We start from the raw sequence: 57,671 nt of genomic DNA, 5'->3' as shown, positions 1-57,671 counted from the left end.
TTATCAGCCAGTTAGGCACAGAAGCCCTGGCCGCCATCAGCTTTACCTTTCCGGTCACCCTGATTGTTTCCAGCATCGCCATCGGCATAGGCGCCGGGGTATCGACCAATTTGGGCCGCCTCATCGGCAGCGGCAACAGCCCCAAGGCAAGGGTGTTTCTGCATGACGCCCTGCTGATCACCTTCTGGCTGATCGCCGCCATCTCGCTGCTGGGCAGCCTGTTTATCGGCCCGCTGTTTAGCCTGCTGGGGGCCAACGAACTCAGCCTGCCGCTGATCCGCGACTATATGTTTCTCTGGTATCTGGGGGCGCCGCTGCTGGTGCTGCTAATGGTGGGTAACCAGGGGCTGCGCGCCACGGGGGATACCAAGTCACCGGCCAAGATCATGGCGCTGGCGGCGCTGATCAACCTGGTGCTCGACCCCTTGCTGATCTTCGGCATTGGGCCCTTCCCACGCCTGGAAATTCAGGGCGCGGCCATCGCCACCCTAGCCTCCTGGATAGTGGCACTGTCCTTGTCGGGATACCTGTTGATCATCAAGCGTAACCTGGTGGACTTTGCCGAATTTAATCTGCAGCGGATTCACTGCAACTGGCGCCAGCTGGCCCATATCGCCCAACCGGCGGCGCTGATGAACCTGCTCAACCCAGTGGCTAACGCCATCATCATGGCCATGCTGGCCCGCATCGACCACAGCGCGGTGGCGGCCTTCGGCGCCGGTACCCGATTGGAGTCGGTACTGCTGATCGCCGTGATGGCGCTCTCCTCCAGCTTGGTGCCCTTCATCGCCCAAAATCTGGGGGCGGGACAGACCCAGCGCGCCCGCGACGCCCTCATGCTGTCGCTGCGTTTCGTGCTGGTGTTCCAGACCCTGATCTACCTGCCGCTGGCGCTGCTGGCGAACCCAATCGCCCAGCTGTTCAGTAAAGATCCCCAGGTGATCGAGTGGCTCGCCTTCTATGTCATCGCCCTGCCCGCCGCCTATGGTCCGCTAGGCATGGTGATCCTCACCGCCACCTCGCTCAACGCCTACCACAGGCCCATGAGCTCATTGGTGCTTAACCTCTGCCGCCTGTTTCTGCTGCTGTTGCCGCTGGCGGCGCTGGGTTCCTACCTAGGCGGGGTTAAGGGTCTGCTGCTGGCACTGCCTATTACCAATGCCGTGATGGGTATCGCCTGTTATATCCTGGCCAGTCGCATCACAGAGCCTGACACCACGCCTGAGCATGTGGAGATCTACAAGCGTTAGCGCCTCCGCCATGTTTGGCAAAGCTTTTATTTGAGAGGAATTGAGTCGCGGCTGATGATGTTTGAGCTGGTATGGTCGGTAGTACTGGCAGTGCTACCGGAGAGCCTGATGATGGCTCCCGGTTATCGGCTTTCTCGAGCCGAGTTGTCATCAATGCCAGCTTAGGAAAGCGGCTTGATCACGCCCTTGGTTCTGGCTTCGCGGTCACAGGCGCCGTTTTGAATGCACTCTTCTAACGCCCGCATCATGTGGTCGATAAAGCGTTGGCTGGCCAGGCTGATGAAGCGCCGCGACGGGTAGACCAGGAAGCACTTGCCCTCATAGGGTTCAATATCTTCAAATAGCATCACCAGCTTGCCCTGCTCCACATACTCCTGGGCTATCGGCAGCGGCATCATAGAGATCCCCCGCCCCATGAGGGTCGCTTCTAAACAGGTATCCAGGCTGTTGACGCAGAGATTGCCCGACACCGACAGTATCCTGTCTTTACCGAAGGGGACTTCGTTGAAGATCCGCCCGTTGGGGTAGCGAAACAAAATCGCGTTGTGCTCCGACAACTCCTCTGGTTTAGTGGGGTGGCCTGCACGCGCCAGATACTCTGGACTGGCAAAGAAGTGTACGGTTTCGGTGATCAGGTGGCGCGCCACCATCTCATTTTCGTTAAAGGCATCCTCGAGCATGAAGGCCAGATCGATATTGTTGCGGATCATATCCTTGGGCTCTGAGCTGACGATGATCTCCACCGTCAGCGCCGGATTCAGATCCATAAACGCAAAGATGGCATGGGTGATATAGAGGATCTCGGGAATGGGGAAGATCAGGATGCGCAGGTGTCCAGACACTGCGGCCTCGCCCCCCGACAGCTCTGAGAAGGTCTGCTCCAGGGTCGCCAGCAAGGGAGTGGTTTTATTGTAGAAATGACTGCCTGACGCTGTGAGGGTCATGGCCCGGCTCTGACGATGAAACAGCTTCACATTGAGCTCATCTTCCAGCGCCTGCAGACGGCGACTCAGGGTCGATTTAGGCACATTGAGTATATCGGCCGCCTCGACCAGGCTACCCGTCTCGACGATACGGTGGAACAGGGCAATATCTTCGGTTTTCATCACTGACTCACTAACACGCTAAACCTGATTGCCTATTACTTTGCACACACACGTCAGGGTAAATCAAGTCAATATCGTTTCATTTTATGGAACCCACAGTTCCACATAATTCCATTTTAATAGATGTATCACGCTGCTATCTTAGCCAGCCATGAGATACACCTTGTCACAATTAATGGAGTTTACGATATGAAACCCCTGACAACCTCACTTTCACTACTCGTAATGACTCTAGTACTTGCCGGTTGCAGCACAGAATCTGCCGAGATAACCCCGCCCAGCGTGCGCCCCGTTAAGCTGCTGGAGATCGCCGAGCTAGGTAGCGGCACCCTGAGAAGCTTCCCCGCCAAGGTGGCCGCCACCAAGCAGGCCGAGCTCTCCTTCCGCCTGTCGGGTCAGCTGGTCGAATTCACCCTGGTGGATGGTCAGCGTGTCACCAAGGGCGAGGTGCTGGCACGTCTGGACGACAGAGACGCCCGCAACAACCTGCTCAACCGCGAGGCGGATCATGAGCTGGCCCAGGCCGACTTTAACCGTAAGGGCGAGCTGCTGCGCCAGGCGCTGATCTCCCAAGCGGAATATGACTTAGCCAAGGCGCAGCTGAAATCCAGCGCCGCCAACCTGGCCAGCGCCCAGGATCAGCTGAGCTATACGGTGATCAAGGCGCCCTTTAGCGGCACGGTCGCCAAGACCAAGATAGAGAATTTCCAGATAGTGCAGGCCAACCAGCCGATTCTGGTGCTACAGAAAGATCGTTTCATCGACGTGGTGATCCAGGTGCCCGAGTCGCTGGCCAGCCGCGTGACCTCCTTTAATCCCCACTCGCCTTCGCTGCCCATGGTGACCTTTAGCAACCATCCAGAGCAGCAATATGCGGCGCGTCTCAAGGAGTTCGCCACCCAGGTCACTCCGGGTACCCAGAGCTATGAGGTGGTGTTTACCCTGCCGACCCCGACCGAATTTAGCGTACTGCCGGGCATGAGCGCCCAGCTGGTGCTGGATATCGCCGGTCCCGATGCCGACAAGAAGAGCGCCATAGTGCCGCCGAGCGCCGTACTCAAGCGGGATCAGGACGGCACGCCTATCGTTTGGACCTATGATCTGGGCACAGGCCAGGTGAGTTCCCGCGAGGTGAGCCTGGGTAAGGTCACCAGTGAGGGCATAGAGATCACTCAGGGCCTGACGGTGGGCGACCGTGTGGTGGTCGCAGGTGTGGCCCAGCTCAGCGAGCATCAACAGGTCAAGCCTCTGCGCTGGCAACGAGGTGTTTAACCGATGAATTTTGCCGAGTATTCGATCACCCACAAGGTGATCAGTTGGATGTTTGCCCTGCTACTCCTGATTGGCGGCAGCCTGTCGTTCCTCAGCCTGGGGCAGCTTGAATTTCCCGAATTTACCATCAAGGAGGCGCTGGTTGTCACCGCCTACCCTGGTGCCTCGCCCGAGCAGGTGGAAGAAGAGGTCACCCTGCCGCTGGAAGACGCGCTGCAGCAGCTCGATGGGGTGAAGCATATCACCTCGATCAACAGCGCCGGCCTGTCGCAGATCCAGATTGAGATGGAAGACAAGTATGACGCCGAGAAGCTGCCGCAGATCTGGGATCTGGTGCGCCGCAAGGTAAGCGATACCCAGGGGAGTCTGCCCAGCGGTGCCATGACGCCTCAGGTGATCGACGACTTCGGCGATGTTTACGGCATCCTGCTCAACCTCAGCGGCGATGGCTACAGCGAGCGCGAGCTGGAAAACTACGCCGACTTTCTGCGCCGTGAACTGGTATTGGTCGACGGCATCAAGCGGGTCAATATCGCCGGTATCGTCGACCAGCAGGTGGTGGTGGAGATCTCCACCCAGAAGATCAACGCCCTTGGCCTGAACCAGGACTATATCTATGGCCTGATCAACAGCCAGAACGTGGTCTCCAACGCGGGTAGCATCCGCGTGGGTGACAACCGTATCCGTATCCACCCCACAGGCGAGTTCGACAGCGTCGAGGCGCTATCGCGCCTGGTGGTGAGTGCGCCCGGCAGTGCCAAGCTGATCTACCTGGGAGACATTGCCAACATCTACAAGGCGATGGATGAGACCCCGAGCAACCTGTATCACAGCGGCGGCAATCATGCTTTGTCTGTGGGCATCGCCTTCTCCAGCGGCGTCAACGTGGTCAAGGTGGGTGAGGCGGTCAACCTCAAGATGCAGGAGCTCGGCGACGAGCTGCCCGTGGGCATGACGCTCACCACAGTCTATGACCAGAGCAAGATGGTGGATCAGACCATCAACGGCTTCCTGGTGAACCTGGCGGAATCGATCGCCATCGTCATCGGCGTGCTGCTGATCTTCATGGGGCTGAGATCTGGCCTGCTGATGGGGCTGGTACTGCTGCTCACCATACTGGGGACCTTCATCATGATGCAGGTGCTCAACATCGAACTACAGATCATCTCGCTGGGGGCATTGATCATCGCCCTGGGGATGTTGGTGGATAACGCCATCGTGGTGACCGAGGGGATCCTCATCGGCCTCAAGCGCGGCCAGTCGCGCCTGGAGACCGCCAAGCAGGTGATCACCCAGACCCAGTGGCCACTGCTGGGGGCAACCGTGATTGCCATCATCGCCTTCGCGCCAATCGGTCTGTCGGACAACGCCACGGGTGAGTTCTGTATCTCCCTGTTTCTGGTGCTGCTGATCTCACTGTTTATCAGCTGGATCACCGCCATGACACTGACCCCCTTCTTCTGCGATCTGCTGTTTAAGGATGGCGAGATCCCGGACGAGGCCGATAGCGACCCCTACAAGGGTTGGCTGTTCCAGCTCTACCGTGCCAGCCTGAGCCTGGCGATGCGCTTTCGCGGTCTGAGCCTGCTGGTCGTGCTGCTGGCCTTGGTAGGCTCTGTCATGGGCTTTGGTCAGGTGAAGAACGTCTTCTTCCCGGCCTCTAACACGCCTATCTTCTTCGTGGATGTATGGATGCCAGAGGGCAGCGATATCAAGGCTACCGAGGCCCTGCTGGGCCGCATAGAGCAAGACCTGCTGGCCGAGCAGCAGAAGCAAGATGCCGGCCTGGTGAACATCACCAGCGTGGTGGGCCAGGGTGCCCAACGCTTCGTGCTGCCCTATGTACCGGAGAAGGGCTATGCCGCCTATGGTCAGCTGCTGATCGAGATGAGCAACCTGGAGACCCTCAACGCCTATATGCGCAGGCTAGAGCAGGATCTGGTACAGCATTTTCCCGAGGCGGAATATCGCTTCAAGTATATGGAGAATGGCCCAAGTCCGGCGGCCAAGATAGAGGCGCGCTTCTACGGCGAAGACCCTGAGGTGCTGCGGCAGTTGGCCCAGCAGGCTAGCGAGATCTTCCTCGCCGAGCCGAGCGCCACCAGCGTGCGCCACAACTGGCGTAATCAGGTGACCCTGGTACGGCCACAGCTGGCGCTGGCTCAAGCCCGCGAAACCGGCATCAGCAAGCAAGACCTAGATAATGCCCTGCTGACAAACTTCAGCGGCAAACAGGTGGGCCTGTACCGCGATAACAGCCACCTATTGCCGATTATCGCCCGGGCACCGGCCGATGAGCGTCTCAATGCCGACAGCATCTCGGCGCTGCAGGTGTGGAGCACAGAAAACAATGTGTTCGTGCCCATCTCTCAGGTCGTCAGCGATTTTGCCACCGAGTGGGAAAACCCGCTGATCATGCGCCGCGACCGTAAGCGGGTGATCTCCGTGTTGGCCGATCCGGTCAACGGCAGCAACGAGACCGCAGATTCGGTGTTTAGAAAGCTACGTGACAAGGTCGAGGCCATCAGCCTGCCTGCCGGTTATGAACTGGAATGGGGCGGCGAATATGAGACCTCAAGCGAGGCGCAGCAGTCGGTATTTAGCTCGATTCCAATGGGCTATCTGGCGATGTTCCTCATCACTGTGTTGCTGTTTAACTCGGTCAGGCAACCCCTGGTGATCTGGTTTACCGTGCCGCTGGCGCTGATCGGCGTGGTCTCTGGCCTGCTGCTGTTCGACGCCCCCTTCAGCTTCATGGCGCTGCTGGGCCTGCTGAGTCTTACCGGGATGATCATCAAGAACGGTATCGTCCTGGTAGATCAGATCAACCTGGAGCTGAGCCAGGGCAAACAGGCCTATCAGGCGGTGTTCGACTCCTCGGTGAGCCGCGTGCGCCCCGTGTTGATGGCGGCGATCACCACCATGCTGGGGATGATCCCCCTGCTGCCGGACGCCTTCTTCGGCTCCATGGCAATCACCATCATCTTCGGCCTGGGCTTCGCCTCTGTGCTCACCCTAGTGGTGCTGCCGGTAACCTACACGCTAGTGTTCGGCATCAAGGTGCCTAAGCACGCCTAGGCGGGCTTCACCCCTTTCCAATTCGCTTCCCGGCGTGCCCGGCTCGAAAGAGTCGGGCTTTTTCTTTGGTTCATCTCAGATTAGCGGCAAGCTGACTTTACACCCACTCACCACAGGTGCCTTGCCTCACTCACCACACAGGAGGATCAGGCACGACGGGACTATACTTAAACCGTAAACATTATAAGGTTATCGGGAGGATACTATGTATGCTCATCACTCCATCGACAGGCGCCTGTTACTGGTAGCGGCACTAGCCACCACGGCGCTACTGGGCTGTGAGCGGCCGGTGAGCTTCTCATCTCAGGTACAGCCCATACTCAACGCCTCCTGCATCAGCTGTCATGCGGGTGCAGGCGAAGGCATGGCAAAAACCCATCTGGCACTGGATAGCTATGAGGGCGTGATGCGCGGCACCCAGCTTGGCCCCGTCGTGGTCCCCGGCAGCGCCGCCTCAAGCACCCTGTACTTGGCGATCGATCACAAGGTCGACAGCAAGATCCAGATGCCCCCTCACCACAGTGATAAATTTGCGCAAGGCGAAGGAAAGCCCCTCAGCAGCGAGCAGATCGCCACGATCAAACGTTGGATAGATGAAGGCGCCAAACAGAACTAGCCTTCTACTCTGCTAACCACCGCCTCCGGGCGGTGGCTTTTTACTAAATTCTGTTATCATCAAACTCACCCTTAAGCCACCGAGTTGAAACCTATGGGTCGTCAGATTTTCCTCTTCTTGTTCGCCGTCAGCCTCGTGACGGGCTGCGCAGCCACGCCCAGCCAAACAGAGGTGGAGCAACAGCGGCTGGGGGTCATGGTGCAGGCGCTGCAACAGGCTATCGCCACCCCCTCACCCGAACACCTAGAGGTGATCGCCCGCTACGGCACGGATTCGCGCTACTATGTGATGGTGCGTGGCTGGCTGGTACAGACCCTAAGCGGCGTCGAGAGCCAGCTGGCGGCCAGTGGCGATGCGGCTCCCGAGGCGATGCGCGCCCAGGCCGAGCATCTCAGGGCCGCCATCAGACGTATCGAACTGGAATAGCTTAGCCCGGATAAATACGCCAATAACGACAGCGTCTGTAACCGCACGACTCAGCAGCAAACCTTTAGAATAGAGCCTTATGAATAAAGCCATCATCGCCACCCTGCTTTCGGCCTTCGTCTGCCCAGGTTCGGGTCACTTCTACCTCAAGCGCTATAACGCAGGCACGCTCATCTCCTGCCTTAGCCTCAGCGGCCTCGCCTACCTCTTATATCAGGCCGTTAAACGCGCCACGAGTGTGTCGGATAAAATCTTATCGGGAGAGCTGCCCCTGGATTTTGGCGCCATCTACGCCGCCATCAGCCAGACACCTCAGGGAAACGAGGCCTTATGGATCGAGGTGGCTACCTGGGCCTTCATCCTCGGCTGGCTCATCGGCATCCTGGATGCCTATCGCCAGGGCAAGAAGCTGATGCGTGAAGAAGCCCTGGATCAGGAAACATAAACTCTCGCCATAAAAGCTGGTCATAAACTCTGGCCATAAAAGCTAGCCATAAAAAAGGAGCCTAATCGGCTCCTCGGTGATCTCAATTCATCTTTAGCTCTGTTTGCTTGCCGCCTGGGTTCGCGAGAAATCGTGTTGAGTCGATCTCGACGCAGGCTCAGTTTCATCGGCGGGGGGATTGTCGGCAAAACGATACTCACTGTTGGCGGCGGTCGTCTTGGAAAAATCGTGACGACTGCTCGATTGCGGCACCAGATTCTGCTTGGCACCTGGGTTGTCGGCAAAGCGATAATCGGCTCTTGCCGCGGCGGTCTTAGAGAAATCCGGTCTCTCGGCAAACGCCTGAGTAGTAACGAGTAGAGAGGCTAAAGCTAAGGTCGTGCTGGCTAACAACTTCATCATGTACTCCAATCTTATTGACCACAATTAGCTAACAAAGATACTAACCTAAACCACACATTTTTTGAACAAGATCACACTAAGGCTTGCAATTTGTTACACTTTTTGCAAGCCTCGGCCCCATGCAGCAAATTTGCTATTTAGACGATTCGCTGGGTAAACTGACTGGGTGCTAGCAGGGCAAATATGGCTGGCACGACAAATTAACGCGTTACGGATAACCCTTAGCCCAGCGCTAAGCAGACAAGGAAATGAGCATGTCGCACCTGATCAAACTGGCGGCCCTGATGGCTGCGCTCTATTTCGGCTACCAGCATTGGTTTGCCCCCTACCCGCTACAAACCTACCGCCTGACTTCGGTGCCCGTCAGCCTCGAGCTGCTGCCTGACCCTAAGGTGCTGCACAAGCAAAACACCCAGGTAGAATTCGAGTCCCTCAATACCCAGAAAAACAGCGATGACAAGCTCACCATGTTTGTGATGACTTTTAAGTCGTCAATGGAGCGTTTCGAGGCTGAAGATCTGGAGTTCTTACCCTATGAGATGGACAAATACACCGCCATGGCGGGGCCGGAAGTGGCCAGCATTCTCGAGGAGATGATCTTAAGCAAAGGCTATATCAATACCAACGGCATGCGTGGCTACGAGGTTGAGATGCGCCTGCCCACGGACGATCTGCGCATGCTGCAACACATCTATATCATAGACGACCACCTGCTGCTCTTGATGGCCAGCTACCAGACCAGCCGCGAAGAGAAGACCGCCCGCAACTTCCTCGATTCGGTGCAGCGCCTCTAATACCCATCACAGTGAGTATGTGATCAGAGATAGCGCAGCAAAAACCTTGAGAATTCAGCAGGATTTTTAGATAAGCAGTTATTCTACAAATAGAAATACATATACCGTAATGAAGGTTTTAACACGCTACAGTGATCAATTATTACGATTGGTATAATTCCAGCCTATGTGACTCGGCCAAGAAAAAGCCCCGCGATGCGGGGCTTTTTGCTAACGGGTGATATCAACCCGCCTAGATGGGCGAGCCCGGCGGCATGGCGAGCGGCTTGTCGATCAGCTTATGCTTGCTCTCTTTCAGCCCCAGCTCTATCCCCTCTAACAACCACTGATAGTGCGCCGACTCATAGTCACTGCTGCGCTTCACCAGACGGCTGAGCTGCTTCTGGGCATAAGCCAGACGGCCCGCCAGCTGCGCCTTCACCTCGGGGGAACTCGCCCCATCATGGTAGCTGGCCAGCAGGGCGTCGATCACCACTGCATTGACCCGCATCCATACTCCCTGCGTCGCCCCATTGGGCGCATCGCTAAACAGGGTCTTAGCCAGCAGCTTATTGACCAGAGTCACCACAGACAGCTGCTCCCTGTCGGCAAAGTAGCCCTGATTGACGCGATTGAGACGCTGAGGCTGCAGCAGCTGCTGACAGGTATGTCGGCTAAGCACCTCGGCCATACCGAGGGGATCGATCACCACACCTGTGGCGCCATCGAAGCTCTCACGGGTGGCGCTATAGTTGCCCGACTTAGGCACCAAGGCATCGGTCACCTTAGTCGGCAAGGCCAGGGCATCTGCACTCAGGCCTTGCAGCAGGGTATCCAGCGCGTTCTTTTGCAGCTCGGGCGCCATATAGTGCCAGCTGCGGCCCCCATCCTGGGTAGAGTAGTTGTAGTCACTGCCGCCGATAAACTTGGCCGCGGCTTCGATCTGATAGCGGGTCAGCAGATAGATGGGCACGAAGGCGTCGCGCAGCTCGCCATAGGGCTGGCCCTGCAGCAGCGCGGCATCGCTAAAGTTGTCGATGGCCACCTCGCGCACCTTGGCCAGACGGCTCAGCTCGGCCACAGGATCCTTGCCATTGTCCCACAGGCTGGCATAGGCCTGGCTAGCACCGGCGCGGCGTGAGTCGGCCTCACCTATATATCTCAGCCCCTGGCGCTCCACCGCCTGCATCAACTCGGTCAGCTTGGCCTGTTGATCCGCCGGGCTAAACTGACCATAGCCATAGGCCACTGTAAACTTATCCCAGGCACCAACGCCTTCATCGTAAGGAGCGGAGATATCTATCTTGCCGCCCTTGAGTGTCACCTTAGGGTGCGGGTAATCCATCACTGAGGCGTTGTCGTTGCTCGACGCGGCGAAGTTATGGTCCAGACCCAAGGTATGGCCCACCTCATGGGCCGACAGCTGGCGAATGCGCGCCAGCGAAAGGTCTGTCACCGCCTGAGCCGCGGCCTCTCTGTCTTCCCAGCCTGCGGTGAGACCGCGGGCGATGAGATGATCTTGCCTGACACGCTGACTGCCCAGGGTCACATGGCCCTTGATGATCTCACCTGTGCGCGGGTCGGCGATGGCGCTGCCATAAGACCAGCCGCGAGTCGCCCTGTGTACCCACTGGATCACGTTGTAACGAATGTCCTGGGGATCGGCATCTTCCGGCAGCAGCTCCACCTTGAAGCCGTTGATAAAGCCCGCCTCGTTGAAGGCACTCTCCCACCAGCGAGCCCCCTCTAGCAGGGCACTACGAATAGGCTCTGGCACGCCGGGATCCAGATAATAGATGATGGGTTTGACCACCTCGCTGGGGGCGTCACCCGGGGTCACCTTCTCTAGGCGATGACGCAGCAGATGGCGCTGCACTATGTCGCTGTCTATCTCCGCGGCATAGTCCAGGTATTCGTCGGACAGGTAACCGCTATTGGCGTGGTAGGCCCTGGGTTGATAGTTATCGTCCGGCAACGCGACGAAGGAGTAACGCATGCGCAGCGACATCTGCTTACCGTCGGGGGTCACCTGAGCCACCTGAGGCCCGGCCTTGGCGCCCTTGAAGGTGAGCAGCACATCGACATCGCTGTTACGCTCGAAGGACTTAACCCCCTGGGGCAGGATGAGTGAGGTCTCCTTGTCCAGCTGATAATTGCCCTGCTTGGTCTGCTCCAGGGTGTCGACTATGCCATGCAGGTCGCGCAGCACCAGATCGTTGATCGCCACCAGCGCCCGCTTGCCCTCAAGTACCTTGCCGCGCCAGAGCACAGACTCGGCGAAGGCCTCTTTGACCGCCCGCTGCTCGGCGCCGTTGTCCGTGGTGGCGCGGTAACGGGTGTTAAGCTGTTTCAGGATGAGATAGGGCCCGTGGCGTTCAAACTGCACCAGGCGAGTCATGCCCAGTTGGCCGCGATCCAGGCCGATATCGTTAGATCCCACCCCATGGGGCAGGCTGGTCACCAGCAGAAAAGGTTGATTGAGGCGTGAGGCCTCGAGGTAAAGATCGCCCGAACCTTGCTGATAGAAGAGGTTAATAAAGCCTTTAGCGGCCTGACTGCTCTTGATCACCTTAGCGCTGTTTTCGGCGGCGAGCAGGGGACCCGTCGGGACTAGGGTTAAGGCAAGGGCCAGCGCGAGTGTAGAGGGTCTCATGTTATCTCCTTGCTGAGACATTAAATGCGAGACTTAGGGTCTGTTTATTGTTCAAATATTATGCGTCTCGTGAATATCAGTCGCTTAGCTTAACAGGTCTCAATTCTCGCTCAAGTGCAAATAATTCACCCCGGTCTGATTGCCGCGTCGACCCGACCAGCGTCGAGCGTGTCGACTATAAAAAAAGGGGCCTAAGCCCCTCTCTTGTAGCAGCTTCACCGCCAAATTTAGTGACGCACTATCCACTGCGCCAGGGTGTCGAACAGCTCGTTGAGCACTATGGGCTTAGTGATGTGGGCGTTCATGCCCGCCGCCAGGCTCTTCTCGCGATCACCCGACATGGCATGGGCCGTCATGGCGATCACCGGCAGCTCCTCCTTGGTGTAGCGCTTGCGCAGCTCCTTGGTGGCCGTCAGACCATCCATCACAGGCATCTGAATATCCATCAGCACGGCGTCATATTGCTTGGCGTCCACCATGTCCAGGGCGACCTGGCCGTTTTCGGCCACATCTACCTCGTAACCCGCGCTCTTAAGCAGCTCGGTGGCCACCTGTTGGTTGATGAAGTTATCTTCCACCAGCAGGATCTGCCCAGATCCCGTGGCCTTGCCTTCCACCGGCAGGGCCGCCGCAGGATTGATCTTAGGCTTGTCGATGAAGGCTGAGATAATCTCGTCAAACAGGGCCGAGGCCTTAAAGGGTTTCTGCAACATGGCGTAGATGTCGAGATCGTCCAGATCTTCCTTGAGCGGCTCCGAGGCGTAGGCGGTCATCATGATGATCACCGGGCGCTTCTCCAGGCGACCATCGGCCACCATGGCGTCCAGGGCCTTGATCACCTCGACCCCATCCATCTCAGGCATCATCCAGTCGAGCAGCAGGAGATCCACCGGCCTGTGCTCCAGCTTGTACAGGGCCTCGGCGCCGTTAGAGGCGGTATCCACGTCGAAGTGGAAGTCGCGCATGGCGGTCGAGTAGATCTGCAGCGCCGTCGGGTTGTCGTCCACCACCAGTGTCTTCAGGTTACCTATCACCTCGGGCACGATAAGGGGTTTCACCTCGGCCTCTTCGGCGATCTCGAAGCTGATGGTAAAGCTAAAGGTACTGCCGACCCCCAGCTCACTCTGCACCTGCATGGTGCCGCCCATCATGGAGACCAGATGCTTACTGATGGAGAGACCCAAGCCTGTGCCACCGTACTTGCGGGTAGTCGAGCCATCGGCCTGGGCGAAGGCGTCGAACAGGCTCGCCTGCTGCTCCTTACTGATCCCTATGCCGGTGTCGCGCACCCAGAACTTGAGGGTGATACGATGATCCCGCTCGCCCACATCTTCACAGCCCAGCTCGATTTCGCCGCTCTGAGTAAACTTGACCGCATTGCTGAGCATGTTGATCAGCACCTGCCCCAGACGCAGGGGATCCCCTTCGAGGATAAGCCCGGCGGTAACAGGGGCATAAAGCAGCAGCTCGACGCCCTTCTCCTGGGCCTTGAGGGCGTTGAGGTCCAGGGCATGATCCAGCACCTTGTCCAGCGGGAAGGCGACCCGTTCCAGCTCCAGCTTACCGGCCTCGATCTTAGAGAAGTCGAGGATGTCGTTGATGATGCGCAGCAGGGATTGCGCCGAGAAGCCCGCCTTATCCAGGTAGTCCGCCTGCTGCGGCGTCAGCTGAGTGCGGCTGGCCAGCTGCAACATACCGATAATGGCGTTCATCGGCGTGCGGATCTCGTGACTCATGTTGGCCAGGAACTCACTCTTATACAGGTTGGCCGATTCGGCGTCCTGCTTGGCCTCCAGCAGCGCCACCTCGTTGCTCTTATGGCGGGTAATATCCTTGTGGGTACCCACCATACGCTTAGGCTGATTGTCAGAGGTGAACTCCACCACACGGCCACGACTGAGTACCCAGTGGTACATGCCGCTCTTGCCGCGCATACGGAATTCGATGTCGTAGGCGCCGATAGGATCCGCCAGATACTGCTCGCGGTACTCCTGCACTCTAATACGATCGTCCGGATGCACCAGCTCGTCAATGGTCGATACCAGGGCCGGGAATTCGTTGCTCTTATAGCCGAGCATAGAGTAGTAGGCCGGATTACAGATGATCTGCTCAGAATCCAGATACCAGTCCCACAGGCCATCTTCTACCGCGTCCATCGCCAGGTGATAACGCTCCTCCGACAGCCTGAGCTGCTCGGCGGATTCATATTCTCGGGTCACGTCACGCCACACGGCGATAAGCCCCAGCAGTTCGCCACGGCGGTTATAGAAAGGCAGCTTGAGGGTGTCCAGCAGCACCGGCTTGCCCGCCAGCTCCACCTTCTCCTGATACCTCAGCGGCGTACGCTCGGACAGCACCCGCTCATCTTCGGCGCGGATCCGCATCGACTGCTCGTTGCTGGTCATCGCCTGGGAATCCTGGCCAATCATCTCGCTCTCGGTGTAGCCCAGCATGCGCTCGGCCGACTTGTTACAGCCCAGGTATTTACCCTCTTTATCCTTGAAGATGATCGCCTCTGGGATGGAGTCCAGCAGGGATCGCAGCAGGGCGTATTCCCGCTCGCGCCGCTCAGTGGTCTCCTTGAGACGCTCGGTGCGCCGCGCCACCAGATTATCCAAGCGACGGTTCTGCTCGGCCAGATGCCGGGTATATTGCTGGTTTTCTTCGAAGATACGACTCACCAGCTGGAACCATGGCTCCCAGCCCTGGGTGATCTTGGCCGGTGGCTTGCGCGGCTCCTGAGAGCAGCCCTCGAGGTGCGACAACAGGCGCGACGCCGGGTTAACGAAGGAGCGGCGGGTCTGCCAGTGCACTATGGTCACCAACACAGACAGGGCGATCACCACCAGCAGGAATGTCAGCTCCAGCTTCTCCCAGGAATCCTTAAACAGCTCATTCTCGTCCTGCAGGTAGAGCAGGCGCCAAGGAGCGTTTTGCAGCGCCACCGAGTGGATATAGTAGCCGTTACGCATGATCCCCTCGTGGGCATCGAACAGCTCTGACTCGGGCACCGAATGCAGCGCCGAGGGGATCTTCTGGCTGATATGGAACACCCGGTTGATGTCGGCGGCGTCGATATCACTGTGAGAGAGAATATTGTTTTGCTGATCCAGCAGAATAACCGTGCCCGGCATCTTGAAGTAGAGGCGGATCTGCTTGTCCAAAGAGGAGAGGGTCATATCCAGGTTGATCGAGCCGATAAACTCATCTTCCAGATAGATAGGCACACCGACAGTGGTTAGTAGCCCCTTGCCGTTAGGCTCCACATAGGCGGGGCTCCAGGCCACGCTGCGCTGTGGGTTCATGGCGGGGGTGACCAGCTGGAACTGCTGCTTCTTCAGCAGCTCGTCGCGAAAGCGTTGTTCGTCCGAGGGCCAGGGATAGTAAGACATCATCCTGTGTTTGGAGATGTAGTAGATGGAGGAGGCCTTGGGCGCCGCCTGTCGGGCGACCGGGAAGGAGAGGGAGAGCTCGAACAGCATCTCCAGCTCCTGGTAAAACTTGTCGCTGCGGCCGTTGAGGGAGCCCGCCCCGGTGATCCGCCCCATGTTGGTGAAGGGCTTGCCGCTCTGGGCATAGCTGGGCTCTAAGGTAAAGAACTGGCCGCTCTCGTTAAACTTCTCATACTGGGGCAGACGATCGGTACGCACCAGCTCGCCCAGACGCAGGTGATCCACCGCGACATTGCGCAGGCTCTTCACCGCGCGGATGCTGGATTCCAACAAAAGGTCGATCTGCAACACGTGACGCTCGACCAGCTCTTCGCGCTGCTCCATCATCTGGGTCTTTTGTCGCTCGAAGAAGATCCAGGCCGTCAGCAACGCCATGATGATCACGCCGATATAGGTATAGAAAACCGCGCGATTGTAGTTTTTTTGAATCGGAGACTTAAGCTGTAAGTCCGGCTCTGTCGACTTCATTGATTACCTTTGAAAACAAGCATCTGCCCTTGGGGTTAACCTGAGCGGCGCATCATATTCTGCATATAGTATCAGGAAGCCAGCCCAATGGAATACAAAGGGGAGTCGCTTTTGCCAGAATGATCTCAGTTGGCCTGGGCCGACAAATTGATGCAGCTGCCTAGCGCTGCGCTTTCTTTAGACAAAAGACTCCACCCTGGGAGCCTTTTATCGTCATTAACCGTCTCAGCGGCTATAGGTTTTCCTCGGCAAACTCGGCCAGGCGAGAGCGCACCACGCCGTTGAGGTAGACGTTGGCACTGCCATCGAAATTTTTAAAGCGCTCGACGATATAGGTGAGCCCCGAGGTCACCGCCGTCAGATAGTTAGAATCGATCTGCGCCAGGTTACCGCTACAGATCAGCTTAGTCCCCTCGCCCATACGGGTGATCATCGTCTTGATCTGCGAGGCGGTCAGGTTTTGACACTCATCCAGCAGGACCACAGAGTTCTGTATCGAGCGTCCACGCATGAAGTTAATCGACTTAAACTGTATGTTGGCCTTGTCCATTATGTAGTTCATGCTGCCACTGGGGTTGACGTCATGCTTGTGTAACACCTCCAGGGTATCTGTGATGGCCGCGAGCCAGGGCGCCATCTTCTCCTCTTCGGTGCCGGGCAGGAAGCCGATAGATTCGGCGATCTCCGGCGTGTTACGGGTAACGATCACCTTGTCGTAGAGGCCCCGCTCCACCACCATCTCCAGCGCCGCCGCCATGGCCAGCAGCGTCTTACCACAACCGGCTGGGCCGGTGAGAATCACCAGATCGATATCTGGGTCCAGCAGCGCCTGCATCGCCATCCCCTGGTAGATATTTTTGGGCTTGATGCCCCAGGCATCCAAATTGAGCAGGCGATCACGGCCAAGATCCAATATCTCCAGATCCTCGTCGTTATTGCTCAAGACCCGGCCACAGAAGTTAGAGTCTTCGTCGATAAGATATTGGTTGGTATAGAAGTTTTCCTCACCCACCTCCCTAACCGGCACCCTATGCACCGTATGACGCCCCTGGGTTTCGGTATTCACATGCTCCTTGCGCGCCCAGAAATCCCCGTCAAACTGGTGAAAACCTTTGGTGAGGAAGGAATGTCGTCGATCAGCTGGTCGGTGCGGTAGTCTTCGACCAGGTTAATGCCGGCGCCCTTGGCCTTGAGGCGCATGTTGATATCTTTGGTCACCAGCACCACATGGCGTGGGGCAAACTGCTTCTGCAGATGCAGGGCGGTGTTGATGATGCGGTTGTCGTTGTTGTCGCCGGGCAGAGATGCCTGGGTAAATTCGAGTTGATGGTCGGGGAAGATCGAGAGGGAACCTACTGCGTCACCGTGTCCTTCGCGTTTGGGTAAGGGCACCCCGCTGACAATCTCTTCTGGGGTGGTTTGCCCACCGAGTATGTCTTCCAGTGCGCGAATGGCGACTCGGGCATCTCGGCTAATATCTCGTTTCCTGTCTTTGATCTGATCCAACTCTTCAAGGACAGTCATGGGGACTACGACATCATGCTCCTTAAACGAATAGATGGCTAAGGGTTCATGCAGTAACACATTGGTATCCAGTACAAACAACTTCTTGTCGTCTTGTTCCATGGCGCCTCCACTTGTGCGTAGGGTGTTATATTTGTAGTCAAGCGAACTGAGCGGGTAATTAGCCTCCTTCTCTATCAGTATAGTGACGCGCAACAAAGCACTTAGCGGTTAAATCCATACTGACACCAAAATCTCACGGCTTCAACGGAAACTTGCCCAGAAAATCGCCCGACCCAATTTGAGACTGGTGGCCTAAAATGACATTAAGATGACAAGGCGGGTGCCAGCCGATCCGATTGGATAATTTGTAATCTTTAGGCTTTTTAACGAGGCAATTACGGGTCAGATGTGTTCGACATCAAAGCCTCGATTGGATAACATACGCGCCCTTTCGTGATTCACCCTGTAGATGAGAATTTGTAAATGCCCTTTTCCTTAGGTCAACGTTGGATTAGTGATACCGAATCGGAACTCGGTTTAGGTACTGTCATTGGACTCGAAGGCCGTATGGTCACCCTGATGTTCCCCGCCACTGACGAAAACCGCATGTTTGCCCGCGACGATGCCCCGCTAACCCGAGTGATCTATAACCCCGGCGATATCATCGAGAGTCACGAAGGCTGGAGTCTCAAGGTCAGCGAAGTCGAAGAGAAGAACCAACTGGTGATCTACCACGGTATCCACACGGAAACCGGCGAGGAGGTCAGCCTGCGCGAGACCCTGCTCAACCACAATATTCGCTTCAACAAGCCCCAGGACAGACTGTTTGCCGGCCAGATCGACCGTCTCGACAGATTTGGCGTGCGCTACCAGAGCCAGCTACTGCGTCACAAGCTGGCCACCTCAGATCTGCTGGGCCTACAGGGCCCGCGCGTAGGCCTGATCCCCCATCAGCAGTGGATTGCCCATGAAGTGGGCCAGCGCTTCGCACCGCGCGTCCTGTTGGCGGATGAGGTAGGCCTGGGTAAGACCATCGAAGCCGGCCTCATCATTCACCAGCAGCTGCTGACCGGCCGCGCCGAGCGTATCCTGATCATAGTGCCAGACACGCTGCGCCATCAGTGGTTGGTGGAGATGCTGCGCCGGTTCAACCTGCGCTTCTCAGTATTCGACGAAGACAGATGCGTCGAGGCCTATGCCGACCACGACAACCCCTTCTACACCGAACAGCTGGTGATCTGCTCACTGGAGCTGCTGCGTAAGAAGAAACGCCTGGACCAGGCGCTGGATGCCGACTGGGATCTCATGGTGGTCGACGAAGCCCACCACCTAGAGTGGACCGAAGAGGAACCGAGCCGCGCCTATCGCGTGGTCGAGGCCCTGAGTGAAGTGGTCCCCGGCGTGCTACTGCTGACCGCGACCCCGGATCAGCTTGGCCACCAGAGTCACTTCGCCCGTCTGCGTCTGCTGGACCCGGATCGCTTCTACAACTATCAGGCCTTCCTCAAAGAGGAGGAGAGCTACAAAGAGGTGGCCAGTGCCGCCGATGCCCTGGCCAGTGGCAAGCGTCTGCCCGACGAGGCCGTTGCCAGCCTGACCGAGCTACTCAACGAGAAAGATATCACCCCGGCGCTGCGTCTGATCGAAGACGAGAGTGTCGATGATGATCAACGCGAACAGGCCCGTAGCGAGCTGCTACAGGAACTGCTGGACAGACACGGCACCGGCCGCGTGCTCTACCGTAACAGCCGCGCCTCGGTGAAGGGCTTCCCGACCCGTATCTTCAACGCCCATCCACAGACCATGCCGAGCCAGTACGAGACCGCCGCCCGCGTATCAGAGATGATGGGTGGCCAGACTGATCTCACCGCCAAGGTGAAACAGGCGCTGAGCCCGGAAAAACTTTATCAGGCGTTCGAGAGCGATAGCGCCAGTTGGTGGAAGTTCGATCCTAGGGTCGACTGGTTGATCGATTTTCTCAAGAATCATCGCAGCAAGAAGGTGCTGATCATCGCCAGCCAGGCGGAGACCGCCCTGAGCCTGGAAGAGGCGCTGCGTACCCGCGAGGGCATTCAGGCTACCGTGTTCCACGAAGGCATGTCGATCATAGAACGCGACAAGGCGGGCGCCTACTTTGCCCAGGAAACCGGCGGCGCCCAGGCGCTGATCTGTAGCGAGATCGGCTCAGAGGGCCGTAACTTCCAGTTTGCCAGCCATCTGGTGCTGTTCGACCTGCCGCTTAACCCGGATCTGCTGGAGCAGCGTATCGGTCGTCTGGACCGTATCGGCCAGGCCAACGATGTCGAGATCCACCTGCCCTACCTGGCGGGCACGGCCCAGGAAAACCTGATGAACTGGTACCACAAGGGACTCAACGCCTTTGAGCAGACCTGCCCGACTGGCCATATTCTGTTTAACGAGTTTTCCGACGAGCTGCTGACCCAGCTGGTATATCGCGACGAAGATCAGTTCACCCAGCTGCTCAACCACACCCAGACCCGTTACAAGGCGCTAAAGAAGGCGATGGAACAGGGCCGCGACAAGCTGCTGGAGATCAACTCCCACGGCGGCGCCAAGGCGCAGAAGTTGGTGGAGAGCCTGGCGGCCCGCGACCAGGACACCCAGCTGATTGGCTCTGTGATCCGCCTGTGGGACATCATAGGTGTCGAGCAGGAAGATAGCGGCGAGAACGCCATCGTGCTGCACCCGAGCGAGCATATGATGTTCCCCACCTACCCCGGCCTGCCGGAAGACGGTATTACCGTGACCTTCGACCGAGAGATGGCGCTATCCCGCGACGATATCGCCCTGATCACCCAGGAGCACCCGCTGGTACAGACGGGTCTGGATCTGATCACCTCCTCCGAGACAGGCACCACCAGCGTGGCCGTGCTCAAGAACAAGGCCCTGCCGGCAGGCACAGTCTTTCTTGAGCTGATCTACATGGCCGATGCCTCGGCGCCGCGTTCGAGCCAGCTCTACCGCTACATGCCGCCTACCCCGGTTCGAGTGTTGCTGGACAAGAATGGCAACAACCTGTCGGAGAACGTCAGCTACGAGAGCTTCGACAAGCAGCTGAGTGCGGTCAACCGTCACATCGCCAGCAAGCTGGTCAACGCGTCGCAGACCATACTGCACCCGCTGTTTGCCAAGGGGGAAGCCTTTGCCGAGGCGGCGATGAAACAGCTGACCGAAGAGGCCAGCGCCAGGATGACCCAGCAGCTCACCGCCGAGCTGGAGCGTTTGGAGGCCCTCAAGGCCGTCAACCCCAACATCCGTGACGAGGAGCTGGAGCACCTGAGAAATCAGATGGTCGAGCTGGGCAACTACCTAGATGGCTGCCAGCTGCAACTGGACGCCGTGCGTCTGGTCCTGGTCAGCCATGCCTAATTCCAGTCACGCATAAGTTCAGTCCCTAAGACGACAGCTAGTCCCTCCTATCGGCACCGACCCTGGTCGGTGCCAGCTTCTTTCGCATTTTATCGCCATTGGTAAGCAGTTAGGCTTATACTGACGCCATAGTCAAAGTTAACGCCAGATGACCCAATAAGCCGATGAATCTACGCACCACACTGCTTATCCTTACCCTGTTTCCCCTGATGGCTTTCGCCCAGCGCAATGCCATGCAAGACTATGATTACCTGCCGCCAACCGAGGTGGCTAAAATCACGGTCGAGGGCACAGAGCAGCCGGTATTGGTGCGCCCCTGGCAGGGACGAAATCAATATGGCGCGGCGGTATTGTTAGGGGATCTGGGCGAGGATGCCGACCCAGAAGGCCTGCTCGCCTTTCTCAGACGCGATCTCACGCCCAAGGGCTGGGCGACCCTGAGCATAGGTGCGCCCCAGGGTGCATCACAGCCCAACCATATCACCGATGCCGGTGAGATCCCCAAGCCCGGCGAGGCGCAGCTCAGCCAGAAGCGTGATCAGAGCCTGCCCAAATACAGCCAGGAAGATTGGACGGCTCTACGGGAGAAACAGAAAACCGCCCTGAGTCAAACCCTGGGGCAGCTCGACGGTTTGGGGAAGGCGTATCCGGGTAAGCGGATGCTTATCGTCAGCGGCCAGAGTGCCGGCCTGGTTATCGAGATGCTGACCGCCGCCGCGCTGCCGAGCCCGGATCTGCTGGTGGTGATCAATCCCTATCTGGAACTTGAGGCGGAGAATCGCGATCTGGCAGGCAAGCTGGCTAAGCTCGAGCTGCCGGTATTGGATATTCAATCCCCCGACGGGCTACCGGCCTCGCTGGCAACTCAAGATACCCGCAAGGCCCTCTCCCCCATGGGGCAGCCACTGCGTTATGAGCAGCAGCGACTGGCGTTAAACCTGGATCAGCCCACAGCCTGGCAGGAGGTACTGATCCTGGTTCAGGGCTTCGCCCAGCGTATCCTGCGGGCCTATCCCTAAGGCTTAGAGGTTTACTTCTTATCTTTACTCAGCATCAGCGCCAGGGCGATCAGCACGACTATGATGCCCATGTAGAGCAACTCCAACATGGAGGTCGGCTTCATCTCGGTAAAGTAGGAGAACACCTTAATGATCAACATCATGAGGATCACTTTACCCAGCTTGCTCTTGAGCGAATCTATGCTGCTGATCACTAAGATCTTACCACCGGCGACGCTATCTTCCGCCGCCTGCAGGTTGCTGATAAACAGCTCATAGAGACCAAAGGCAAAGATAAGCAGCACAGACCCCAGCAGGAAGGTATCTAAGATCTCCACCACCACCATCACTAGGTCGTTACGTACCTCGTAACTGCCGCTGATCACATAGTCCCACAGCAGGTCGACCATGTGGATAACATCCTTGATGCCCATGACAAACACCACAAGGGCCGCCAGCACACAGGCAAACACCCCTATCATCACTGAGAGGCGGCTACTCCAGAGAAATCGTTCAAACCCTTGTCGCATTATCCAGCTTTCCTTTATCAAAATTTTGGCAGCAGGATACTAGCGAGCCTCGGGGTGTTCGTCTCGCCGGGCGAGAGGTAGTGTGAAGCCGATCACATTGAAAATCTGTTGTGACTCATTCAGTTAACGCCACCAGGGCTGACGCGGCTGGTACCGACGCTCAGGATCTTTGGTCTGACGTAGGGCGGCAATCAGCCGGTTCTTGCCCACAAGCAGACGCACCTGACTCAGGGACTCACGGGCCAGCAGGCTGCGCTCACCGGCGCGCCAACTCTTGTTGATGCTGAACTTGATCGCCGCATTGGCATCGGGCGAGGTGTTGGCCAGTCGATGTGCCAGGGCCTCTGCGGCCTCCCGCGGCGCCTCGCTCACCTGGGTCACCAGCCCATGGGCCTTGGCCTGCTGGGCGTCGATCACCTCGGCCGTCATGGTGAGCTGCATGGCGATATCCTTACCCACTAATTCTCGCAGACCGACTAAGCCGGCCATATCGGGCACCAGTCCCCACTTGGCCTCCATGATAGAGAGACGACAGTCTGGCGCGGCGATACGCATATCCGCCCCTAAGGCTATCTGGGTACCGCCGCCATAGCAGATCCCCTCGAGCACGCAGATCACAGGCACAGGCAGTCGGCGCCAACCGATCGAGACCCGCTGCGCCAGATTGGCATTGCCCGGCAACCACTTAAACAGCAACTTAAACGCCTGCATCGGCGACTTCATCACGCTGGCCACATCCAGGCCGGAACAGAAGTTACCGCCGCTGCCGGTTAAGATCACCACCCGTACATCCCGGCGCTTGGCGATATGCTTCTGCACCTTAACGATAGATTCGAACAGTTCATAGTTAAGGGCGTTGTACTTTTCCGGCCGTGACAGCTCTACCCAGGCGATGCCTTCGGCTATGGTCAGGGTGACGTTGGGGTGTTGCATTCCTTTACTCCTCAATCGCTGCGCTTAAACTCTGCTACTGGTCAGTCCAGAAGGGAATGTAACACATTTGGCAAATATCCCTAAAAGATATAACATGAGTCCGTTTTTTGACTGGCGTCAAAATATTGCCACCAAAGAGTTTACGGTTGTTAATCAAGCTGATAGATAATAACCTTTGGACAGAGTTTGTCATTTACCTGCTCCCGCTACCCGCGCCAAGCTGGCTCGGATGCCTGGAGATCGGGTGAATGTCCCGGTAAATGCATCAGCAACAAGCCCCGTTAATCCCTGTCGTTACCAAAGACAAAACCGATAAAACTGCCTCAGGATGAAGCTTTTCGCCACCAAGCAAGTGATTTGGTGTTATCTTCTAATAATGAAGGCAGATTAGGATGTTATAACTAGATGTCGATCCCCGTACTCATATGCGATGACTCCGCACTCGCTCGCAAGCAGATGGCCAGAACCCTGCCCAAGGAGTGGGATGTCGAGATCACCTTTGCCAACAATGGCGCCGAAGGTATCGAGGCGATCAGGGCCGGTAAGGGCGAAGTGGTCTTTCTCGACCTCAACATGCCGGTGATGGATGGCTACGAGGTACTGGAAACCATTCAGAAAGAGGATCTGCCCGCCCTAGTTATCGTGGTGTCGGGCGACATTCAGATCAAGGCCCACGAAAAGGTGAAGGCCCTGGGTGCGCTGGACTTTATTCAGAAGCCCGTCAGTGCCGATGCCATCAGCAATATCCTCCAGGAATACGGCATACTCACCATCGCCCTGGGCGAGCAAGAAAACGACAACCCCATGATCGAGGTGGATCTGCGCGACGCCTGTCAGGAGGTCGCCAACGTAGCCATGGGCCGCGCCGCCGATCTGCTGGCCAAGCTGCTGGATGTCTTCGTGCTCTTGCCCATCCCTAACGTCAACGTGCTGGAAGTCAGCGAGCTCACCATGACCCTCAAGGCTACCGAGCGCTACAGCACGGTATCGGCGCTGTGTCAGGGCTTTATCGGCGCCGGAGTTGCCGGCGAGGCGCTACTGCTGTTTCACGACTCCTCCTTTCAGGACATGGCCAAGCTGATGGGACTGGCAAACCCTGAGGATGCCAATACTGAAATAGAAGTGATGATAGACACGGGCAACGTGTTGATCGGCGCCTTTCTCAGCGGCATCTCAGAGCAACTGCACATGAAATTCAGCCAAAGCCATCCCGTGGTGCTGGGGCGCCACTGCACGGTGAACGACCTGATCCACGACAACTCGGAGAAATGGTCCCGCACCCTGGCGATGGAGATCAACTACCGCATCGAAGGCCATGATATTCAATGCGATCTCCTCTTGTTATTTACCGAAGAATCTTTGCCGACGCTTAACTATAAGCTGGGCTATTTGCTGGATTAAGTTGGATCAAGATATGCCATATGACCAAAGCGCGATGAACGAACTCCACTGGCTAATCGATATGGTGCAGACCATAGAGGTCGGCCTGGTCGTGTTGGATCGCGATTACAACATCCAGCTCTGGAATGGTTTCATGGAGAACCATAGCGGCATCTCACCCAACTCCATCAAGGGCAAGTACCTGTTCGATCAGTTCGACTACCTGCCGGCGACCTGGCTGAAACAGAAGATGGAGTCTGTCTTCCTGCTGAAGAATCGCGCCTTTATCAGCTGGGAGCAGCGCCCCTATGTGTTCAAGTTCGGCAACTATCGTCCCATCACGGGCCGCGCCGACTTCATGTACCAGAATGTGACCCTGCTGCCGCTCTCCTCGCTCACCGGCCAGATCACCCATATCAGCATGATCATCTATGATGTCACCGATGTGGCGATCAACAAGCTGCAGCTCAAGGCCGCCAACGAGCGCCTGGAACACCTGAGCCAGACAGATGGATTGACCCAGCTGCATAACCGCCGCCACTGGCAACTGTGTATGCAGAAGGAGTTCGACCGCCATGCCCGCTATGGCGAACCCACCACGCTGGTGATGTTCGACATCGACCACTTTAAACGCATTAACGACACCTACGGCCATATCGCCGGTGACAAGGTGATCCAGCATGTGTCCCATATCCTGCGTCAATCCCTGCGGGACACAGACTGCGCCGGCCGCTACGGCGGCGAGGAGTTTTCCGTGGTGCTGTCGAACACCAATGCCGAGGCGGCACTGCATTTTGCCGATCGTCTGCGGGAGAAGATTGAAGCCTCGGAGCTGAGATTCGAGAGCGCCATCCTCAAGGTGACGGTGAGTATCGGCATCTGCGGCATAGACGAACACCTGAGCAACAGCGCCCAGTGGCTGGGTCAGGCCGACAGCGCCCTCTATCAGGCCAAGCAGCAAGGGCGCAACTGCTGCGTCATCTTCAAACCAGGCGAGGCAGACTAGCCCGCCACGACTAAGCGATAAGTATTAAATGGCAAGAGGTCACAGCGTGACCGTCACAGCCAGGCCATCACAGCCAGGCCATCACAGACACAAAAAAAGCCCATCATAGATGGGCTTTTTAATGGCAGCTGCTAAATGGCAACAGCTTAATAAAACAGCTTAATGGAAGCGAGAGTCTTCCTCTTCATACTCCTCGTCGTCACCTTCCATATCGTCGCCGATGAAGTAGGTGCCCCAGCCGTCGTAATCCACCTTCAGCTTAGCAGCCAGCTGGATCAAATCTTCACAGGCCTTGTCCAGCAAAGCCACGTCGAGTTTATGGTAGGCGATAGCATCGAAACAGAAGAGCACTGAGCCGTCTTCCAGCTCCATCTCTTCGGCATCGTTCACCTCGAAGCCCATCTTAAAGGCTTCTACCGCCGCCTTCTCCAGACGGTCGAAGTTAGTGGCCGAGAAGTGATGTTCTATGGTGTATTCGGCATCGGGCTCAGAACCATCGGCAAGAATCGCGTCGACGATCTCCTGGTTTTCCTGTTTCTGTTCCTGCAACTGACGTTCTGTAGACATGGATCTCTCCGAATAAAAGTGTTCTTAATTAATTGCTTTCTTGGCCATCAGGGCGCTGGCTTCCTGATTCAGCTGAGCCAGCTTCTCCGCCATCATGGCATGAATCCGAGTCGATAGCTCTTTTACCTGCGACTTAGCCAGGCCTTTGGTCTCTATGGGATCCATCATCTCGATGATCACCACGCCGTTATTCCAGCGGTTAAGCTTAATATGTTCCTGATTCGAAGCCAACACAGGCACCATGGCAACACCGGCCTCGATGGCGGTATGGAAGGCGCCCGCCTTGAAAGGCAGCAACCCCTTGCCCCGTGAACGCGTGCCCTCGGGGAAGATCCAGATCGAGAGGCACTTATCTTTAATCTTCTTCGCGGTCTGCGCCATGGTCTCGAAGGCGCGGTTACGGTTCTTACGGTCGATCAATATGTTCCCTGACAACCAGTAGATCTGGCCGAAGAAAGGGATCCACGCCAGGCTCTTCTTACCCAGGCTGACGGTGCCCTTAGGCACGGCGGCCGTATGGGTAAACATATCGAAATTGTTCTGATGGTTAGCCAGGAAGATGCAGGGCTCGCTGCGCTCCACCTTGGGCTTGCGTACCACGACCTTGACCCCTAAGACAGGCGCGGCCCAGGAAAATATCTTAGCAAACAGATGCACATTGTCTCTATGGCGGGGGCGCAGCAGACAATAGAGGCCACCGAAGACAAAGGCCAACAACAACATGATGGCTAAGATCAGAGATCTGAAGATTAACAGCACAACTTACTCCTGTGATTTCAGTGGCGACATTATAGCAGCAGGCCTTTTGACTTACACCTGTCGTCTTAGGGCCCCAAAGGGCTTACAGCATACCTGCCAAGTGTTAACGATATAAGTCATGGAATTAACAGTGAAAAAACATCGCCTCAACGGAACGCAGCCAAGAAAAAAGCGGGAGAGTGCCTGTTGCACCCTACCCGCTCATCTCTCAAGCACCTCGTCTTTATCGACTTTTCTAGTTGGCACTAACCTTCGTAATCGAACTTTCCCTCATTAGACGAGGCTGTAACAGACGAAACGCCACTGTGCTGACCGCCAGGGTCGCCACAATCGCCGCGCCGCTCGGCAGGTCGAAACTGGCCGACAGCAACAGGCCAATGCCATAGCCCAGCAGACCCACCAGATAGGCCAGCGGCCATTTGCCCCTGCCGCGCAGCTTGTTAACCGCCAGCGCCGGCAGGATAAGGGAGCTGAACACCAGATAGACGCCCACCAGCTCTACCGACAGGGTGATCACTAAGGCAAACAACAGATAGAAACCGGCGCCATTGAGTATGGCCGGGCGCAGGGCGATGATCGCCAGCACCAGCGCAGACACCACGGCAGGCAGAATCAGCTGTGACCAGTTCACCCAGAGGATCTGCCCAGACATCAACTGCTTAAGCATCTCTGCGCCGTGGGGATCGTTTGACAGCAATAACATGGCCGCCACCGCCGATAGCACATAGAAGCAACCTATGATCGCCTCCAGCTCGTTGGCCATCCGCTTGGCCAGCCAGGCGATAAACCCTGCCCCTAAGAGGGCAAACAGGGCCGGCATCCAGACAGTGACATAGGCTAGATGCTCCAGCTCGTGGTTGGTGTGAGCGATGATGGCCCCCAGCGCCGCCACCTGGGCGATCGCCAGGTCGATGAAGATGATGCCGCGCTTGAGCACCTGACTGCCCAGCAGCACATGGGTTGAGAGTACCAAGATACCCGCGGCGAAGGCGGGTAGCAGGATGGATAAGAGATCGAGATCAAACATGATTGAGTACCAAAAAACGAACAACGGCGCCCCATGGGGCGCCGGATATAAGCCAGGCTAGCGATTCACACCCAGCAATAACTGGATAACGCTGTCGTACAGGCCGAAGAGGTCCTGTGCGTCATCGTTACCGCCGACCGACATGGGCAGATTCACCACTGGCAGGCCGGTGCGCTCACCGAGCCACTTGGCCCCGCGCTCATCCTGATAGGAGGCGACTATGATGGCCATCACATCCCCCTGACCGGCACGCCCCTGCAGGCTTGCCAGGTGACCCGTGCTCGGCGGCAGCCCCGGCTTGGGCTCGAGATCCCCCACCTGCTCCATGCCTAACCAGTTGAACAGGTAGCGGAAGCTGGTGTGATAGGCGATCACCTTCTTGCCCTGAAGCGGCGCCACCTGTGACTGCCAGCGGCCTATCGCCGCCTGCCAGCGCTGACTGAAATCGGCCAGGGCCGACTCGTAGCCCGCGGCATTATCCGGATCGAGCGCTACCATCTTGGCCGACAAGGCCTTAGCCACCTGGAGCAGGCGTTCGGGGTCGAAGTGCAGGTGTGGATTGCCCTGGGCATGCACATCACCCATGCTGCGATCGACCTGGGCCAGCTGATCCAGCGTCTGGATATGCTCGGCGGCAAAGAAGAGCCCCTTATCGGTGGAGCGGACCTGGGCGTTGGCCGACTTCATCTGCAACATGGGCAACCAGCCTACCTCGAGATCGGCACCGGCACATACGGCCAGATCCGCCTGGCGCATCTTGGCGATCAGGCTAGGCCTGGCCTGAACCTGATGCGGGTCCTGCATCGCAGTCGTCGCGGCGTACACCTTAGCATCCGGCGCCAGCTCCTTGGATAGCGCGGCATATTCAGGCTCGCAGGCGAAGATATTGAGTTTCGCCTGTGCTCCACAGGCAAAGCTGAGTGCCAGCGCCGCAACGCCGGCCTTTAAGTAATTAGAATTGATGCGCACCGTGAGCCCCCAGAGTCATAACATATTGAAGTGTAATGACGTTATCGTCGGTGATGCCGTCAAAGTTAGTGCCCTGCTGATTGGTATATTGTAGACGCACGGTCGAGAAATGGCTGTGGTGCCAGGCCAGGCTCACCTCTGTCTCTTTCAGTTTCTGTGCATCGAAATGCTCATCGTGCAAAAGATGTGTATCGACCTGTCCGTATCTCACGCCCGCCGACCAATTTGGCGAGAACTGATATACAGAGCTGAGGTACCAGCCGGTGTGAGCATCCGGCTTTGAGGTGTCGTGATCGTCAACCAGATCATGGTCGTGCTCCTCGAGCGGCGCATAGTCGCTGACGCGGAAATACTCGCCGCTCAGAGTTAGATGCTGATACTTGTAGTTACCCTGTGGTGCCCACTTGTAGACGAAGTCTGCGATATAGGTGTTCTCACCCGTGTACCTGGCCCCATGGCTGTGGTCATGATCGTGCTCTTCTTCGGCCACCACGGCTTCTTCATGCTCCTCATGGGCAGTGAGACGGCCGTTCTCGTTACGCAGGTAACTCAGGCCCAGCATCCAGGAACTGCTGACGCCTATGTCGCCACCCAGCTTAGTGTAGGCGGTGTAGACGCCGACACTCTTAAACTCGCGCTCACCGTGCTCATCTTCGGCGCGCATACTGTCGCCCTTGAAGGCCTCGATACCCATGGTCCAGTAGAGGTCGGTCGGCGCGACATAGTCCAGACGCACACCGTCATCGAAATAGTGGCTGCCGAGGAAGGCGCGATAGGCCGCGGGGCGATCCGAGAAGGCATCTGTGTGCACATGTTGATTGTTGAGATAGCCTACATCCGACAGGAAACGACCGCCGCGCATCGACAGACCATAGGGCATGCCCAGGGTCTGGATGAAGGCCTCCTCCAGCCCCACCTCGGTCTCGCCGTCATGGACCTCGATCACCGAGGTCAGCTTGCCGTAGAACATGTCATCTATGTTGGCGCTCAGTGCCAGCTCGGTATGACCCAGGCCAAAGCCTTCGACCCGTTCGGCCATTGGACGCTCGGCGTTTTGATAATAACCATCGAGTACGGCGCTAATAGCAGGATTCGTCAGGGTAGGATCCGCCGCAAAACTTAAGTTTGGCAAAAAGGCACAGGCAAGTGCTACCGCCGACAGGCGGGCATCGAAATTCATCATAATGTCTCCAAAAAAATAGCTAAACGACTCTGCTGCCAAGGGGGCGCAGAGTATTAATCATCTTAATTTTTTGAGGTATTACGATAAGGCGGGCGGGGCGCGACTTTGGAAATAGTCGACATGAACGGCTACAAGCGCAGTAGACTCTCGCAGCGGCACTTCCACCGAGAGAGTGGGCAGGCTAAAGCTGAACTCGCCGACCGGCAAGACGCTGTTAAGCTGCAGTTTTTGAATACACAGGGTACAGTGAGTCGTCGCCCCGTCGTCCAGATGTTCGAGGCTATGTGCCGGGGCGAGCACAGACAAGCAGAACAATACGGCACTAAGCCATATCGCCACTCCTCTTACTTTTGCTCTTACCGATATTGCCATGAGATCAACTGGAACCATTCAAATTCCGACCAAGTTTAGGGATAAGAGTGATGAAGTCAAGCCACAATTGACGCCCGCTCGAGCAGGAATGTAACAAAAGTTATTGGAAAATTTTACTTGGGCGCCACGCCAAAGCGTGGCCCACATCACGGCCAGATTGGCTAAAATTAAGTCTGACTTAAGTTAGTGACACTAAGATTACAGCCATAGTGGCAATCGGCTACCGACTCTTCCCATTCAAGGTTAAAGGAAATGCTCTCTATGAAGGAATTTTTTCGCGAAAATTTCAAAATGCTGTTCTGGACCACGATCTTTATCGTCGCCATCCTGGGCGGGATCTATTACGTCGAAGCGGCGCTCGAGGCCCAGGTTCAAGTCATAGATTAAGATGGCGAGCGCTAAGCCAAGATAAAGCCCGGCCTCTTCTTAGCTGGCTTTCACCAGCCAGCTCATCTCAGCGATACTTCTGTCGCTGCTCGCTGTCATCCACCTCTTGCCTCGGCGGCGCTTGAATCACCTTGAGGTGATCCATCATATGGCTCACCAGCAATATCATCACGGCAAATATCGCCACAGGCGTAGTCAGGTTGCGCCAGTCAGGCAAGAAATAGCCCAAGACCAGCATCAGCAGGCCCAGATAGAAGCCGAGTATTTTCAATCGCATCAAGATGGCACTTCGCCCTAGCCAGGCCTCGCAGTGGGGGCATTGGATCTGCGCGTCCAGCCCCTTGCCCCGTTGGGCATCGACCTGAGCGGCGCGAAAGGAATGACTACAGTGAGGACAAAGCACAACAAACTCTCAAATAACGACAAAGAGTGCTAGTCTACCAGATTGAACCGCCGCGCGTTGTGAATTTACAGCGCAGATGGAACAGATTATGATCCAGCGATTAGCTAACACAGGACGGATAATATGTTACGCACCTTAGCCCTGGCGCTGGTGACTATGATGGCGCTAGCCCATCTTCCCGCCACCGCCGATGAAGCCCTCCAGACACCTCAGCCCCTGACCGAACTGACTCAACTGCAACAGACCATAGATTTAGACATCGCTAAACTTGGCAACGCCAATGGTGAGATGAAGCAGTTCATCGAGTATCGCATCAAGGAACACGCCAATCAGGTCCATGACAAGTTCAAGGTGCTGATGAAGCAACAACCGCTGGATAAGGCTGCACTTCTGCCGCTACTGCAGAAGCATCTGGCCTTCATCGATAAGGTGGCCGACTACTACGCCGCCGATATCGACCAATATAAACAACAACTTGGCAGTGATAATGACACAGGTGTCATGTATAAGCTGGCCATGCGGGACCGTCAGCGCGACGAGATCCTCGGCGCGAAATACGAGACCCTCACCTGGCTAGATGAGCTAGGCGAAGACACTCAGGCCATCAAGACGCAACTCACGACTCAGCTACTCAAGCGCTCAGACATGCTCAACAGCCTGGTACACTTTACCCAGGACAAGCTCAAGTTGGCCGTCGACGAGGCGGCTAAGGCGGGTAAGGATGTCACTGCCGAGCAGACCGCCCTGGTCACCAATCTCAACGAGCGACTCAGCCTCACCAGCGCCAGCCTGTCGGTGGCGATCGAGCTGCTGGACGCCCTGAGCCAGGACACCACAGTGCTAAAACAGACCCTGTTTAGCATCTCAGGGGATATCACCCAGGATGTACTCAATGTCGACGTGGCCAGCAACCTGCTGGATCAGTGGTGGAACAAGGCTAAGAATCAGTTGCTGGATAACGGCCCAGGGCTGTTGTTCAAGCTGTTTGTCTTCCTGCTGATCCTCTTTTTAGCCCACCTGGCGGGCAAGGCGGTGCAGCGCATCGTCAAGAAGATGGTCAGTAACTCTAAGCTGAAATTCAGCAAGCTGCTGCAAGACTTCTTCATCTCCCTGTCGGGTAAGACGGTATTTGCATTGGGTCTGATGATCGCCCTGTCACAACTGGGCTTCGAGCTTGGCCCACTACTGGCGGGCTTCGGCGTCGCGGGTGTCATCATAGGCTTCGCCCTGCAAGATACCCTGTCCAACTTCGCCTCGGGCATGATGATCCTCATCTATCGCCCCTATGATGTGGGCGACCTGATCAACGCCGCGGGCGTCACCGGCAAGGTGAGCCAGATGAGCCTGGTCTCCACCACCATCAAGACCCTGGACAACCAGCGTCTGATCATCCCCAACAACAAGATCTGGGGCGATACCATCAACAACATCACGGTAGAACATCAACGCCGCGTCGACATGACCTTCGGCATTGGCTATGGCGACAACATAGAACACGCCGAACAGGTGCTGCGCGGCATAGTCGAAGAGCATCCAAAGGTGCTCAAGCAACCCGAGCCGACGGTGAAGCTGCATCTGCTGGGCGAGTCTTCGGTGGATTTCGTGGTGCGCCCTTGGGTCAAGCCGGAAGATTACTGGGATGTGTACTGGGACATCACCCGCGCGGTGAAGATGCGCTTCGATCAGGAAAAGATCTCCATTCCTTTCCCACAGCGCGACGTGCATATCTATCAGACAGAAAAATAGTCGCTAACCTAAAAACGCCTGCAATTGCAGGCGTTTTTTTATCTCACTAGAGCCGATAACCCACCCGCCTTAGGCCAGTCCGGTGATCTCCCCCTGCTCATCGATATCGATATTAAGGTAGCCTGGGCGTATTCCCAGCCCCGGCATTGTCATCACCTTACCCACCAGCGCCGTGATAAAGCCGGCGCCGGCATTGAGTTTCAGCTCGGCGATGGGTAACTCAAATCCCTGCGGTGCCCCCTTGAGCTTAGGATCATGGCTGACCGACATGGGCGTCTTGGCGATGCACAGCGCCAGCTTATCGAATCCATGGCGTTGCAGCTGAGCCAGCTGGGTCTTGGCCTTGTCGGATAGGCTGATGCCTCCGGCGCCATAACCCGCCTCGGCGATGGTCAGCAACTTGGCCTCGATGGACTGCTTGGTCTCATAGAGATAACGGAACTGGCTCGGCTGCTCTGTGGCGCGCACCACGGCCTCGGCTAATGCCACGGCGCCCTCGGCGCCCTGAGAGAAGGCTTCGCAGACCTCACAGGCAAATACCCCCTCTTGCAGCACGCGGGCCTTGAGCCAGTCCAGCTCCTCCTGGGCATCCTCGGCGAAACGGTTAATCGACACCACCAGCGGCAGGCCATACTTGGCCACATTGTTGATGTGCCAGCTTAAGTTGGCATAGCCGGCGGCGAGCTTGTCCATCTCGCTTCCCGCCTGGGGATCATGGGACTTGAGCGCCTTAATCGTTACCACTAACACAGCCGCATCCGGCGCATTGCCCGACTGACGCGTCTTGATGTTACAGAATTTCTCGAAGCCCATGTCGGAGCCGAAGCCTCCTTCGGTCACCACAACATCCGCCAGCCTGAGGGCGATATCGTCGGCGATGACCGACGAGTTGCCGTGGGCGATATTGGCGAAGGGGCCGGCGTGGATCAGACAAGGCGCGCCGCTTAACGTCTGCATGAGTGTCGGCGAGATGGCCTGACTCATGATGGCCGTCATGGCGCCAGCCACGCCGAGATCTTCGGCGCTGATATAGTCGCCCTGTTTATTCTGCGCCAGCACGATACGGCCGATGCGGGCACGCAGATCCTTAAGATCCCGGCTCAACGCGAGGATCGCCATCAGCTCGGAGGCGGCGCTGATATCGAAGCCTCCCCGATGCACAGGGCCGTTGACCTCGCCCAGGCCAACCGTGATGGTACGTAGGCTGCGCTCGTTCTGATCCACTACCCGGCGCCATAAGATCTTCTCGGGATCGATATCCAAAGGCGCGAGCCCGGACTGCTCGAAAAAGGCATCACCGCCCAGGCGCTGCTCGTGATACAGGCGGGCATCGATAGCCGCTGCCGCCAAGTTATGGGCACTGGTCACGGCATGTATGTCACCGGTCAAGTGCAGATTCAGGTCTTCCATGGGCACCACCTGGGCCAGGCCACCACCGGCGGCGCCGCCCTTGATACCAAATACCGGGCCCATGCTAGGCTGGCGGATACAGGCGCAGCTCTTCTTGCCTATCGCCTGCAAGCCCTGAGTCAGGCCTATGCTGGTGACCGTCTTGCCTTCGCCAAAGGGGGTCGGCGTGACTGCGGTGACTATCACTAACTTACCTTGTTTGTTATCTTTAATTCGGTTTGTGATAGCCAGATCTACCTTGGCCTTGGTCCTGCCATAGGGGCTTAATTCATGGGGCAAGATCCCGAAGGCAGTGGCAATGTCTTCTATGGGTTGCAAGCTGGCTTGGCGTGAAATTTCGATGTCAGTCAGCATATAGCGCTCCTACAATAAATAAGCATGAAAAAAAGCGAGCTGGTGCGAATATAGAGCAAAAAATGGCCACAACAAACCTATTCATTGTCGCTGACGGCATTAATTAAGGATTTATGAATCTAAATCAATAAAATGATTATTAATGGAAAAAATTAATCCAAACGGAGCGGCCCATGAGTCAGCAAAGCTTTACATTCTCCCCCTTTATTGCCGGCTTCTGGCGCCTCGATAGTTGGCAACAGACGCCACAGCAGACCCTGGCGTTAATCCAGCACTATCTCAGCCTAGGCGTGACCTGTATGGATCATGCCGACATCTACGGCGAATACAGCTGCGAGACTTTATTTGGCCGCGCCCTGGCCCTCGAGCCCTCGCTTCGACAACAGATGCAGATAGTCACTAAATGCGGTATCAAGCCCGCCTTTGGCTCCACGCCTGAGCGCTACGTCAATCACTATGACACCGGCTACCAACACATTCTCACCAGCGTCGACAACTCATTGAAGGCGCTGCAGATAGAGGAGATAGACCTGCTGCTCATTCACAGGCCCGATCCCCTGATGAATGCCGATGAGGTCGCCCAGGCCTTCGAACAGCTCTATCAGACCGGCAAGGTGCGCCACTTTGGCGTCTCTAACTTCACCCCGGCCCAGTTCGACCTGCTGCAGTCCCGCCTGGATCGCCCCTTGGTGACCAACCAGCTAGAGATCTCTCCCATGGCCATGCATACACTGAGCGATGGCAGCCTAGATCAGGCGCAGCAGTATCGCTGTCCTCCCATGGCCTGGTCTTGTCTCGGGGGCGGTGAGATCTTCCACAGCCAGAGCGAGCAAGCCGTTAGGCTACGTAAGACCCTGAGCCAGATAGCCGCCAACCATGGCACGGACGATATCAGCCAGATCATCTATGCCTGGGTAATGGCCCTCCCCAGCCAGCCAAAGCCCATCATAGGCAGCGGCAATCCGGCGCGCATCAGCGCCGCCGTGGCTTCTAGCGAGATCACACTGGACAGACAAGAGTGGTTTAGCATCTGGCAGGCCGCCACCGGCCACAGCGTGCCCTAGGGCCTATTGACAGCAACAAAAAAGCCAGCAATCCGCTGGCTTTATCATTTCTAACTCAATGCATGAGGCTCAGATTTGAGACTTGAGCATAAGGCTTAGTCCTGAAACTTAGTCGTGAAACTTCACCTGTCCCGTCAGATGAGGTCTGCGTCCCTTGACGTCACGCAGTTCAAACATCAGGCCTTCGGCGCTCTCGGTGTCGAAATCGAAGCTTACCTGAGCCGGCATCAAGAGGGGTAACTTAAAGGCCACCTCTATGGTACAAGGCTTGTCGCCGATCTCTGGCATCAGCTGGGCGACACTTCTCGCCTTAGACCACATGCCGTGGGCCAACACGCGGTCGAAACCGAAACGCTTGGACAGCACAGGATGCAGGTGGATCAGGTTATAGTCGCCCGATGCCTTGGCATAGCGACGGCCGAGATCTTCACTCAGCTCCCAGCTCACCGGATTAGACCAGCTCATTGGGGTCGCCTTAGGTGGACGGGCGCGCTTACCGCTGCCCTCGATACGATAGAGATAGGTCGATAGCGACTCCCACACCAGCTCGCCGCCGACGAAGGCGCGGGACACCAGCTCAAATTCCAGCCCAGAGTCGGTCATCTGGCTGCTGGTCAACTCACACTCGAGATCGTAACGTTCATCAACACCCGTGGTGCGATAACGGGTAATGCTGTTCTTGAGGTGGATCATCCCCAGCAGGGGGAAGGTAATAGCATCTAAGGTAAAGATGCTGGCGTGCAGACGAAACACCATGACATAGAGATAGGTCAGGGGCAGCTGCTGGCCATCGAACTCGAAGCCACACACCTTGGCATATTGGGCGACCTTATCCGCGCGCACGGTCACCTGTGGACAGGTCACCTTAACATGGGGCAACGGCTGCTCATCCCAGCCTGGCTTTCGGCCAAAAAAGATCTTGCGATAAAGCGATAACAGCGACGGCATCGCCTTAAGTTCAACACAAATTTCTTTATTCACGCTATCCAAACCCTTCACACTTTACTCAGCCTAAAAATTGCAAGCCCGCGAGTATACCCCAAATTCACGCTTTTTACCTAAACCTTAAGTCTGTTTAATGCGCGCCGCCCGTGCCTATGGCAAAATAGCCCTCCTAATTTCAGTCAGCTTTTCCCATGGGCGTCACTCAGTGCAAGACAAAAACTTCGATGCATTAGCCGGTAAATTTGCCAAAAACATCTACGGTACCCCTAAGGGCGAGGTTCGCGCCGCCGTGCTATGGCGGGATCTCTCCCAGGCCCTGACCCGACTCCCCGAGGGGCCTCTGCGCATTTTGGATGCCGGTGGCGGCTTCGGCTTCTTCAGCCAGAAGCTGGCAAAGATGGGCCACAGCGTCACCCTGTGCGATATCTCCAGCGAGATGTTGGCCCTGGGCAAGGCACAGATAGAAGCCTATGAGGAGAGCAGCGGCGAAAAACTGGATATCACACTGCTGCACGCACCGATCCAATCTCTGACCCGAGACTATCTTGGCCAGTTCGACCTCATCCTCTGCCACGCGGTCGCCGAGTGGCTCAGCGATGCCAGGCAGACGCTGGCCGATCTCACCCAGCTGTTAAAACCACAGGGCCTGTTCTCCCTAATGTTTTACAACAAGGAGGCGATGCGCTTTCACAGCCTGATCTCCGGCAACTTCGACTATGTGGCGGCGGATTTTAAGGTGAAGAAGAAGGTGGGGCTAACCCCTAGTTATCCCCTGTATATAGAGGATGTGCGGGCCTGGGTGACAGATTGGCAGATGGAGCTGGTATCGGAGTCGGGCGTTAGAGTGATCCACGATTATCTCAAGACCCACCAGCCCCCCAATGCCGATTTCAGCCAACTGCTGGAGATGGAGCTGCAATACTCGACTCACCGCGCCTACATAGCCCTGGGGCGATACGTCCACTTCATTACCCGTTGGCAAAGATAGCTAGCTCACTAGTCGAACAGCTCCACCTGGCTCTCGCCCTGAGCGGTGACTATCTGCTTCAGGTAGCGCTGCTCTTCACTCATCATCTTAGTGATCCGCTCCGGCGACAGACGCATCAGCTTGACCTTGCCGCTATTGGGATGAAACAACACCTTGCGCGGCCAGGGGCCACCGAGATCTTCACTCACTATCTCTATCCCCTCGGTCTTGAGGTAGTTATTCACGAAGCTGATGTTGGACTCGCCCACGTTCAGCACGCTGGATGCGGTCATCTGAGCACCGCCAAACACCTTGGCCTTGAGACGACTGCGCATGCCACCCAGGTTCAATATGCTGTTGATCAGCTGCTCCATGGCCCAGTTACCATAGCGGCAGGTATAGCTGGTTAGCTGGTGCCAATCTTCATGGAGTTGCCGCTCGGGCAGCAGAAAATGATTGAGACCGCCTATCCCCAACAGAGGGTCCCAGATGCAGGCCGCGACACAAGATCCCAGGCGGGTGAAGATCAGCTCATCGTGGGCGGTGACATAGAAGTTACCTGGGTCGACACGGGCGACCACGGCGTCGTGGCGGGTATCCCACTGACGGGGGATAGCCTCAAACTCGGGTCGAACGGGGAAAAGGGGCGCCTCTGCCTGCATCTTGCCTCCCTGCATCGATGGACTTTGCGCCCATCGATATCTTGGCCAATATTTATACCAATCGTAATAAATAATTGATCATTCTAGCTTGTTAAAACGCTCGATAACTGTATTAGTATTTTTAATTGTAGAATAACTACTTATCTAAAAATCCTGCTTTGTTCTCAAGCGTTTTTCCTGCGCTATTTCTGAGCACATGTTTACTGTGATTGGTATTATCCTGCCTAACAGTATAGCTAAACGACAGACATTGATGCCCTTCAGCTTGGCGCCGAGTTGTAAAGAGGGATTAGTTGCAAGCCGTCTGCCAGCAGTTTTGGACCTTGCCCCCTTCAATGGCGGCAAACTTGGCGGGTATCCCCTTGTCGCCCACCACATGGCCGGCCCCCACCACCACAAACAGTGGCGACGGACCGTCTTGCTGCATCATCAAGGCGCGGATCTTGGCGGTCATCTGCTCGTTGCGCTGCCAGAGCATCTTATCGATAAGCTCCTTATCGCCATCATGCAGCATCTGTCCCTGCATCAAGTCATCCAGGGCGGCCTCATCGCCGCTTCGCCAGGCGCTTATCAGCTGCTCCATCTCCTCGTCAGGGGCATCGATCGCCTCGAGCACCATCTCCCACTGAAGCTTAGGACTGAACGAGGCCATCAGCTCAAACTGAAACTCGGTACTCTCCAGCTCAATCACGGGACGCTCACCATTCTTGCTCTGCAGCACCTGGTCTACGCCCCACTGCGCCTGGTAGCCCAGGGACGCAAAACGCATCACGCTAAACTGCATCGCCTGCATCCAGGGCGCATAGGCTTGCATTGGGGTGCAGATCTCGCTGCGGCTACGGCAATATTCAGCCAGGCGTGCCTGGGTCTTGGCATCTGCCGCCATCTGAGTCAGGCCATATTTGCGGATCAATCCCATGATGTCTGCCTTACTGGTATCGGCCTCGACCGCCAGGGCTCCCGACTTGGCGAAGGCCGTTTCTATCTGCTCAGCCATGGGATAAAAATCGGCCTGACCGATATGAATGGATCCCAACAGATAGGTATGTTTGCCTTGATAACTGATCTTATAGAAGGGTGGTTTGTCGTCGTTCGCGGCCATCGCGCCGAGTGACATGATCCCTGTCAGTAATAAAATCCCTATGGTGAATAAACGCGGTCGACTTGTTGCCATCAGGCTTGCCCCTTATAATTCGGCTAAATTTTTCAACACGAGGCAGTTATGCCACATAGTCACCTCATTGAGCAACTTAAAGAGAACTTGCAGTTGGCCTATCGCCAGGCCATCGATGCCGATGCCAAACTGGATGAGTTAAAGAAGGCCGGCCACGGCAAGTTCACCACCATCTTCACCCAGGAAGAAGGCTTTAGCGCGCGCAGCAACCGCTTCGGCCCCTATGTACAGGAGCTAGCCGACGACATGACCAAGCTGCCTAGCCAAGGCGATGGCCTGGCGCCGGCGCTTGAAACTTTCGTGCGTAAACTCGGGGTGCTGCTGCAGACCCTGCAGGCGTTTAAAAGCCAGGCCAAGTAACTAAGCACCTAAGTAACTAAGCAACTGAATGAGCGGGTAACCTCATACTTTAGTGTCATATTGCTGTCATGGCCTAGTCCTAGAATCGCCCTACTTTTCGTAGGAGGCGGACCTAGATGACAGCAATCGACCTGAGCAGTGAACTGGATAAGATCATCGAGCATGAGAAGATCCATGTGCTGTTTCAGCCCATCTTCAACATCGCGAGCAATAAGCTGCACGGCTTCGAGGCCCTGAGTCGAGGCCCAGAGCATAGCGCCCTCTTCTCTCCTGTGCCCCTGTTTCAGACTGCTGCCCATGAGGGACGCCTGTCACAGCTGGAAGAGATCTGCCGTCGTCACTCCATCAGGCAATTTGACGCCCGCGAACTGCCGGGCAAGCTGTTTATCAACATCTCGCCAAAGGCCCTGTTGGAACCCAGCCACGCCAAGGGACTCACCTTAAGTTTGGTGCAGGAGCTTGGGCTGTCGCCGGATCAGATAGTGATCGAGCTGTCGGAGCAATACCCCGCCGATGATATCGACCTGCTCAAGGAGTGCCTCAACCACTACCGCAGCCAGGGCTTCCTGACCGCCATCGACGATCTGGGCACTGGCTATTCGGGATTGAGGCTCTGGTCAGAGCTGGCGCCAGACTATGTCAAAATCGACCGCCACTTCATCCACCAGATCGACCAATCGCCGGTGAAGCTGGAGTTTGTCCGCTCCATCATAGATCTCTGTCAGAGCCTGAGTTGTAAGGTGATCGCCGAAGGCATAGAGACCCAGGCCGAGTTGGCCCTGCTGACCCAATTGGGGATCGTCTATTGCCAGGGCTACCTTTTGGGGCGCCCCCAGACACAACCGACGCAGACCCTGGCGGCGATGGCGCCCCAGGACACCCGCCAACGTCAGACCCGCTACGCCGAATCGGCCGAAAGCCTGTCCACCCGTACCATATGCGTCTCCCCACAGACCAAGCTAAAGGCGCTGAGCGCCCGTTTCGCCCGCTCGCCTCATCTGCAGGTAGTCGCCATCGTCGATGCCAAGCAGCTGCCACTGGGCGTAGTCGACAGGGCGCAGTTGATGGAGCTGTTCAGCACGCCCTATGGCCGCGCGCTACACGAGAACAGCCCTGTGGCTGAGGTAATGAACGATAAGGTGCTGAAAGTACCCGCCTGCATGCCGATCTCCGAGGTGAGTCAATGCCTGACCGCCGAACATGGCACAGTGGCGCAACATTTCTTGGTGATGCGCGGCCAGCAACTGCTGGGGATAGGCCACACCAAAGATCTGCTGCAACAGATCACCGAGCAGCGGATCAAGATGGCCCGCCACGCCAATCCACTGAGCGGCTTACCCGGTAACATCCCCATCCAGGAGGAGCTGCAACGCCTTGGCCAGCAAGGCAGGGCCTTCTACCTAGCCTACTTCGATCTGTGCCACTTCAAGCCTTATAACGATCTCTACGGCTTCTGCCGGGGAGATGAGGTGATCCAATCCCTGGCAAAGCGTTTACAGCAGCAACTGGGCGCCGACCATTTTGTCGGTCATGTGGGCGGCGATGATTTTGTGGTGATAGGCACTAGCCAGGCGATCGTCGATGAGTGTCGTCGCCTACTCCTCAGCTTCAACCAAGCCAGGGAGGCCTTCTACAGTCCCGACGACTGGCTGGCCCAGAGTGTGATGGCCGAAGACAGACAGGGACAGAGGGTGACTCATCCCCTGATCAGCCTATGTGTCGGCCTGCTACCGCCAGAGGTGACGCGTTACTGCGACGAGCAGGAGCTGTCGGCCTATAGCGCGGCGGCAAAAAAACAGGCCAAAGCCGCATTGAATGGCTTTAGCCTGTTTACGCCCGCGCCCAATGACGGGGCAATTGCTATGTATCGGCCGCTTAAGTTAGCTTAAGAGACAGCCCTGCCTTAAAGCTTGGGCTCCACCGTCTTCTTCAGCCAATCGCTGAGCATCTTAGACTCATATCTCAGCGGCTTGTCATTCATGGTACCCGTGGTGTGCATGAAACTCATGTCTCTGAGTTTCTCGTCGCCGGCAATCACCACCTGCTCACCATCGAGCACCTGATAACTAAAGGTCATGCGCGGCGGATAGATGTCTTTGACCACACGGATATCGTTTGGCGTCGCACCGAAGGTAGGACGCACGTCGCCGGCCAGATCCACATCTGTCACCACCAGCTCTAGTTTTTGGTTGGGCTTGAGCGTCTTCTCGGCCGCCTTGTTGAGATTCTTCGTCAGGGTCTCGAACACGCGCAGCTCGTAGCGAGATTGAATATCGCCTACCGCCTTCACGTCACGATAGCTGTCCACATCCTGCCAAGAGATCTTCACCACTCCGGCCTCGGTGACCGGGTTCTCTTTGGCTTCTTCGGCGGCAAGGTTAAGCGACACCAGCGCCCCCACCAGGAGTAGAGATTGAAACTTCATATTTTGCCTCCTTAATCGCCCAAGCTTGGGACACCTATTGAGTCTTGTTACAACACTGAGTGTACAAAAGCTAACCTGAATATAGGCTTAATGTAAAACACTGGCGAACCTTTTCGCCGCCTTTTTACCTATTGGACAATCACGATTAACCCTTTTCTCCCGGGCCCACAGTTTTTGGCAGCCTTTGTATCAATTTGCTGCACCCCTGGGGTAGACTCTCTTACTCGGCAAGTCTACTAAGGTAAATCATGCAAAATCGATCCGCTCTGCTGTTCGTCGTCATTATCTTCTCGCTGCTAGCAGGCGCCCTCTATTGGATCACCGCAGAAGAGACCCAGCAAACGCCAGAGACCTGGTCGGCCTTCGTCTATGCCCACGGTTACAACTCGGGCCGCTACAAGAAAACCGATGACTTCGAGGACTATGAAAGCTGTAAGACCTTCGCCACCGAACAGGCTAAGGCGCTTGGCGATGTCTTGTGGGAATGTGGACTAAGGTGCCGCTTCGACAACAGCCGTCAGGGCTTTCAGTGCGAGACCATGAAGAATCAGGAGTAAGTCGGCTCCCTTGTCTTCCGAGATCCGCAGACTAACTCCAACTGTTGGTTTTTTATTCAGCTCCTGTTCAAGCAATTGTCATTAACATAGGTATCAATTAAACCGCAGGGCCAGTCTGCAAGCGCACAACAGGGCGCATTAGCATGGCCCGGTTAGCGGCAAAGAATCGAATTTAAGATACTGACAGGAGCTATGACAATGAGCCGACTCACCCGCACAAGATTCTCAGGGAAATTCGCCCTATTGGCCTCGCTAATCCTTGGTTTCGCCTTTATCTCGGGCGTTAACGCCAATGAGCTGACCGACAGCGAACGCGCCGCGGTAGCAAAACACTTCCAGATTCTGGATAAACAGCAAGAAGCGAGCGACAGCCAGAGGCTCGACAGCTTCCAGGCAGACCTGGACAACCAGCTTGAACAGGCCGAGGAAGCCTTTATGGAAGACGCCTGCGCCGAACATGAACTGCAGTTCGACAACGACAGCCAGGTCTGCTTCTAAACCTGACTCGTCGAGACGCCGCTAAAAGGGAAACAACTGAAACAGCTGGGGGTAAGTCGCCTTCAGCTGTTTTTTCTTGTGCGAAAACTTCTTCCCCTGAGGCGTCGCCTGGCCAGAAGGCACAAAGGGCAACTCCTCGCCGGTGCGATCCTCATAGATCTGCCCGGCGAGCAGATCGTAATCTTCCACGAAGGGATAGGCATAGCCGTCCTTCTCCGGCCAAGCTGGCAGCTGCGTCAAGGCATCTGGCTCCAGCAGTATCCGCTCGAACCACTCCTGGCCCAGCGAGATTAAGAAAGCACGAAACTCGGCAAAACCATACTCGCTGTCGCAGCCCGTGACGATATAAGCCGCCCCCCAGAGCGACCAGAGATAGGCCCTGCGCATCTGCTGGGAAAACAGCTTATCGAAGGCCGCCAGCTCCTCGTTACTCAACTCGGTCAGCTTGGCCTTAAGCTCGGCCGCCAGGCTTTCCTGATCCTGCTGAGGTTCGCTGCGGGTCACTAACTGCCAAAATTCACTCTCTGTCATGGGGTTCTCACGCTATCTAAGTCCGCCACATCTTACCCTAACTGGCAACGCTGAGCAGCAAAGATAGGCAAATTAGGCAAAGCATTGGACTAAGTTGCACCATTTTTCTACACTGCGGGGCAAATCATTCACCCAAGAGCCAAGATGAACCGACCGACTCCCAGCATACTGCTACTGATCGCCCTCTATATCGTTATCGCCATTCTCGCCGGCTGGCGCGCGTTAGACAGCCAGACACTCGATCTCTTTACCCTGGGCGTGATCCCTGTGCTGATCGGGCTGATCGCACGCACCAACTGGGCTAGCCTGGTACTGAAGATCTATATTGGCATACAAACCCTGGGGTTCACGGCGCTTGGAGCCACAGCGGTGATCGCCTATCAGATCACCCCTGAAGACGTTAAGGTGGTGGTGCGTGGACAGGAACTGCCTATCTGGGCTATCGCCCTGGTGATCACCATACTCTTGAGTTTTCAGTGGTATATGGCCTTCTCTAAGAGCATGAAACAGTATCTGCCACAAGCGGCGCAAACGAGCGATAAACGCGAGGCTTAAATAATCCCCCAGGCAAATCAGCAAAATAAGGCCCAAGCCTTGTCTGGTGAGCCTTTCAAGCCAAGAGTGGGAAATATCGGCCGCTTTTTGCTGCCACTAAGGTAAATTTTTACTGAATTTGACTGAAAGCACCCTTTGGGCGCATAAAACCGCTTTCATTATAGGGATGCTTGTGGCATGTTAAGTCCAGCAATTGCAAGTATCTAATGTAATTGGTATTACTAAATCTACGGAAAGAAGAGACTATCCAAATGAATAAAACTGAACTTGTTGCAAAAATAGCGGAAAGCGCTGAACTCACTAAAGCTGAAGCTGCTCGCGCCTTAAAGTCTTTCGAAGAAACGGTAGCGGAAGCGATGAAGAACGGCGAAAAAATCTCTATTGTAGGTTTTGGTTCTTTCGAGACCACTAGCCGTGCAGCACGTACAGGCCGCAACCCACAGACGGGCAAAGAAATTCAGATCCCAGCGGCTGTAGTACCTAAGTTTAAAGCCGGTAAGACGCTAAAAGACAGCGTAAACTAAATCGGTATTTAATCCGTCGAAAAAACCTCCGCCATGGAGGTTTTTTTATGCACCTTCCTAGTGCATGCTCTGCCTCATTTTTAATCAATCGCTTGCCTACCCCTGACGAAAATAAAATAACTAATTGAAAAATAACTAATAAATATTTGGCACACTCTTCGCTATAGCTTGTACGCGGCCTGACAATACTCATAACAACAGGCAAGGCCGCTCCCATAGACCAATAAGAAGGAATGAGTATGAAACAAGCATTGCGAACCCTAAGCCTACTCGCGGGCACCTTGATGGTGGCCTTACCTGCCAGCGCTAGCGTCACGGGCAACATTGGTGCGACCTCCAACTACTTGTGGCGCGGTGCCACCCAGACAGGAGACGCACCCGCGGTTCAAGGCGGCATAGACTTCGAACACGATAGCGGCCTCTACTTAGGCACATGGGCTTCTAATGTGGATTTCGGTGACAACACCAGCTACGAGATCGACTTCTATGGCGGCTATGCGGGCAGCGTGGGGGAAGATTTTGGCTATGACATCAGCTATCTCTACTACGCCTATCCCGACAGCGGTTCGAGCATAGACTTCGGTGAAGTCACCCTGGCCCTAAGTTGGAAGTGGTTTAGTCTCGCCTATTCCCAGGTAGTCAATGCCGATAGCGATGTGGCAGCCGATCCTTTCGATGAGAAAGATCTCAGCTACATCAACGCAGGTTTTAGCTTCCCGCTGTCGGAAACCCTGTCATTCTCGGCGCACTATGGCTACTCCAGCGGCGATGTGGTCAACGCCTGGTTCGATACCGACAACTATGCCGACTACTCCCTCTCTCTGGATAAGGAGACAGACTTTGGTACCATCTCCTTCTTGGTCAGCGATACCGACCTCGACGGTGACGATCCGAAAGTGTTGGTAGGCTACAGCTATAGTTTCGATTTGTGATCTAAATTTAAATGAGTTGCCACTAATTTAGCTGGCAACTCACTATTGTTCAGCCGCTATTCCATTTAAAAACAATTAATTAAAGTCAACACATTCACCAACGCCCTCCGATTTAGTCGAGAAAATCGACAAATACAAATGTGTTAACTCGATCAAACAAAAATTGAAAATCCCCTGCTATTTTTCTCATTAGCGCTCGCTAATGTGCCCAGGCCTTAGGACGCTAAACTAGCTAACGCTTTGACTCAGTTAACTTTATGTTAAAGCGGCTCAGTGCTAAGCAGCACCAAATGAGTGCTCAAGCACTTTATTTGACGAGGATTTCAATATGGCTCAGTTACTCGATGTTATTCCGAACGATGCTGAAATCGAAGCGATCACAGCACCTAAAAACCCTAAGGCCGCCTGTGAGCTGCAACACAGACGCGAAGTCAAACGTCGCCTGGAAGAGTTACTCGAAGAGGCGGCCCTCAAACGCGCCATGGGGGGCGATTTCTACTGAAAGTTAGCGATTAGGGTAGGTCATCCCTACCCTTAGATGCTAATCCGCCTGGCAGTGAACAACCTTAGTCAGGCTATTGGCTAACGCCTGCAGCTGCTCAACCCGTCTGGCCAACTGCTCGCCCTCAATAGCAACCGATTCGGATACTTGGTTAGTGCCCACCACACTGCTGGCCACCTCGCTGCTGGCACTATTTAGCTGGGTGAGCGCCTCTCCTTGCTGGGTCATTAACCCCGCCAGCTGATTAACGTCATGAACCACACTGGCAATCTGGTCGATGATCTGCGTCAGCTCCTCCGCACTCTGCTCTATCACTCTTTGTCCTTGAATCACCTCGTCACGGCTGTTGCCGAGCAGCTGACGTATCTCTATCGCAGAGCGGTTACTCTTAGCCGACAGCTCCCTGACTTGTTCCGCCACCACGGCAAAGCCTCGTCCATACTCGCCGGCCCTGGCCGCCTCAATTGCCGCGTTTAGCGCCAGTAGATTCGTTTGCTCCGCCACAGAGGTAATGAGATCGGCAACCGAGACGATCTCCTGATTGCTTTTCAGTATCGCCGCAATCGCATTGGTCGACGCCTCTAAGGATTGGGCGCTATTGGCCGCCCGGCGATCGATAGATTGGCAACGCCCCTTTAGCTCCTCCATAAACTGTTCAGATTGACGCATGTCTTGGGTCATCTGCGACACCTGCTGACTCATCTGCTCTGCGGCACTGGCCTGAGATTCGCAGTTCACATTAAGCTGAGTCACCTGCCGATGAAGTGTCAACGCCTGGGTGTCCAGCGCGGTGGCGACGCCCGACAGGGCCGAGGCATCCTCACTGGCCTGAGTCAGCACCTGCCCGAGGCGCTGCTCGCCCGCCTGCGCCTTGGCGGCGCTCGACTGCATATGTTGCTGTGCTTCGGCCTGCGCCTGATTGGCCTTAAACCGGGCCGCGCAGCTATAACCCTGTGCGACGACTATGACCACAAGCGGGAGTATCATGCCACTCCAGGCCTCTATGGCCTCCCCGGCTTCAGACAAAGCTATGGTCACCACTATCTGCTGCTGCAATCCCTGCTGCACCATCACGGCCGACAGGGCGATAACGACCAGACTCCAAAGGGTCGCCATGACTAAATTGGCGGTCAGATAGAAGGCGATAATCAACACCGCAACCCAGAGGCTCTGGCTAGAGGTGAGTATGCCACCTCCCTGATAAATAACGTTGAGGGCATGCAACACCATGCCAAAGAAGCCCAGATTTAACGCCAGATTTATCTGCCGCAGAAAGCGAATCGTCGCGGCGGCGATCACCTCGACGGAGATTAAGATCATCGAGGTGATCATCAACAGGGTATGGGGCTGCTGGGCCCATTTCATCAGGCTATATAGCCCGGTAAACAGACAAAGCAGCGTGAAGAACAACAGGGTATCGACTAGACGAACTTGATCATCATTCCAGCCATGGCGCTTTGGAAAAAACAACTTGCGCCAAATAGCGAGAGGGGTCATAGGCTTTGCGCTCCTGCCACGTTAGGACTCAGGCTCGAGTTAAGCCAGCCTGTCGCTAATCAGCATGACGTTGCATTGCAACCACCGGGTGAACAGGAGTGGCTCATCGACACTGGCTCTTTTGCTAGAGGCATGTCTGATGGCACATCAAATGCTGACCGCAACAGGCCGACTTAAAACTTACCCTTTAAGCATCTCTTTCTTTAGCCCTTTATCCGTCGGATTGTCACCCAACCAAATCGCGAGCACGGCCTTACGGAAATCTTCACCACTGGTGACCGACAGCTGCTGACCATTTTTATAGCTAACAATCCCAGTACCCGGCACGCTCACCAAGGTAAATTGATCGCCCTCCTTGATCGGCTCGGCAAAGGTTGCAATAAAGGACTTGATGCTATCGGCAATGGCGCTGGTGTCTCCATCGGTCGCGCGATCGAATCCATCATGCATCGCCTCGGTCATCTTCTCTGAGGTGATCATGCCCGAGGTGATGTTGAGTCGAATCGCGGATATTTGTTCGCCATCGACCACATTGGCGGCCTGATCGGTAGGACCAACCGTATAGAGGGATCCCACATAGAGATCCATGAAGAACTTACTGCGAACACCTGCACCATTAAGTTGCAGCACCTGCTCCTGAGAGGTCATGGTGTCGGCAACATCGACCCCCGCCACCTCGACTGCCGACACTGCAGAGGTACTTAACAACAGCACACTCGCCAATAATAAACTCTGTTTTTTCATCTGTGACTCCATCGAATTCCAGGTCGTGGCGGGAGGCTAAGCCTCTCATAGCGAGCCTTCTGCACACGACATAATAAAAAGGCACTAGCGCCGAACTGGGGAGCAAAACGCTAGCGCAAAGGGCACCAGCTAGAATGCGTGGTTGTACTCGATCCAGTAGCTGTCATCCGTGCTGTCGCTATTATCCGTCTTAAAGTTCACACGAATGTTTTGACGCTTATTCATCTGGTAGGCCACCGAAATTTCACCATTGAAACTGGCCATTTGTAATCCGCCATCCATGATGTCATCGCTCCAGCCCTTACCCTGAATCTCATCGGTATAAGAGGCGCTCACCAGGGTCCACCAGTGATCGTTAAAGGCATAACGGGCGTAAACCATACCGGTCAGAATGAGTGACGGCACATCGATGCCGCTGCTCGATACCGCGGTACTAGCGGCCATATCAGGCGGCAAGATCTGCGACATGTTATCTTCAACTACCACGGCGCCGGCATAGAGAATCGGCCAGATATAGAAGCTGTCTGTTACTGGAATCGTCATCACGGGACCCGCCTGGATCACCGCCATGTTGCCGTAGAAGGGATGGTCCGCCAGGATGGCATCGATCGACCAGCCGGTGCCATTAGTCGTGTTAATGGTGCCATAGCGCATACGATATGAACGCTTGCTGGTCTCGTCGTTAAAGGTTGGGATCATGCCGTAATCAGGGTGAGCCACCATGCCTGTAAACTGCGGCGTCTTGTCTCCCTCATTGAAGATATTTTTTGCCTCGAAGATCACCCCTGTTTTTTGTCCCGAGGTGGCCGTCTTTTCAGACAGCATCAACTGCGCCTTAAAATTTGCACCTTCACTACCATAGGAAGCCCCCAGAGAGGTATACACATCCGTTGGGTTAGACATATCGATATCGGCATCATCTGCCGCCATCGCGCTGAAACCACAAGTCATTGACGCTACAACCGCAACACTTAAAAGATGCTTTTTCATAATTGACTCCATCGTCATCATTTGATCTATTTGTTAAAAAATCGGTTTTAATCACTTGTCGCATTACGGCGGTTAACTTGCCGCAGCCAGTGCCTGACGGCGCTTCCACTTGCCAGTAAAGAAGACATAGGCATATGCACTGTTAATCACGAAACTTGCCAGCCCGGCGGCGAGCATGAGTTCATCGTTACGTGGCATTGGCACCACATTGCTTTCGTACATGAATGGGCAGCTGAAGTAATACATGAAGGAGCCAGCCAGCGTGAACGCACGCGCCTGCAACCAGGTACCCTTCTTGATGAACAGCGCGGGCAGTGTCGCGGCGATCAGCACCATCATCTGCGCCGTCGCAGAACCCGGGAAGTTGAGGTAAACGAAGACGATGTTCCAAACGTCATAGGCAATGATCCAGAAGGTGGTCATTGCGGGCCAGATCATATCCTGCTGCTTAGACTTGTCGGCAAAGATCTGCGCCCAGCCCGCCAGCGTGATGATGGACAACACACCGCCAATGGCGTTGAGGATGTTAGCGAGGTTACCCATACTAAAATCCTGCATAACGGCTTCTGAAATGTTGATGGCGAGGAAGGCGGCCGCGCCAAACTTGGCCCACTTCATATCCCCTATCTTGGTAAAGCGGATCAAGGTAAATAGCGCGGCGGCGCCCACCACAGAATAGAGCTTGACCCACTTGAACCAATAGGTCACACCATAGCTGGACCATAATGGAATCAATACGATGGGCAGAATAAACCACAGCAGGTAGTTGCTGTACTTGAAGCGGCGGCATAGCTCGTTAAGCAGCATCAAGCCAATCAGCACCAAAAGCACGTGTCCGAAGGCGCGGTTTTGATACCACTTGTGGATGTTAAAGCCATCGCCATCCAGGCTAAAACGCATGGTCTCGGCTTCGACGAAGCTGATCTTTGCGCCATCGAAGTCGGTGATCAAGGCGCCTGGCTGACTGCTGATCGTCAGGTCATGACCCGACAATGCCCAGTGCTGAATCTCGCTATGGTTGAAGCCACCCGACTGCTTAATGACCTGAACCGTATCATCGCTGCCAAATTCGAGGCGATAGAACAGGCTGCCTTCACCCGGCTTACCGTCTCGCGTTCCCTGCCAAACCTGCCCCTGAATATTGTCCAGATGCGATGTCGCATCTAAGGCGTCGTCTGCGTAGCTAACTGAGCTGCATAGCATCAGTAACATGGCAAACATAGTGCTAAATATCTGTTTCACCCTGAGTTTCATAATTTCACTCTCTCAATCGTGATGCTTAGATGAGGGGCGCCACCTTGCGGCGCCCTAAGGTCTTAAGCCGTGGTTAGTTGTTGCTGTTTTTCCGGCGTATCTTTGTAGTACTCATTCAGCATCGGCGGCTCGTTGTCCCCGGTAGGCGGCTCGCCTGTTGGGCTAGTGCGTTGCTTATTGAAGTACCAGATGGCAAATGGAACGTGCAGACACAGGTTGATCGCGCCCCACACCCAGAGCACTGTGTCGTTGGCCCAGCTGGTCGAATCCATCACAGGCGTGAAGATGTCGGCATTGGCGCGAACCAGAATGTGGAAGGCTAAGGTGTACACTCGAGCGATGATGTAGAGCTCGGGGCGCCCCTTGATGATGGGGTACAACTCTGCCGCCATTAAGATACAGAAGGAGCTGGCGAAGTAGCCTGGGTTCTCACCAAACACGAAGGCCAGGTTCCATGTGGTGTAGAGGAAGTTCCACGCCGCAGTCGAATAGAACAAGAGATCATTGGGCTTGTCTCGACCTATCACCCAATACATGCGCTGGCCGTTCTTATAGCGAGGGAACGGGATGGTGATACACAGAATCACACCACAGATAGCATTGAAGTAATTAGCGGTCACAAAGTCTTTAGCCGTTGCCTCGGCAATGTTGAGGAACAACACGGCGTACAACACCTTGAGTACCCAGTCGCCCCTGAAGAACGCCAGCACCCTATTAGGATTGTCATAGTAGAGATAAGCGATGCGAGCACCGCCCACCACGATAGCGGTAGGGATCAGCACACTCACGGTTTTCGCCCAACGGAACCAGCCGTCGAGGTTATCCGCCCATAAGGGCGCGGTCAGTAATGACAACAGCCAAAAGGCTGCCGTTAATCGAGGTGTACGGCGCATGCCCTCCACCAACACGAGCAAGAACACTATGTATCCGCTCATCGAAACAACATATTGCCAGACAGGTATGTCCATAACGCCTCCTGAGTTAACTTGATTCAGGTTGACGCTTACATCGACGCTAACCTGAACAACTTATAGAGCAATTACTCTAAATTAGAGTCTTTACTCTAATTTTTCTTTTTCGCACTTAATGAGAGCGGCCTCACATTGCGGTCAAGTTCAGGGGGCCAAATGTGAACATTTTGCAACGAGATGTGATCCCGATAACAAAGTCGATAAGATTTAATTAATGGACGACAGGCAAACGCAAACGAACACCTGTCTTAGGAAGCGAGATAGGGAAAAACTCAGAACAGATAGCAATGAGGCAACATCAGAACAAATAAAAGTATATTTAAAATCAATTACTTAAACATATGCAAATTAACAAACAATAAGATACACGCTAAGTGCGCCAACCTCTCACAGAAAAATGTGGCGCTCACATTACTTTTACACACTCTAGGCAAAATGCGGTCAACCTAGAGGAAGAACCAAAAGAAAGGCCTTGATACCAGCCACCAAGACACTGAGATGTTAACAAACCGGCAAGTGACAGTCTTGCACCAAACGGCGCCTAACCAAGGACTCAAACCACTTAAATGCGTTACAAAAGGCTCGCCACCAAGCCTAATCACAACCTGGATAGCGATGTTATCGCCCATCTATTGTTGTCATCTCTCCTCCCAAAATTGTCCGAAACAAGGCAACCTAGCCTAGCGCCATCAGTCGAAGCCACTCACAACTTAGCACCAGCAAGCCTAGCAACTAGCGCCAAGAATCATCTATCTCAAACACAAAAATAGCGCCCTCTTAGGACGCTCTTTGTTGTGCAACACAGGCCTTAGCGTGTGGCTTAAGCTTAAACTCAGGCTTAGGCTTAGGTTACGCCTTAAATTGGCTTATCAGGTCGAGCCGAGGGCTTGGTAAGATTCCCCTTCTCCACTGGCTAAATTGGTGTAAGATTAAATTCAGCACATAACTTATTGATAGTCATAATTCTTCCGAGCAGTTTATCTGCAAGAGGTCATCATGACGCTAAGCAAATCCTTACGCCTCATTGCCCCACTTCTCCTGCTGCTAAGCGGCTGTCAGGGATCCGAGCCGCCCCAGGCCCTAGGCACGTTAGAGCGCGACCGGGTACTCCTGCGCGCCACCACCTCAGAGATCATCACGGCCTTACCTAAACGCGAAGGTAGCCAGGTCACCGAGGGCGACTTGCTACTGCAATTCGACACCCGCAAACAGACTGCACGAGTTGCCAACGCCCAGGCCCAGTGGCAGAAGGCACAGGCCTACCTGCTCAGGCTCACCAATGGCGAACGTCCAGAGGATATCGCCAGCGCGCAGGCCAATCTGGAGCGTGCCACCGCCGCCATGGTGCAGGCGGAGAAGACCTACAGGCGCATCGATAAGCTCAAGCGACAGAACCTGGTGAGTCAGCAGGATCTGGATCAGGCCGTTGCCAGCCGGGATCAGACCATAGCCGAACACAACGCCGCGAACGAGGCCTTGAGCAAGCTGATTGTCGGCGTGCGCCAGGAAGATATTCAGCAGGCCCAGGCCGCCCTGGATGCGGCGGCCGCCGAGCTGGATCTGGCGCGGCAACTGCTGGATGACCTCAGCATCACGGCGACCCGCAGCGGACGCCTCGACAGCCTGCCCTTTAACCTGGGGGAGCGAGTGCCCGCCAACGCCGTGGTAGTGGCGATTCAGGCCGACAAGGCCGCCTATGCCAGGGTCTATATTCCCGCCCCCGCCATGGCCAAGCTCACCATAGGAATGCAGCTTAAGGTGCATATCGACGGTCAGAACACGCCCTTTACCGGCACGCTACGCTGGCTCAGCAAGGAGCCGGCCTTCACGCCATATTACGCTTTGAATCAACAGGATAGATCTCGTCTCGTCTATCTGGCAGAGTTCGATCTCGACGAGACGGCCCAGCGTCTGCCCACGGGCATCCCCGCCCAGGTGGAGCTGCCCTGATGTCTCCAAGTGCGGAGCTGGCCATAGATGCCCGCGGCGTCGATAAGCGGTTTGGCGACCTATTGGCGGTTGCCGAGCTGGACCTACAGGTGCAGAAGGGGCACATCTACGGCTTTCTTGGCCCCAACGGCTGTGGCAAGTCCACCACCATCCGCATGCTCACCGGCCTGTTAACCCCGACTCGGGGTGAGATCAATGTCCTGGGCATGGCGATCCCCAAGCAGGCCGAGGCACTCAGGCGACACATTGGCTATATGACACAGAAGTTTTCCCTCTACGAAGATCTGAGTGTCAGGGAGAACCTGCAATTTATCGCCGACATCTATGGTCTGGGCGCCAGGGAGAGCAAACGCAAGATAGATGAACTGACGGCCACCTATCATCTCGACGCCCAGCGCCAGCAGCTCGCGGGCACCCTCAGCGGCGGACAGAAACAGCGCCTGGGGCTGGCCTGCGCCTGTATCAACGAGCCAGAGCTTCTGTTTCTCGACGAGCCCACCTCGGCGGTTGATCCCCAGAATCGCCGCGACTTCTGGGAGCAACTGTTCGATCTCTCCGAGCGCGGCACCAGCATCTTAGTCACCACCCATTACATGGATGAGGCGCAGCGATGCCACCAGCTGGCGATCATGGAAAGCGGCCACATTCGCGCCAAGGGCAATCCTCAGACGTTGCTCGAGGAGATGCCACTGCACGTCATAGAGATCGCCGGACACAGGCTGCGACAGCTAAAGTCACATCTTAGCCAATTCGGCGAGATCCCCTCCGCCGCCCAGCTAGGCGATCGCCTACGGGTCCTGGTCGACAAGCAGATAGCGGCGCCTATTCCCTGGCTGCTGGAGAAGAGTCGCGCCGTGGCAGGCCAACTGACGCCACAGCAACTGACTCAGGTCGCCCCCAACCTGGAAGATCTCTTCGTGTCGGTCACCGGCAAGGGGCTCAGCCCATCGCGGGAGGCGCAAGATGCTACTGGCTAGCCTGAGGCGCATAAAGTCGATCACCACCAAGGAGATCCGCCAGCTCAAGCGCGACCGCATCACCTTCGGCATGGTGGTGATGATCCCGCTGATCCAGCTACTGCTGTTTGGCTATGCCATCAATACCGATGTGCGTAACGTGCCCGTGGTGGTGGTGGATCAGAGCCACTCCGCCGCCGGTCGCTGGATAGTCGAGGCAATCAAGGTGACTCAGGTGGTCAGCATAGAGAAGCACTACGCCAGTGCCGAGGAGGCCGAGGCCGCCATTACCCGGGGCGAGGTACGCGCGGCACTGATCCTGCCGCCCAACCTCACTCAGAAGCTGGCCAATGGCGAAACCCTGGGACAATGGGTGGTCGACGGCTCGGATACCATGATTGCCTCGGCGATCAGCCAGCTGAGAAACATGCCGCTGGATCAGATCACAGGGCAAGACACACAAAGGCTGCCCACCTTCGAGGTCGCCCTCTTCTATAACCCAGAGCAGCGCTCGGCGGTCAACATAGTACCGGGGCTGATCGCGGTGATCCTCACCATGACCATGATCCTCTTTACCTCGGCGGCCATAGTACGAGAGCGCGAGCGCGGCAACCTGGAGCTGCTGATCACCACGCCCATCAAGCCGCTAGAGCTGATGCTGGGTAAGATAGTGCCCTACATCTTGGTGGGCTTGGTACAGATGACCATCATCCTCGGCCTGGGGCATCTTATCTTCGACGTGCCCATCAATGGCGCCATCGCCCAGCTGCTGATGGGCACCCTGCTGTTCATCGCCGCCAGCCTCACCCTGGGGCTGATCATCTCCACCATCGCCAAGACGCAACTGCAGGCGATGCAGATGACCATCTTCATCATACTGCCGACGATACTATTGTCGGGTTTCATGTTTCCCTTCGAGGCCATGCCCAGGCCGGCCCAATGGCTCGCCGAGCTACTGCCCGCCACCCACTTCATGCGCATCATACGCGCCATAGTGCTGCGGGGCGGCACCCTGAGTGACATGCAGTTCGATGCCCTCTGGCTTATCGGCTTCACCCTGGTCGGCATCCTGGTGGCCTCGCTGCGCTTTAATAAGCGCCTCGACTAGCCATATGAGCAACAAAAAAAGCGCCCGAGGGCGCTTTTTTATCTCATAACAGACGGTTTAGCTACTGGCCTCGGCCTCTTGCTGACGCTTCTTGATGAAGTACTCGCGAGTCAGGCCGAACACCACAGGGCTGAGCAGCGCCAAGGCGATCAGGTTAGGGATTGCCATCATGGCGTTCAGGGTATCGGCCAGCAACCAGATGAAATCGAGCGAGCTGACGGCCCCTAACGGCACCACCACCACCCAGATGGCTCTGAATGGCTTCACCGCACGCACACCAAACAGATACTGCACACACTTCTCGCTATAGACGCTCCAGCCCAGGATGGTGGTGAAGGCGAAGATAGAGAGGGCGATAGCCACGATATAGTTACCCATAGGCAGGGCATGAGAGAAGGCATAAGAGGTCAGCGCCGCGCCATTCTCACCCGATGTCCAGGCACCGGATACCACAATCGCCAGACCGGTAATGGTACACACCACCAGGGTATCGATGAAGGTGCCGAGCATGGCTACCAGGCCTTGAGCCACAGGGTTATTGGTCTGCGCCGCCGCGTGAGCAATGGGCGCACTCCCCAGACCCGCCTCGTTAGAGAACACACCACGGGCCACACCGAAACGTACCGCGGCCCACACCGCCGCACCGGCAAAGCCGCCCTGGGCCGCCACAGGATTAAAGGCGCTGTGCACGATAAGGGCGATGGCATCGGGAATGTCGGCGAAATTAACCACGATCACCGACAAACCGGCGGCGATATAGAATACCGTCATCAGGGGCACCAGCTTACCCGCCACATCGGCGATACGCTTGATACCACCCATCAGCACAGCGCCCACCAACACCATGAGCACCACACCTGTCACCCAGGTGGGCACGCCGAAGTTACTGCTTAGGGCGTCGGCCACAGAGTTGGCCTGTACTGTGTTGCCGATGCCGAAACCGGCGAAGGATCCAAACAAGGCGAAGGCTGTACCCAGCCAGGCCCATTTGCTGCCTAGACCATTCTTGATGTAGTACATGGGGCCGCCGATATGGTTGCCGTTATCGTCGACTTCACGGTATTTCACCGCCAGCACCGCCTCGGCAAACTTAGTCGCCATGCCGACTAAGGCGGTACACCACATCCAGAACAGGGCACCCGGGCCGCCGATAAAGATGGCGGTCGCCACCCCGGCAATGTTACCCGTACCTATGGTGGCCGACAGTGAGGTCATCAGGGCATTAAAGGGGCTGATCTCCCCCTTCATCTGCTTATCTTTGTCGGGAATACGCCCAGACCAGAGCAACTTAAAGCCGGTACCCAGCTTGAGGATGGGCATCAACCGCAAGCCAAAGGAGAGAAAGAGTCCTACGCCTAAGATCATCACGAGCATGGGAGTACCCCATACGAACCCGTTGATCGTACTGACAAACTCAGTAATAACTTCCATTCAAACCTCTTCGTTTTTATCGTTATTTTGGTGATCTACGCCACGCTTTGTTGATTGCATCCCAGAGTACAACGAAAAGCGCTCAAAATGAAAGCAACGATTGTTAACAAATTGAAACAAAGAGAGTTAGTTAAGAGGTGGGCGATGCCTAGGCAGGCCTAGCAAATCATGGGAAATAGAAAGTGATGGATGGTCGAGAAGTTAAGGCAGCTA

The 57,671-nt window shown here is 55.8% G+C and carries 51 protein-coding genes and 1 pseudogene (1 of these 52 only partly in view); 26 read left to right on the top strand and 26 right to left on the bottom strand.

The genetic code is table 11. The features are described 5' to 3' along the window. Positions 1 to 1,250, top strand: partial view of an MATE family efflux transporter gene (locus tag DB48_RS14165; RefSeq protein ID WP_041510881.1) — the 3' portion only. The gene continues 118 nt to the left of window position 1, outside the view; only the last 1,250 of its 1,368 coding nucleotides appear in the window; its start codon lies beyond the left edge, outside the window; it ends in the stop codon at positions 1,248 to 1,250. 161 nt (positions 1,251 to 1,411) lie between these two features. Here DB48_RS14165 and DB48_RS14160 read toward each other — a convergent pair whose 3' ends face one another. Then, positions 1,412 to 2,356: a LysR family transcriptional regulator gene (locus DB48_RS14160; protein WP_041510880.1), complete on the bottom strand. Its 945-nt coding sequence runs from the start codon at positions 2,354 to 2,356 to the stop codon at positions 1,412 to 1,414. Positions 2,357 to 2,545: 189 nt separating this feature from the next. On the opposite strand from DB48_RS14160, the gene DB48_RS14155 reads away from it, so the two are divergent. From DB48_RS14155 to DB48_RS14135, 5 genes are all read left to right on the top strand, one after another. Next, on the top strand, positions 2,546 to 3,628 hold the full coding sequence (locus tag DB48_RS14155) for an efflux RND transporter periplasmic adaptor subunit (RefSeq protein ID WP_041510879.1): 1,083 nt from the start codon (positions 2,546 to 2,548) through the stop codon (positions 3,626 to 3,628). A gap of 3 nt (positions 3,629 to 3,631) precedes the next feature. Continuing rightward, complete coding sequence (locus DB48_RS14150; protein WP_041510878.1) at positions 3,632 to 6,706, top strand: efflux RND transporter permease subunit; 3,075 nt, start codon at positions 3,632 to 3,634, stop codon at positions 6,704 to 6,706. Positions 6,707 to 6,911: 205 nt separating this feature from the next. After that, on the top strand, positions 6,912 to 7,322 hold the full coding sequence (locus DB48_RS14145) for a c-type cytochrome domain-containing protein (RefSeq protein ID WP_041510877.1): 411 nt from the start codon (positions 6,912 to 6,914) through the stop codon (positions 7,320 to 7,322). A gap of 93 nt (positions 7,323 to 7,415) precedes the next feature. Then, entirely contained in the window at positions 7,416 to 7,748 is a 333-nt protein-coding gene (locus DB48_RS14140; protein ID WP_041510876.1) for a hypothetical protein, read from the top strand. A 79-nt stretch (positions 7,749 to 7,827) separates the two neighbouring features. After that, positions 7,828 to 8,193, top strand: coding sequence for a hypothetical protein (locus DB48_RS14135; protein ID WP_041510875.1), 366 nt, complete (start codon positions 7,828 to 7,830; stop codon positions 8,191 to 8,193). 93 nt (positions 8,194 to 8,286) lie between these two features. Here DB48_RS14135 and DB48_RS14130 read toward each other — a convergent pair whose 3' ends face one another. Continuing rightward, positions 8,287 to 8,595 (bottom strand): hypothetical protein, encoded by a 309-nt coding sequence (locus DB48_RS14130; RefSeq protein ID WP_327270817.1) that lies wholly within the window; start codon positions 8,593 to 8,595, stop codon positions 8,287 to 8,289. Between the two features lie 254 nt (positions 8,596 to 8,849). Between DB48_RS14130 and DB48_RS14125 the strand changes: the two genes are divergently transcribed. Continuing rightward, entirely contained in the window at positions 8,850 to 9,389 is a 540-nt protein-coding gene (locus tag DB48_RS14125) for a hypothetical protein (protein ID WP_041510873.1), read from the top strand. A gap of 232 nt (positions 9,390 to 9,621) precedes the next feature. Here DB48_RS14125 and DB48_RS14120 read toward each other — a convergent pair whose 3' ends face one another. The 3 genes and pseudogenes from DB48_RS14120 to DB48_RS14110 all read right to left on the bottom strand — a co-directional run bounded on the left by DB48_RS14120 (position 9,622) and on the right by DB48_RS14110 (position 17,567). Further along, complete coding sequence (locus DB48_RS14120) at positions 9,622 to 12,021, bottom strand: zinc-dependent metalloprotease (protein WP_041510872.1); 2,400 nt, start codon at positions 12,019 to 12,021, stop codon at positions 9,622 to 9,624. 227 nt (positions 12,022 to 12,248) lie between these two features. After that, positions 12,249 to 15,941 carry a response regulator gene (locus DB48_RS14115; RefSeq protein ID WP_041510871.1) on the bottom strand — a complete coding sequence of 1,231 codons (3,693 nt, stop codon included), beginning with the start codon at positions 15,939 to 15,941 and terminating at the stop codon, positions 12,249 to 12,251. Between the two features lie 232 nt (positions 15,942 to 16,173). Next, positions 16,174 to 17,567 (bottom strand): annotated as a pseudogene (locus DB48_RS14110) (PhoH family protein). Positions 17,568 to 17,930: 363 nt separating this feature from the next. On the opposite strand from DB48_RS14110, the gene rapA reads away from it, so the two are divergent. Both rapA and DB48_RS14100 read left to right on the top strand, forming a co-directional pair. Further along, entirely contained in the window at positions 17,931 to 20,837 is a 2,907-nt protein-coding gene (gene rapA / locus DB48_RS14105; RefSeq protein WP_041510870.1) for an RNA polymerase-associated protein RapA, read from the top strand. A 164-nt stretch (positions 20,838 to 21,001) separates the two neighbouring features. Further along, positions 21,002 to 21,856 (top strand): DUF3530 family protein, encoded by an 855-nt coding sequence (locus tag DB48_RS14100; protein ID WP_041510869.1) that lies wholly within the window; start codon positions 21,002 to 21,004, stop codon positions 21,854 to 21,856. An 11-nt stretch (positions 21,857 to 21,867) separates the two neighbouring features. Here DB48_RS14100 and DB48_RS14095 read toward each other — a convergent pair whose 3' ends face one another. Together DB48_RS14095 and DB48_RS14090 are read right to left on the bottom strand one after the other, a co-directional pair. Next, positions 21,868 to 22,365: a YqhA family protein gene (locus DB48_RS14095; RefSeq protein WP_041510868.1), complete on the bottom strand. Its 498-nt coding sequence runs from the start codon at positions 22,363 to 22,365 to the stop codon at positions 21,868 to 21,870. Positions 22,366 to 22,488: 123 nt separating this feature from the next. Next, on the bottom strand, positions 22,489 to 23,298 hold the full coding sequence (locus DB48_RS14090; protein ID WP_041510867.1) for a crotonase/enoyl-CoA hydratase family protein: 810 nt from the start codon (positions 23,296 to 23,298) through the stop codon (positions 22,489 to 22,491). A gap of 405 nt (positions 23,299 to 23,703) precedes the next feature. Between DB48_RS14090 and DB48_RS14085 the strand changes: the two genes are divergently transcribed. Together DB48_RS14085 and DB48_RS14080 are read left to right on the top strand one after the other, a co-directional pair. Next, positions 23,704 to 24,699, top strand: a complete 996-nt coding sequence (locus DB48_RS14085) for a response regulator (protein ID WP_041510866.1) — start codon at positions 23,704 to 23,706, stop codon at positions 24,697 to 24,699. 13 nt (positions 24,700 to 24,712) lie between these two features. Next, positions 24,713 to 25,684 carry a GGDEF domain-containing protein gene (locus DB48_RS14080; RefSeq protein WP_041510912.1) on the top strand — a complete coding sequence of 324 codons (972 nt, stop codon included), beginning with the start codon at positions 24,713 to 24,715 and terminating at the stop codon, positions 25,682 to 25,684. Positions 25,685 to 25,843: 159 nt separating this feature from the next. On the opposite strand, the gene rraB is transcribed toward DB48_RS14080, so the two are convergent. From rraB to DB48_RS14050, 6 genes are all read right to left on the bottom strand, one after another. Next, on the bottom strand, positions 25,844 to 26,251 hold the full coding sequence (gene rraB / locus DB48_RS14075; protein ID WP_041510865.1) for a ribonuclease E inhibitor RraB: 408 nt from the start codon (positions 26,249 to 26,251) through the stop codon (positions 25,844 to 25,846). A gap of 24 nt (positions 26,252 to 26,275) precedes the next feature. Beyond that, complete coding sequence (locus DB48_RS14070) at positions 26,276 to 27,010, bottom strand: 1-acylglycerol-3-phosphate O-acyltransferase (protein WP_041510864.1); 735 nt, start codon at positions 27,008 to 27,010, stop codon at positions 26,276 to 26,278. Positions 27,011 to 27,245: 235 nt separating this feature from the next. Then, positions 27,246 to 28,037: a metal ABC transporter permease gene (locus tag DB48_RS14065; protein WP_041510863.1), complete on the bottom strand. Its 792-nt coding sequence runs from the start codon at positions 28,035 to 28,037 to the stop codon at positions 27,246 to 27,248. A 57-nt stretch (positions 28,038 to 28,094) separates the two neighbouring features. Then, positions 28,095 to 29,006, bottom strand: a complete 912-nt coding sequence (locus DB48_RS14060; protein ID WP_041510862.1) for a metal ABC transporter solute-binding protein, Zn/Mn family — start codon at positions 29,004 to 29,006, stop codon at positions 28,095 to 28,097. Beyond that, a complete protein-coding gene (locus tag DB48_RS14055) occupies positions 28,990 to 30,189 on the bottom strand; it encodes a hypothetical protein (protein ID WP_041510861.1) in 1,200 nt (399 codons plus the stop codon). Before DB48_RS14055 ends, DB48_RS14060 begins: the two co-directional genes overlap by 17 nt. Before the next feature lie 78 nt (positions 30,190 to 30,267). After that, on the bottom strand, positions 30,268 to 30,561 hold the full coding sequence (locus DB48_RS14050) for a hypothetical protein (RefSeq protein ID WP_041510911.1): 294 nt from the start codon (positions 30,559 to 30,561) through the stop codon (positions 30,268 to 30,270). Positions 30,562 to 30,822: 261 nt separating this feature from the next. On the opposite strand from DB48_RS14050, the gene DB48_RS20530 reads away from it, so the two are divergent. Then, entirely contained in the window at positions 30,823 to 30,948 is a 126-nt protein-coding gene (locus tag DB48_RS20530) for a hypothetical protein (protein WP_268747965.1), read from the top strand. 67 nt (positions 30,949 to 31,015) lie between these two features. On the opposite strand, the gene DB48_RS14045 is transcribed toward DB48_RS20530, so the two are convergent. After that, positions 31,016 to 31,351 carry a hypothetical protein gene (locus tag DB48_RS14045; RefSeq protein WP_041510860.1) on the bottom strand — a complete coding sequence of 112 codons (336 nt, stop codon included), beginning with the start codon at positions 31,349 to 31,351 and terminating at the stop codon, positions 31,016 to 31,018. Between the two features lie 123 nt (positions 31,352 to 31,474). Here DB48_RS14045 and DB48_RS14040 point away from each other — a divergent pair, with 123 nt between their 5' ends. Next, entirely contained in the window at positions 31,475 to 33,097 is a 1,623-nt protein-coding gene (locus tag DB48_RS14040) for a mechanosensitive ion channel family protein (RefSeq protein ID WP_041510859.1), read from the top strand. A gap of 69 nt (positions 33,098 to 33,166) precedes the next feature. Here DB48_RS14040 and DB48_RS14035 read toward each other — a convergent pair whose 3' ends face one another. Continuing rightward, positions 33,167 to 34,861, bottom strand: a complete 1,695-nt coding sequence (locus tag DB48_RS14035; protein WP_041510858.1) for a formate--tetrahydrofolate ligase — start codon at positions 34,859 to 34,861, stop codon at positions 33,167 to 33,169. Between the two features lie 173 nt (positions 34,862 to 35,034). Here DB48_RS14035 and DB48_RS14030 point away from each other — a divergent pair, with 173 nt between their 5' ends. Continuing rightward, a complete protein-coding gene (locus tag DB48_RS14030) occupies positions 35,035 to 35,925 on the top strand; it encodes an aldo/keto reductase (protein ID WP_041510857.1) in 891 nt (296 codons plus the stop codon). Between the two features lie 108 nt (positions 35,926 to 36,033). Here the strand turns inward: DB48_RS14030 and DB48_RS14025 are convergent, their stop codons facing one another. After that, on the bottom strand, positions 36,034 to 36,873 hold the full coding sequence (locus DB48_RS14025) for a MaoC/PaaZ C-terminal domain-containing protein (RefSeq protein ID WP_152619170.1): 840 nt from the start codon (positions 36,871 to 36,873) through the stop codon (positions 36,034 to 36,036). 202 nt (positions 36,874 to 37,075) lie between these two features. Here DB48_RS14025 and DB48_RS14020 point away from each other — a divergent pair, with 202 nt between their 5' ends. Continuing rightward, positions 37,076 to 37,858 (top strand): methyltransferase, encoded by a 783-nt coding sequence (locus tag DB48_RS14020; protein ID WP_041510856.1) that lies wholly within the window; start codon positions 37,076 to 37,078, stop codon positions 37,856 to 37,858. Between the two features lie 8 nt (positions 37,859 to 37,866). On the opposite strand, the gene DB48_RS14015 is transcribed toward DB48_RS14020, so the two are convergent. Both DB48_RS14015 and DB48_RS14010 read right to left on the bottom strand, forming a co-directional pair. Further along, entirely contained in the window at positions 37,867 to 38,499 is a 633-nt protein-coding gene (locus DB48_RS14015) for a chemotaxis protein CheD (protein WP_041510855.1), read from the bottom strand. A 289-nt stretch (positions 38,500 to 38,788) separates the two neighbouring features. After that, positions 38,789 to 39,673, bottom strand: coding sequence for a TraB/GumN family protein (locus tag DB48_RS14010; protein WP_041510854.1), 885 nt, complete (start codon positions 39,671 to 39,673; stop codon positions 38,789 to 38,791). A gap of 48 nt (positions 39,674 to 39,721) precedes the next feature. Between DB48_RS14010 and DB48_RS14005 the strand changes: the two genes are divergently transcribed. Beyond that, positions 39,722 to 40,033 carry a hypothetical protein gene (locus DB48_RS14005; RefSeq protein ID WP_041510853.1) on the top strand — a complete coding sequence of 104 codons (312 nt, stop codon included), beginning with the start codon at positions 39,722 to 39,724 and terminating at the stop codon, positions 40,031 to 40,033. Between the two features lie 116 nt (positions 40,034 to 40,149). Further along, positions 40,150 to 41,922 carry a bifunctional diguanylate cyclase/phosphodiesterase gene (locus DB48_RS14000; RefSeq protein ID WP_041510852.1) on the top strand — a complete coding sequence of 591 codons (1,773 nt, stop codon included), beginning with the start codon at positions 40,150 to 40,152 and terminating at the stop codon, positions 41,920 to 41,922. A gap of 14 nt (positions 41,923 to 41,936) precedes the next feature. Here DB48_RS14000 and DB48_RS13995 read toward each other — a convergent pair whose 3' ends face one another. Further along, positions 41,937 to 42,458, bottom strand: coding sequence for a DUF3016 domain-containing protein (locus DB48_RS13995; RefSeq protein ID WP_041510851.1), 522 nt, complete (start codon positions 42,456 to 42,458; stop codon positions 41,937 to 41,939). A 248-nt stretch (positions 42,459 to 42,706) separates the two neighbouring features. On the opposite strand from DB48_RS13995, the gene DB48_RS13990 reads away from it, so the two are divergent. Next, entirely contained in the window at positions 42,707 to 43,015 is a 309-nt protein-coding gene (locus tag DB48_RS13990) for a hypothetical protein (RefSeq protein WP_041510850.1), read from the top strand. Between the two features lie 198 nt (positions 43,016 to 43,213). Next, on the top strand, positions 43,214 to 43,513 hold the full coding sequence (locus tag DB48_RS13985) for a hypothetical protein (RefSeq protein WP_052813793.1): 300 nt from the start codon (positions 43,214 to 43,216) through the stop codon (positions 43,511 to 43,513). Positions 43,514 to 43,534: 21 nt separating this feature from the next. Here DB48_RS13985 and DB48_RS13980 read toward each other — a convergent pair whose 3' ends face one another. After that, a complete protein-coding gene (locus DB48_RS13980) occupies positions 43,535 to 44,044 on the bottom strand; it encodes a DUF4240 domain-containing protein (RefSeq protein ID WP_041510848.1) in 510 nt (169 codons plus the stop codon). Positions 44,045 to 44,188: 144 nt separating this feature from the next. Here DB48_RS13980 and DB48_RS13975 point away from each other — a divergent pair, with 144 nt between their 5' ends. The 4 genes from DB48_RS13975 (at position 44,189) to DB48_RS20305 (ending at position 46,557) form a co-directional block, all read left to right on the top strand. Beyond that, complete coding sequence (locus DB48_RS13975) at positions 44,189 to 44,599, top strand: hypothetical protein (protein ID WP_041510847.1); 411 nt, start codon at positions 44,189 to 44,191, stop codon at positions 44,597 to 44,599. A gap of 251 nt (positions 44,600 to 44,850) precedes the next feature. Then, positions 44,851 to 45,123, top strand: a complete 273-nt coding sequence (locus DB48_RS13970; RefSeq protein WP_011864236.1) for an HU family DNA-binding protein — start codon at positions 44,851 to 44,853, stop codon at positions 45,121 to 45,123. A gap of 239 nt (positions 45,124 to 45,362) precedes the next feature. After that, positions 45,363 to 46,055 (top strand): TorF family putative porin, encoded by a 693-nt coding sequence (locus tag DB48_RS13965; RefSeq protein ID WP_041510846.1) that lies wholly within the window; start codon positions 45,363 to 45,365, stop codon positions 46,053 to 46,055. 328 nt (positions 46,056 to 46,383) lie between these two features. Next, positions 46,384 to 46,557: a hypothetical protein gene (locus DB48_RS20305; protein WP_011864234.1), complete on the top strand. Its 174-nt coding sequence runs from the start codon at positions 46,384 to 46,386 to the stop codon at positions 46,555 to 46,557. A gap of 39 nt (positions 46,558 to 46,596) precedes the next feature. On the opposite strand, the gene DB48_RS13960 is transcribed toward DB48_RS20305, so the two are convergent. The 5 genes from DB48_RS13960 to DB48_RS13940 all read right to left on the bottom strand — a co-directional run bounded on the left by DB48_RS13960 (position 46,597) and on the right by DB48_RS13940 (position 52,010). Beyond that, positions 46,597 to 48,054 carry a methyl-accepting chemotaxis protein gene (locus DB48_RS13960; RefSeq protein WP_041510845.1) on the bottom strand — a complete coding sequence of 486 codons (1,458 nt, stop codon included), beginning with the start codon at positions 48,052 to 48,054 and terminating at the stop codon, positions 46,597 to 46,599. Between the two features lie 180 nt (positions 48,055 to 48,234). After that, positions 48,235 to 48,798: a chalcone isomerase family protein gene (locus DB48_RS13955; RefSeq protein WP_041510844.1), complete on the bottom strand. Its 564-nt coding sequence runs from the start codon at positions 48,796 to 48,798 to the stop codon at positions 48,235 to 48,237. Between the two features lie 129 nt (positions 48,799 to 48,927). Beyond that, positions 48,928 to 49,788, bottom strand: a complete 861-nt coding sequence (locus DB48_RS13950) for a hypothetical protein (RefSeq protein WP_041510843.1) — start codon at positions 49,786 to 49,788, stop codon at positions 48,928 to 48,930. 72 nt (positions 49,789 to 49,860) lie between these two features. After that, positions 49,861 to 51,042 carry a DUF5692 family protein gene (locus tag DB48_RS13945; RefSeq protein WP_235375407.1) on the bottom strand — a complete coding sequence of 394 codons (1,182 nt, stop codon included), beginning with the start codon at positions 51,040 to 51,042 and terminating at the stop codon, positions 49,861 to 49,863. A 62-nt stretch (positions 51,043 to 51,104) separates the two neighbouring features. Next, positions 51,105 to 52,010: a hypothetical protein gene (locus DB48_RS13940; RefSeq protein WP_041510842.1), complete on the bottom strand. Its 906-nt coding sequence runs from the start codon at positions 52,008 to 52,010 to the stop codon at positions 51,105 to 51,107. A gap of 999 nt (positions 52,011 to 53,009) precedes the next feature. Between DB48_RS13940 and DB48_RS13935 the strand changes: the two genes are divergently transcribed. Genes DB48_RS13935 through DB48_RS13925 form a run of 3 tightly spaced genes read left to right on the top strand, consistent with a single transcriptional unit; the run spans position 53,010 to position 56,027 of the window. Continuing rightward, a complete protein-coding gene (locus tag DB48_RS13935; RefSeq protein WP_041510841.1) occupies positions 53,010 to 53,963 on the top strand; it encodes an HlyD family secretion protein in 954 nt (317 codons plus the stop codon). After that, a complete protein-coding gene (locus DB48_RS13930; RefSeq protein ID WP_041510840.1) occupies positions 53,963 to 54,940 on the top strand; it encodes an ABC transporter ATP-binding protein in 978 nt (325 codons plus the stop codon). Before DB48_RS13935 ends, DB48_RS13930 begins: the two co-directional genes overlap by 1 nt. Beyond that, the gene (locus DB48_RS13925; RefSeq protein WP_041510839.1) at positions 54,927 to 56,027 is read left to right on the top strand and encodes an ABC transporter permease; all 1,101 of its coding nucleotides are present in this window, start codon (positions 54,927 to 54,929) and stop codon (positions 56,025 to 56,027) included. Before DB48_RS13930 ends, DB48_RS13925 begins: the two co-directional genes overlap by 14 nt. Before the next feature lie 57 nt (positions 56,028 to 56,084). Here the strand turns inward: DB48_RS13925 and DB48_RS13920 are convergent, their stop codons facing one another. Continuing rightward, positions 56,085 to 57,458 (bottom strand): alanine/glycine:cation symporter family protein, encoded by a 1,374-nt coding sequence (locus DB48_RS13920; RefSeq protein WP_041510838.1) that lies wholly within the window; start codon positions 57,456 to 57,458, stop codon positions 56,085 to 56,087. Positions 57,459 to 57,671: the final 213 nt, after the last annotated feature.

Origin of the sequence: Shewanella sp. cp20, from assembly GCF_000832025.1 — a bacterium.
Taxonomy (GTDB): Bacteria; Pseudomonadota; Gammaproteobacteria; order Enterobacterales; family Shewanellaceae; genus Shewanella.
The sequence above is the reverse complement of the archived record's forward strand: the minus strand, read 5'-3'. Positions and strand labels throughout refer to the sequence as shown.

Bases quoted from the DNA above. Each gene is read 5' to 3' on its own strand.
- DB48_RS14160 (WP_041510880.1), bottom strand. From the start codon at position 2,356: ATGAAAACCGAAGATATTGCCCTGTTCCACCGTATCGTCGAGACGGGT.
- DB48_RS14155 (WP_041510879.1), top strand. From the start codon at position 2,546: ATGAAACCCCTGACAACCTCACTTTCACTACTCGTAATGACTCTAGTA.
- DB48_RS14150 (WP_041510878.1), top strand. From the start codon at position 3,632: ATGAATTTTGCCGAGTATTCGATCACCCACAAGGTGATCAGTTGGATG.
- DB48_RS14145 (WP_041510877.1), top strand. From the start codon at position 6,912: ATGTATGCTCATCACTCCATCGACAGGCGCCTGTTACTGGTAGCGGCA.
- DB48_RS14140 (WP_041510876.1), top strand. From the start codon at position 7,416: ATGGGTCGTCAGATTTTCCTCTTCTTGTTCGCCGTCAGCCTCGTGACG.
- DB48_RS14135 (WP_041510875.1), top strand. From the start codon at position 7,828: ATGAATAAAGCCATCATCGCCACCCTGCTTTCGGCCTTCGTCTGCCCA.
- DB48_RS14130 (WP_327270817.1), bottom strand. From the start codon at position 8,595: ATGATGAAGTTGTTAGCCAGCACGACCTTAGCTTTAGCCTCTCTACTC.
- DB48_RS14125 (WP_041510873.1), top strand. From the start codon at position 8,850: ATGTCGCACCTGATCAAACTGGCGGCCCTGATGGCTGCGCTCTATTTC.
- DB48_RS14120 (WP_041510872.1), bottom strand. From the start codon at position 12,021: ATGAGACCCTCTACACTCGCGCTGGCCCTTGCCTTAACCCTAGTCCCG.
- DB48_RS14115 (WP_041510871.1), bottom strand. From the start codon at position 15,941: ATGAAGTCGACAGAGCCGGACTTACAGCTTAAGTCTCCGATTCAAAAA.
- rapA (WP_041510870.1), top strand. From the start codon at position 17,931: ATGCCCTTTTCCTTAGGTCAACGTTGGATTAGTGATACCGAATCGGAA.
- DB48_RS14100 (WP_041510869.1), top strand. From the start codon at position 21,002: ATGAATCTACGCACCACACTGCTTATCCTTACCCTGTTTCCCCTGATG.
- DB48_RS14095 (WP_041510868.1), bottom strand. From the start codon at position 22,365: ATGCGACAAGGGTTTGAACGATTTCTCTGGAGTAGCCGCCTCTCAGTG.
- DB48_RS14090 (WP_041510867.1), bottom strand. From the start codon at position 23,298: ATGCAACACCCCAACGTCACCCTGACCATAGCCGAAGGCATCGCCTGG.
- DB48_RS14085 (WP_041510866.1), top strand. From the start codon at position 23,704: ATGTCGATCCCCGTACTCATATGCGATGACTCCGCACTCGCTCGCAAG.
- DB48_RS14080 (WP_041510912.1), top strand. From the start codon at position 24,713: ATGCCATATGACCAAAGCGCGATGAACGAACTCCACTGGCTAATCGAT.
- rraB (WP_041510865.1), bottom strand. From the start codon at position 26,251: ATGTCTACAGAACGTCAGTTGCAGGAACAGAAACAGGAAAACCAGGAG.
- DB48_RS14065 (WP_041510863.1), bottom strand. From the start codon at position 28,037: ATGTTTGATCTCGATCTCTTATCCATCCTGCTACCCGCCTTCGCCGCG.
- DB48_RS14055 (WP_041510861.1), bottom strand. From the start codon at position 30,189: ATGATGAATTTCGATGCCCGCCTGTCGGCGGTAGCACTTGCCTGTGCC.
- DB48_RS14050 (WP_041510911.1), bottom strand. From the start codon at position 30,561: ATGGCAATATCGGTAAGAGCAAAAGTAAGAGGAGTGGCGATATGGCTT.
- DB48_RS20530 (WP_268747965.1), top strand. From the start codon at position 30,823: ATGAAGGAATTTTTTCGCGAAAATTTCAAAATGCTGTTCTGGACCACG.
- DB48_RS14040 (WP_041510859.1), top strand. From the start codon at position 31,475: ATGTTACGCACCTTAGCCCTGGCGCTGGTGACTATGATGGCGCTAGCC.
- DB48_RS14035 (WP_041510858.1), bottom strand. From the start codon at position 34,861: ATGCTGACTGACATCGAAATTTCACGCCAAGCCAGCTTGCAACCCATA.
- DB48_RS14030 (WP_041510857.1), top strand. From the start codon at position 35,035: ATGAGTCAGCAAAGCTTTACATTCTCCCCCTTTATTGCCGGCTTCTGG.
- DB48_RS14025 (WP_152619170.1), bottom strand. From the start codon at position 36,873: ATGCCGTCGCTGTTATCGCTTTATCGCAAGATCTTTTTTGGCCGAAAG.
- DB48_RS14015 (WP_041510855.1), bottom strand. From the start codon at position 38,499: ATGCAGGCAGAGGCGCCCCTTTTCCCCGTTCGACCCGAGTTTGAGGCT.
- DB48_RS14010 (WP_041510854.1), bottom strand. From the start codon at position 39,673: ATGGCAACAAGTCGACCGCGTTTATTCACCATAGGGATTTTATTACTG.
- DB48_RS14005 (WP_041510853.1), top strand. From the start codon at position 39,722: ATGCCACATAGTCACCTCATTGAGCAACTTAAAGAGAACTTGCAGTTG.
- DB48_RS14000 (WP_041510852.1), top strand. From the start codon at position 40,150: ATGACAGCAATCGACCTGAGCAGTGAACTGGATAAGATCATCGAGCAT.
- DB48_RS13995 (WP_041510851.1), bottom strand. From the start codon at position 42,458: ATGAAGTTTCAATCTCTACTCCTGGTGGGGGCGCTGGTGTCGCTTAAC.
- DB48_RS13990 (WP_041510850.1), top strand. From the start codon at position 42,707: ATGCAAAATCGATCCGCTCTGCTGTTCGTCGTCATTATCTTCTCGCTG.
- DB48_RS13985 (WP_052813793.1), top strand. From the start codon at position 43,214: ATGAGCCGACTCACCCGCACAAGATTCTCAGGGAAATTCGCCCTATTG.
- DB48_RS13980 (WP_041510848.1), bottom strand. From the start codon at position 44,044: ATGACAGAGAGTGAATTTTGGCAGTTAGTGACCCGCAGCGAACCTCAG.
- DB48_RS13975 (WP_041510847.1), top strand. From the start codon at position 44,189: ATGAACCGACCGACTCCCAGCATACTGCTACTGATCGCCCTCTATATC.
- DB48_RS13970 (WP_011864236.1), top strand. From the start codon at position 44,851: ATGAATAAAACTGAACTTGTTGCAAAAATAGCGGAAAGCGCTGAACTC.
- DB48_RS13965 (WP_041510846.1), top strand. From the start codon at position 45,363: ATGAAACAAGCATTGCGAACCCTAAGCCTACTCGCGGGCACCTTGATG.
- DB48_RS20305 (WP_011864234.1), top strand. From the start codon at position 46,384: ATGGCTCAGTTACTCGATGTTATTCCGAACGATGCTGAAATCGAAGCG.
- DB48_RS13960 (WP_041510845.1), bottom strand. From the start codon at position 48,054: ATGACCCCTCTCGCTATTTGGCGCAAGTTGTTTTTTCCAAAGCGCCAT.
- DB48_RS13955 (WP_041510844.1), bottom strand. From the start codon at position 48,798: ATGAAAAAACAGAGTTTATTATTGGCGAGTGTGCTGTTGTTAAGTACC.
- DB48_RS13950 (WP_041510843.1), bottom strand. From the start codon at position 49,788: ATGAAAAAGCATCTTTTAAGTGTTGCGGTTGTAGCGTCAATGACTTGT.
- DB48_RS13945 (WP_235375407.1), bottom strand. From the start codon at position 51,042: ATGAAACTCAGGGTGAAACAGATATTTAGCACTATGTTTGCCATGTTA.
- DB48_RS13940 (WP_041510842.1), bottom strand. From the start codon at position 52,010: ATGGACATACCTGTCTGGCAATATGTTGTTTCGATGAGCGGATACATA.
- DB48_RS13935 (WP_041510841.1), top strand. From the start codon at position 53,010: ATGACGCTAAGCAAATCCTTACGCCTCATTGCCCCACTTCTCCTGCTG.
- DB48_RS13930 (WP_041510840.1), top strand. From the start codon at position 53,963: ATGTCTCCAAGTGCGGAGCTGGCCATAGATGCCCGCGGCGTCGATAAG.
- DB48_RS13925 (WP_041510839.1), top strand. From the start codon at position 54,927: ATGCTACTGGCTAGCCTGAGGCGCATAAAGTCGATCACCACCAAGGAG.
- DB48_RS13920 (WP_041510838.1), bottom strand. From the start codon at position 57,458: ATGGAAGTTATTACTGAGTTTGTCAGTACGATCAACGGGTTCGTATGG.